General features: G+C 63.7%; 45 protein-coding genes and 1 pseudogene (1 of these 46 running past the window's edge). 17 read left to right on the forward strand and 29 right to left on the reverse strand.

Translation table 11 applies throughout. From position 1 onward, the window contains the following. Positions 1–56 precede the first annotated feature (56 nt). Complete coding sequence (locus tag ACVNHC_RS11615; RefSeq protein WP_457167378.1) at positions 57–2,864, reverse strand: SIR2 family NAD-dependent protein deacylase; 2,808 nt, start codon at positions 2,862–2,864, stop codon at positions 57–59. A gap of 237 nt (positions 2,865–3,101) precedes the next feature. Continuing rightward, positions 3,102–5,924: a DNA gyrase subunit A gene (gene gyrA, locus ACVNHC_RS11620; protein ID WP_457167379.1), complete on the reverse strand. Its 2,823-nt coding sequence runs from the start codon at positions 5,922–5,924 to the stop codon at positions 3,102–3,104. Positions 5,925–6,143: 219 nt separating this feature from the next. Between gyrA and ACVNHC_RS11625 the strand changes: the two genes are divergently transcribed. Then, on the forward strand, positions 6,144–6,791 hold the full coding sequence (locus ACVNHC_RS11625) for a MarC family protein (protein ID WP_123194330.1): 648 nt from the start codon (positions 6,144–6,146) through the stop codon (positions 6,789–6,791). Positions 6,792–6,833: 42 nt separating this feature from the next. On the opposite strand, the gene ACVNHC_RS11630 is transcribed toward ACVNHC_RS11625, so the two are convergent. From ACVNHC_RS11630 to ACVNHC_RS11660, 7 genes are all read right to left on the reverse strand, one after another. After that, a complete protein-coding gene (locus ACVNHC_RS11630; RefSeq protein WP_457167380.1) occupies positions 6,834–10,070 on the reverse strand; it encodes an efflux RND transporter permease subunit in 3,237 nt (1,078 codons plus the stop codon). Next, entirely contained in the window at positions 10,067–11,032 is a 966-nt protein-coding gene (locus ACVNHC_RS11635; protein WP_457167381.1) for an efflux RND transporter periplasmic adaptor subunit, read from the reverse strand. The genes ACVNHC_RS11630 and ACVNHC_RS11635 overlap by 4 nt, the downstream gene beginning before the upstream one ends. A gap of 193 nt (positions 11,033–11,225) precedes the next feature. Then, on the reverse strand, positions 11,226–14,324 hold the full coding sequence (locus tag ACVNHC_RS11640) for a CHAT domain-containing protein (protein WP_457167382.1): 3,099 nt from the start codon (positions 14,322–14,324) through the stop codon (positions 11,226–11,228). A gap of 221 nt (positions 14,325–14,545) precedes the next feature. Further along, the gene (locus ACVNHC_RS11645) at positions 14,546–15,478 is read right to left on the reverse strand and encodes a dihydrodipicolinate synthase family protein (protein ID WP_457167383.1); all 933 of its coding nucleotides are present in this window, start codon (positions 15,476–15,478) and stop codon (positions 14,546–14,548) included. A 34-nt stretch (positions 15,479–15,512) separates the two neighbouring features. Next, complete coding sequence (locus ACVNHC_RS11650) at positions 15,513–16,808, reverse strand: TRAP transporter large permease (RefSeq protein ID WP_050471444.1); 1,296 nt, start codon at positions 16,806–16,808, stop codon at positions 15,513–15,515. Beyond that, a complete protein-coding gene (locus tag ACVNHC_RS11655; protein WP_050471443.1) occupies positions 16,805–17,347 on the reverse strand; it encodes a TRAP transporter small permease in 543 nt (180 codons plus the stop codon). Before ACVNHC_RS11655 ends, ACVNHC_RS11650 begins: the two co-directional genes overlap by 4 nt. A gap of 18 nt (positions 17,348–17,365) precedes the next feature. Further along, entirely contained in the window at positions 17,366–18,367 is a 1,002-nt protein-coding gene (locus ACVNHC_RS11660) for a sialic acid TRAP transporter substrate-binding protein SiaP (protein WP_094462028.1), read from the reverse strand. 174 nt (positions 18,368–18,541) lie between these two features. Here ACVNHC_RS11660 and ACVNHC_RS11665 point away from each other — a divergent pair, with 174 nt between their 5' ends. Next, positions 18,542–19,261, forward strand: coding sequence for a GntR family transcriptional regulator (locus ACVNHC_RS11665; protein ID WP_082205816.1), 720 nt, complete (start codon positions 18,542–18,544; stop codon positions 19,259–19,261). A gap of 20 nt (positions 19,262–19,281) precedes the next feature. Here ACVNHC_RS11665 and ACVNHC_RS11670 read toward each other — a convergent pair whose 3' ends face one another. Further along, a complete protein-coding gene (locus ACVNHC_RS11670; RefSeq protein WP_094461777.1) occupies positions 19,282–19,962 on the reverse strand; it encodes a GntR family transcriptional regulator in 681 nt (226 codons plus the stop codon). Positions 19,963–20,132: 170 nt separating this feature from the next. Between ACVNHC_RS11670 and ACVNHC_RS11675 the strand changes: the two genes are divergently transcribed. The 6 genes from ACVNHC_RS11675 to ACVNHC_RS11700 all read left to right on the forward strand — a co-directional run bounded on the left by ACVNHC_RS11675 (position 20,133) and on the right by ACVNHC_RS11700 (position 28,327). After that, positions 20,133–21,647 carry an ABC transporter substrate-binding protein gene (locus ACVNHC_RS11675; RefSeq protein ID WP_094461778.1) on the forward strand — a complete coding sequence of 505 codons (1,515 nt, stop codon included), beginning with the start codon at positions 20,133–20,135 and terminating at the stop codon, positions 21,645–21,647. A 129-nt stretch (positions 21,648–21,776) separates the two neighbouring features. Further along, entirely contained in the window at positions 21,777–22,694 is a 918-nt protein-coding gene (locus ACVNHC_RS11680) for an ABC transporter permease (RefSeq protein ID WP_457167384.1), read from the forward strand. A 1-nt stretch (position 22,695) separates the two neighbouring features. Further along, a complete protein-coding gene (locus ACVNHC_RS11685) occupies positions 22,696–23,598 on the forward strand; it encodes an ABC transporter permease (protein ID WP_457167385.1) in 903 nt (300 codons plus the stop codon). Then, positions 23,598–25,268, forward strand: coding sequence for a dipeptide ABC transporter ATP-binding protein (locus ACVNHC_RS11690; protein WP_457167386.1), 1,671 nt, complete (start codon positions 23,598–23,600; stop codon positions 25,266–25,268). Before ACVNHC_RS11685 ends, ACVNHC_RS11690 begins: the two co-directional genes overlap by 1 nt. Positions 25,269–25,279: 11 nt before the next feature. Next, positions 25,280–26,665 (forward strand): M20 family metallopeptidase, encoded by a 1,386-nt coding sequence (locus ACVNHC_RS11695; RefSeq protein ID WP_457167387.1) that lies wholly within the window; start codon positions 25,280–25,282, stop codon positions 26,663–26,665. A gap of 537 nt (positions 26,666–27,202) precedes the next feature. Then, complete coding sequence (locus ACVNHC_RS11700) at positions 27,203–28,327, forward strand: PQQ-dependent sugar dehydrogenase (RefSeq protein WP_457167388.1); 1,125 nt, start codon at positions 27,203–27,205, stop codon at positions 28,325–28,327. Positions 28,328–28,329: 2 nt separating this feature from the next. On the opposite strand, the gene ACVNHC_RS11705 is transcribed toward ACVNHC_RS11700, so the two are convergent. The 5 genes from ACVNHC_RS11705 to ACVNHC_RS11725 all read right to left on the reverse strand — a co-directional run bounded on the left by ACVNHC_RS11705 (position 28,330) and on the right by ACVNHC_RS11725 (position 32,580). After that, the gene (locus tag ACVNHC_RS11705) at positions 28,330–28,560 is read right to left on the reverse strand and encodes a hypothetical protein (protein ID WP_457167389.1); all 231 of its coding nucleotides are present in this window, start codon (positions 28,558–28,560) and stop codon (positions 28,330–28,332) included. Positions 28,561–28,635: 75 nt separating this feature from the next. Further along, positions 28,636–29,433: a heme ABC transporter ATP-binding protein gene (locus tag ACVNHC_RS11710; RefSeq protein WP_457167390.1), complete on the reverse strand. Its 798-nt coding sequence runs from the start codon at positions 29,431–29,433 to the stop codon at positions 28,636–28,638. A 5-nt stretch (positions 29,434–29,438) separates the two neighbouring features. Beyond that, the gene (locus ACVNHC_RS11715) at positions 29,439–30,530 is read right to left on the reverse strand and encodes a FecCD family ABC transporter permease (protein WP_457167391.1); all 1,092 of its coding nucleotides are present in this window, start codon (positions 30,528–30,530) and stop codon (positions 29,439–29,441) included. A 17-nt stretch (positions 30,531–30,547) separates the two neighbouring features. After that, the gene (locus tag ACVNHC_RS11720; RefSeq protein ID WP_457167392.1) at positions 30,548–31,471 is read right to left on the reverse strand and encodes a heme/hemin ABC transporter substrate-binding protein; all 924 of its coding nucleotides are present in this window, start codon (positions 31,469–31,471) and stop codon (positions 30,548–30,550) included. Positions 31,472–31,494: 23 nt separating this feature from the next. Further along, complete coding sequence (locus tag ACVNHC_RS11725) at positions 31,495–32,580, reverse strand: hemin-degrading factor (protein WP_457167393.1); 1,086 nt, start codon at positions 32,578–32,580, stop codon at positions 31,495–31,497. Between the two features lie 362 nt (positions 32,581–32,942). Here ACVNHC_RS11725 and ACVNHC_RS11730 point away from each other — a divergent pair. The 7 genes and pseudogenes from ACVNHC_RS11730 (at position 32,943) to ACVNHC_RS11760 (ending at position 38,324) form a co-directional block, all read left to right on the forward strand. Continuing rightward, a pseudogene (locus ACVNHC_RS11730) lies at positions 32,943–35,063 on the forward strand (TonB-dependent hemoglobin/transferrin/lactoferrin family receptor). A gap of 1 nt (position 35,064) precedes the next feature. Then, entirely contained in the window at positions 35,065–35,508 is a 444-nt protein-coding gene (locus ACVNHC_RS11735) for a hypothetical protein (protein ID WP_457167394.1), read from the forward strand. A gap of 10 nt (positions 35,509–35,518) precedes the next feature. Then, positions 35,519–36,226 carry a MotA/TolQ/ExbB proton channel family protein gene (locus tag ACVNHC_RS11740; protein WP_050471431.1) on the forward strand — a complete coding sequence of 236 codons (708 nt, stop codon included), beginning with the start codon at positions 35,519–35,521 and terminating at the stop codon, positions 36,224–36,226. After that, the gene (locus tag ACVNHC_RS11745) at positions 36,216–36,602 is read left to right on the forward strand and encodes a biopolymer transporter ExbD (protein WP_050471430.1); all 387 of its coding nucleotides are present in this window, start codon (positions 36,216–36,218) and stop codon (positions 36,600–36,602) included. The genes ACVNHC_RS11740 and ACVNHC_RS11745 overlap by 11 nt, the downstream gene beginning before the upstream one ends. A gap of 29 nt (positions 36,603–36,631) precedes the next feature. Next, the gene (locus ACVNHC_RS11750) at positions 36,632–37,039 is read left to right on the forward strand and encodes an ExbD/TolR family protein (RefSeq protein WP_050471429.1); all 408 of its coding nucleotides are present in this window, start codon (positions 36,632–36,634) and stop codon (positions 37,037–37,039) included. Continuing rightward, positions 37,036–38,019, forward strand: a complete 984-nt coding sequence (locus tag ACVNHC_RS11755) for a TonB family protein (RefSeq protein WP_457167395.1) — start codon at positions 37,036–37,038, stop codon at positions 38,017–38,019. Before ACVNHC_RS11750 ends, ACVNHC_RS11755 begins: the two co-directional genes overlap by 4 nt. A 68-nt stretch (positions 38,020–38,087) precedes the next feature. Next, positions 38,088–38,324, forward strand: a complete 237-nt coding sequence (locus tag ACVNHC_RS11760) for a hypothetical protein (protein ID WP_457167396.1) — start codon at positions 38,088–38,090, stop codon at positions 38,322–38,324. A 3-nt stretch (positions 38,325–38,327) separates the two neighbouring features. On the opposite strand, the gene uraD is transcribed toward ACVNHC_RS11760, so the two are convergent. The 14 genes from uraD to ACVNHC_RS11830 form a co-directional block, all read right to left on the reverse strand. Continuing rightward, positions 38,328–38,864, reverse strand: coding sequence for a 2-oxo-4-hydroxy-4-carboxy-5-ureidoimidazoline decarboxylase (gene uraD, locus ACVNHC_RS11765; RefSeq protein WP_457167397.1), 537 nt, complete (start codon positions 38,862–38,864; stop codon positions 38,328–38,330). Between the two features lie 36 nt (positions 38,865–38,900). Then, a complete protein-coding gene (locus tag ACVNHC_RS11770) occupies positions 38,901–40,082 on the reverse strand; it encodes a urate hydroxylase PuuD (RefSeq protein ID WP_123194344.1) in 1,182 nt (393 codons plus the stop codon). Positions 40,083–40,214: 132 nt separating this feature from the next. Further along, positions 40,215–41,279, reverse strand: a complete 1,065-nt coding sequence (locus ACVNHC_RS11775; protein ID WP_050471425.1) for a BMP family ABC transporter substrate-binding protein — start codon at positions 41,277–41,279, stop codon at positions 40,215–40,217. A gap of 102 nt (positions 41,280–41,381) precedes the next feature. Next, on the reverse strand, positions 41,382–42,296 hold the full coding sequence (locus ACVNHC_RS11780) for an ABC transporter permease (RefSeq protein ID WP_050471424.1): 915 nt from the start codon (positions 42,294–42,296) through the stop codon (positions 41,382–41,384). Further along, positions 42,289–43,383 carry an ABC transporter permease gene (locus ACVNHC_RS11785; RefSeq protein WP_457167398.1) on the reverse strand — a complete coding sequence of 365 codons (1,095 nt, stop codon included), beginning with the start codon at positions 43,381–43,383 and terminating at the stop codon, positions 42,289–42,291. Before ACVNHC_RS11785 ends, ACVNHC_RS11780 begins: the two co-directional genes overlap by 8 nt. Further along, the gene (locus ACVNHC_RS11790) at positions 43,383–44,942 is read right to left on the reverse strand and encodes an ABC transporter ATP-binding protein (protein ID WP_457167696.1); all 1,560 of its coding nucleotides are present in this window, start codon (positions 44,940–44,942) and stop codon (positions 43,383–43,385) included. Before ACVNHC_RS11790 ends, ACVNHC_RS11785 begins: the two co-directional genes overlap by 1 nt. A 75-nt stretch (positions 44,943–45,017) precedes the next feature. Next, positions 45,018–46,028, reverse strand: a complete 1,011-nt coding sequence (gene xdhC / locus ACVNHC_RS11795; protein WP_457167399.1) for a xanthine dehydrogenase accessory protein XdhC — start codon at positions 46,026–46,028, stop codon at positions 45,018–45,020. Further along, the gene (xdhB, locus tag ACVNHC_RS11800) at positions 46,025–48,370 is read right to left on the reverse strand and encodes a xanthine dehydrogenase molybdopterin binding subunit (RefSeq protein WP_457167400.1); all 2,346 of its coding nucleotides are present in this window, start codon (positions 48,368–48,370) and stop codon (positions 46,025–46,027) included. Before xdhB ends, xdhC begins: the two co-directional genes overlap by 4 nt. Further along, on the reverse strand, positions 48,354–49,838 hold the full coding sequence (gene xdhA, locus ACVNHC_RS11805; protein WP_457167401.1) for a xanthine dehydrogenase small subunit: 1,485 nt from the start codon (positions 49,836–49,838) through the stop codon (positions 48,354–48,356). The genes xdhB and xdhA overlap by 17 nt, the downstream gene beginning before the upstream one ends. Positions 49,839–49,841: 3 nt before the next feature. After that, complete coding sequence (gene uraH, locus ACVNHC_RS11810; protein ID WP_019965688.1) at positions 49,842–50,192, reverse strand: hydroxyisourate hydrolase; 351 nt, start codon at positions 50,190–50,192, stop codon at positions 49,842–49,844. A 148-nt stretch (positions 50,193–50,340) separates the two neighbouring features. Then, positions 50,341–51,303, reverse strand: a complete 963-nt coding sequence (locus ACVNHC_RS11815; protein ID WP_457167402.1) for a LysR family transcriptional regulator — start codon at positions 51,301–51,303, stop codon at positions 50,341–50,343. Between the two features lie 37 nt (positions 51,304–51,340). Further along, a complete protein-coding gene (locus tag ACVNHC_RS11820) occupies positions 51,341–52,321 on the reverse strand; it encodes a quinone oxidoreductase family protein (protein ID WP_457167403.1) in 981 nt (326 codons plus the stop codon). Positions 52,322–52,486: 165 nt separating this feature from the next. After that, positions 52,487–53,203, reverse strand: coding sequence for a CDP-alcohol phosphatidyltransferase family protein (locus ACVNHC_RS11825; RefSeq protein ID WP_050471835.1), 717 nt, complete (start codon positions 53,201–53,203; stop codon positions 52,487–52,489). Positions 53,204–53,522: 319 nt separating this feature from the next. Further along, positions 53,523–54,449 (reverse strand): DUF2182 domain-containing protein, encoded by a 927-nt coding sequence (locus ACVNHC_RS11830; RefSeq protein ID WP_457167404.1) that lies wholly within the window; start codon positions 54,447–54,449, stop codon positions 53,523–53,525. 212 nt (positions 54,450–54,661) lie between these two features. On the opposite strand from ACVNHC_RS11830, the gene ACVNHC_RS11835 reads away from it, so the two are divergent. Further along, on the forward strand, positions 54,662–55,900 hold the full coding sequence (locus ACVNHC_RS11835; RefSeq protein ID WP_457167405.1) for a UbiH/UbiF family hydroxylase: 1,239 nt from the start codon (positions 54,662–54,664) through the stop codon (positions 55,898–55,900). A 781-nt stretch (positions 55,901–56,681) separates the two neighbouring features. Then, positions 56,682–57,671, forward strand: partial view of a putative bifunctional diguanylate cyclase/phosphodiesterase gene (locus ACVNHC_RS11840; RefSeq protein ID WP_457167406.1) — the 5' end (the start) only. The gene runs 1,179 nt beyond the window's last position; the window shows 990 of its 2,169 coding nt (coding positions 1–990); it begins with the start codon at positions 56,682–56,684; its stop codon lies off the right edge, out of view.

Genomic DNA, 57,671 nt, shown 5'->3' on the forward strand with positions numbered 1-57,671 from the left:
CCAATCTCGTCAGCGTCCTGCAAAACTGGTGGTTCAAGTAAAACTGAAAACGCTATCTATGTCAGCCCCAAAATTTTTTCCTTAGAAAGAATGACATTATCATCTTCCAAGCCCGCGCTTGCATTTATCAAAGTTTCATGATTGATTTTTCCGTCTGTAAAATTCTCAATAATACTTCCAACAAACAGGCCCTTCGCTCGCTCCCTACCGGGTAGCTCCAAATATACCCAAGGATACAGATCAGTATCAGATGGCCACCCGTTTTCGCCACACCGCATCCAAATCGCAGTATCCAGAGACTGCTCCTGCTGAACCGTTAGCTTCCCTGCTCGATAGAGCATATGAAGCCGCTGTAGCGCCCTGCCGCGATCAAGTTTCTCACCATCCTGGACTAAGGTGATCAGCGTATCTATTCGCGCAGCGTCATGCCCGGCGATGTCAAAAATCTGTACGTCTGCATTGAAAAAATCACCGAATAGCTCGGGCCATGTTCGTTTGTTGCCACTCGCCTCCGCCTCACCTGGCGTTTTCATATGCAAGGCTAGCTGCATAGCTTTTCGGCGTTCTTGTGCATCCATCGCTTCCACGGCGCCTTCCGCAACAGCACCACAGGCCGAATAGCTTATCCATAACAAATTGGGTTGATTGAGTAGGGAGACCGCCCATTCAAAGATTTCGAATGCCCGTAGCGACGATGCACGAACAACGATCCGTGCGAGAAACTCTAAGAGAAAGGCTAAGTGATCTTCCGCCCTAAAACGATCCTGCAGCTTGCTTATTCTGTCAATGCGCTGTGGGATCACCGAAAGAAAATGCTGGATGGCCGCATCACTCAGCCGAGCGACTTGCATACGGGGAATAATCCAATCGAGTATCTTTTTTTCTGATCCTCGATACATCGCGAAAAAGGTAAGAAAATCCTCTTCGTCAGGATTCGCAATCGCTCGGTAAGCTGTCACGAGACGAGAGGAGAAGACACCAAACCTAGCTATGTATTGGGGCGCTCCTGTCCGTTCTAGTAGTTCGAGCAAGCCATAGAAGGGACATTCGTCATCCCCACCAAGTCGAGTGGTGCCGCCCGGGCTATATCGGCCGGATTTGAAAGATAATTTCCATTGCTCGGTATCATTGCGATTTCTTTCAATTCTCTCCGATGCAAGCCTCTCCATTCGTGAAATGATATCCCAAGGATCGGCTTTCGCAGCAACGAAGCGCATGCTGGTTTCGTCACTCTCATCCTCCGGAAACGAAAAGCCATCGTCGCTCAAGGCAGAGTGAGAGACTCGATGGAACATAGAAGCCCATGCTTCCAAGGAGATCAACCAAGCGGACTGCGGAGCCGACAATAGCTTATGACGGATGCGGAGCAGCGCTGCCTGATACAACTCAGCCGCCTCACGGTGGCAAAACAGTGTTGCCAACAGTCCAGCGCGTCGCATCATCCAGATCGGTTCGTCACTCTTGAGTGCGGTCGCGGCTTTAAGAACCGCATCGTCATCCCAATCCAAAAGGGCACGCAGCCCTTTCTCGTACGCGTGATGCAAAGTAGAATCAATGCTTCCGATTGCTTCCAATCTCAGCATCCAACACGTCCACTCATCCCATTTTTGATAACGCCGACATTCAGCGGCAACCGCAGCGCAAAGTTCTACTTTCTCTTGCTTCTTTAGATTTTGCCTGGCAGCTTCAAAGTGAAGGTCAGCCTCTTCCATGTCTTGCGGGTTAAGCCAAATCCCCGCAGTTCGGTGGCGCCAAATCCGCTCCAGAGCAAAGCGCAGATGAGCCTCGCTAGGCTCAGTGCAACTTTTTACTATTGGAAACCGGGGGCCAAGGTGGCGCGTCTCTTGATGAGGTCCCACTATCCATCCCGGATAGGTTTTTCTATCCTTAGCCCATATATTTGCGACTTCCGCCCGTGTCGGCCTGTCTTCTTTTGCTGAAGGAGATCGGGAAAATTTGCTTTCGTCTCTACGCCATTTGTACGGTGACAACGGCTTTAGAGACCAAATTGCATTAAACAAAAGGTCAAGCGCCCTCTCGTGCTGCTCATCAGGATGTAGGTCTTCGACCAATGGCGCCAAATCTATAGGTGTTACGTTGCGCCGTTCGAGGAGAGCTCTTGAAACAGGCGATAGTTTCAAAACTCCAACGAGCCGAATACGACGCGCTGCAACATCTAGAGTGTCTCGAACCCATCCGCTCCAGGCAAGGAAATTCGGGTCAGATCCGGAGAAGCCGATAAGGCAAAGGTCATGTTCAAGCATGACCTGTTGAGCCAAGTTAACAAATGGCGCAAATTTAACTGGATAGGTTCGATAGTCATCCTCTGTGAATATGAAGCAATTATGGGATCGCACAGATCCGTGAAGTTTGACAATACGAGGTCGGGTAAGATGGGCAATGTCTTGCACCGTCTGCACACAACTATAGATACGATCAGGCGTATCCGGTCTCGTGCGCTCTAGCAACGTATCCCAGTTCGTCGTAAGAACGTCGCGCCACGGAAATTCCAATAGCCGCTTGTGCAGCAGTCCTGGCTCCCACTGATTGTCAGCTACCAGACGACGGATAAATTGATCCATCCCGGTTTCGCCATGAAGTGTATGGTATTCCTGAGCAAGACGCAGGGCATCAGGCCCGGTGCCCTGAGCGTATCCCAATTCGGCTTCCATCTCTGTTATAAAGGTGCTCCATAGCGGCGGAACTGGACTATCGGGTTCACGGGTGCAAACCCGGCTGAAACCGGCTCCGACCATCACAGCAGCTTCATTGCGCCAGAGGGCACGAGCGAGCGCTTCAAACGCTGAAAAGTCTGGAAGTTTACGAAAACTATTAAGAATCGCCGAGTTGGCATCGTTTGTCATGATACGGCCCAAGCACTTTCACCGAATTTGCAACTTTAAATAGCATTTTCAATGAAGAGGACCTAGAGAAAATTAAACCAAAATAAAAAGGAAGCTCTTGCCTCCATTTGATGTCTATCTGGAACACCGAATGTAACCTTCAATGAACACCTGCTTTCGCGTGCCAACTTGAGAAAGCAAAAGGGCCGCCCACACGGGACGGCCCTTGTTCGTTTCTGCGTCAGAAAACCGTGCGGCTTACTCTTCGCCGCCAGCCTCCGGGGCAGTGTCCTCACCACCCGTGTCTTCGCCAGCTTCCGGGCCAGCGCCATCACCAGCAGCGCCTTCACCGGCAATGCCGTCCACGGCTTCTTCGCTGTCGTCTTCCTCGCTGACGCGTTCCACGGCGACGACTTTTTCATCCTCGGCCGTGTTGAAGACGATGACGCCCTGGGTGGCGCGGCCGGCGACGCGGATGCCGTCAACCGGGCAGCGGATCAGCTGGCCGCCGTCGGTCACCAGCATGATCTGGTCGCGGTCCTCCACGGGGAAGGAGGCAATCAGCGGGCCGTTGCGCTTGTTCACCGCCATGGCCGTGATGCCCTTGCCGCCGCGTCCGGTCACCCGGTACTCGAAGGACGAGGTGCGCTTGCCGTAGCCGTTTTCGGAGACGGTGAGGATCACCTGCTCTGCCGCGCTCATTTCGGCATAGCGCTCCTGCGGCAGCTCACCGGCTGCGGCTTCCTCGCCGTCCTCGGCCACGGCTTCGCTGCCCGCATCATCGGCCTCGCCGCGCATCAGGCGGCGGAGCTTCAGATAGGCGGCACGCTCTTCCGAGGTGGCGTTGAAGTGGCGCAGGATCGTCATGGAGATCAGACGGTCATCGTCCGCCAGATTGATGCCGCGCACGCCGACCGAGTTGCGGCCCGCAAAGACGCGCACATCGGACACGGGGAAGCGGATGCACTGGCCGGCCGCCGTCGTCAGCATCACATCGTCATGCTCGGTGCAGGTGAAGACGCCGACAATGCCGTCGCCCTCTTCCAGCTTCATGGCGATCTTGCCGGAGCGGTTGATCTGGGTGAAGTCGGACAGCTTGTTCCGGCGCACGGTGCCGCGCGTCGTGGCGAACATCACGTCCAGATCGCCCCAGGTGTCCTCGTTCTCCGGCAGCGGCATGATCGAGGAGATCTGCTCGCCGGGTTCCAGCGGCAGCATGTTGATCAGTGCCTTGCCGCGCGAGGTCGGCCCGCCCAGCGGCAGGCGCCAGACCTTCATCTTGTAGACGATGCCGCGCGAGGAGAAGAACAGCACCGGCGTGTGGGTGTTGGCCACGAACAGGCGGGTGACGAAATCCTCGTCCTTGGTCGCCATGCCCGAGCGGCCCTTGCCGCCACGGCGCTGGGCGCGGTAGGTCGCCAGCGGCACGCGCTTGATGTAGCCGCCATGGCTGACGGTGACCACCATGTCCTCGCGCTGGATGAGGTCTTCGTCCTCCAGATCCGCGCCGCCTTCCACCAGCTCCGTCTTGCGGGGGGTGGCGAAGTCGTTGCGGATGGCCAGCAGTTCATCACGGATGATCTGCTGCACCCGGGCGCGGGAGCGCAGGATTTCCAGATAGTCGGAAATCTCGTCGCCGAGCTTATTCAGCTCATCGCCGATTTCATCGCGGCCAAGGGCAGTCAGGCGCTGCAGGCGCAGGTCGAGGATGGCGCGGGCCTGTTCCTCGGAAAGCCGGTAGCTGCCATCGGCATTGACGGTGTGGCGCGGGTCGTCGATGAGGCGGACCAGCGGCTCCATATCCTTGGCCGGCCAGTCGCGGCCCATCAGCAGGGCGCGGGCGGTGGCCGGGTCCGGCGCGGTGCGGATGAGGTGGATCACCTCGTCGATGTTGGCAACGGCGATGGCAAGGCCCACCAGCACATGGGCGCGGTCACGCGCCTTGGCCAGCAGGAAGCGGGTGCGCCGGCCGATGACTTCCTCGCGGAAGACGACGAAGGCCTTCAGCATGTCCATCAGCGTCATCAACTCGGGGCGGCCGCCGTTCAGCGCCACCATGTTGCAGCCGAAGCTCTGCTGCAGCGAGGAGAAGCGGTAGAGCTGGTTCAGGATCACGTCGGCGACGGCATCCTTCTTCAGCTCGATCACCACGCGCATGCCGAGGCGGTCGCTTTCGTCGCGGATGTCGGAGATGCCCTCGATGCGCTTTTCGCGCACCAGTTCGGCGATCTTCTCGATCATCGTGGACTTGTTGACCTGATAGGGGATCTCGGTGACGATCAGCGCCTCGCGCCCGGCGCGCAGCTGCTCCACCTCGACCTTGCCGCGCATGACCAGCGAGCCGCGGCCCGTCTCATAGGCCGAGCGGATGCCGGAGCGGCCTAGGATCGTGCCGCCGGTCGGGAAGTCCGGGCCGGGGATGATCTCCATCAGCTCGCCGAGGCTGATTGCCGGATTTTCCATCACGGCAATGGCGCCATCGATCACTTCGCCGAGGTTGTGCGGCGGAATGTTGGTGGCCATGCCGACGGCGATGCCGCCCGCGCCATTGACGAGCAGATTCGGGAACTTCGCCGGGAGGACGACAGGCTCGGTCTCGGAGCTGTCGTAGTTCTCCTGGAAATTGACCGTATCCTTGTCGATGTCATCCAGAAGCGTGTGGGCAACCTTCTGCAGACGGCACTCGGTGTAGCGCATGGCCGCAGCCGGGTCGCCGTCCACCGAACCGAAGTTGCCCTGCCCGTCGATGAGCGGCAGGCGCAGCGAGAAGTTCTGCGCCATACGCACGAGGGCGTCATAGATCGCGATGTCACCATGCGGGTGATATTTACCCATCACGTCACCGACCACGCGGGCCGACTTGCGGTAGGGCTTGTTCCATTCGTAGCCGTTCTCGTGCATCGAATAGAGGATGCGCCGGTGAACAGGCTTGAGCCCGTCCCTCACGTCGGGAAGCGCGCGGCTGACAATCACGCTCATGGCGTAATCGAGATAGCTGCGCTTCATCTCATCCGTGATGGAGACGGGGCGAATGTCGGACGGCAGGGATGCGCCCGGCGTACTTGAATCCTGATCGGCCAAGGAGTTGCTCGCCTTCTCTCTTTAAGCTGCGCCGTTTATAGCCGATTCCGCCCTGCTCTCCAAATCGCCCTGCCTCGGACCTGTCAGATATTCGCCATGCCCTTCAATGACTTACAGCGACAATTCACAGCCCCCGGAAAAGAATGCGGCAGCATGCGGGCAAAATGGCCCGATGCGCTGCTATAAAGAAGCACATGGTCACCGGAATCCTTGGGGGGAATGGTCTTGATCGAGTTCATCCTGAACGCATTTGCGACGCTCTTCGTCACCATCGATCCGGTGGGGCTCGCTCCCATGTTCCTGGCGCTGACCGCGGGCGTATCTGCGGCAGACCGGCGCCGCGTGGCGGTGCGGGCGACGCTGACGGCAGGGGCCATTCTCTTCGTCTTCTTCTTCAGCGGCCAGACGGTGCTGAACCTTCTGGGCATTTCCGTCCCGGCCTTCCGCGTTGCGGGCGGCCTGCTGCTGTTTGCCATCGCCTTTGAAATGGTGTTCGACCATCGCAACAAGCGCAAGTCGGAGACGGCCGAGAAGGCCGTGGAGCACAGCCGGCAGGATCTTCATGCCCTCGCCGTGTTCCCGCTCTCCATCCCGCTGATTGCCGGTCCTGCGGCCATTTCCGCCGTCATCCTGCTGTCGAGCCAAGCGCCGGATACGGCGACCTACGCCGGTGTGGGCGGCGTCATCCTCAGCATTCTTGCCTGCTGCATGGGCGCGTTCCTGCTGGCCGACAAGATCGAGCGGCTGATGGGCGACACGGTGCAGATGGTCGTCACCCGGCTTCTGGGCGTGCTTCTCGCAGCCCTTTCCATCCAGTTCATCGCCGACGGCGTCATCGCCTTTGCCAATGGCGCCATGGCGCAGTGAGGAAAAGGACGGCCTGAGACAAGAACATCTCAGGCCGTTGCCTCACGCCCGGCCATCCTCCCGCAGCACCACATAGATCGCCGGAATCACCAGCACGGTGAGCAGCGTCGAGGATGCAAGGCCGAAGAGCAGCGAAATCGCCAGCCCCTGGAAGATCGGATCGGTGAGGATCACCGCCGCGCCGATCATCGCCGCCACAGCCGTCAGCAGGATCGGCTTGAAGCGGATGGAGCCAGCCTCCAGCAGCACATCGCGCAGGGAGCGTTCCGGCCTGCGGGCATGGCGGATGAAATCCACCAGCAGGATCGAGTTGCGCACGATGATGCCCGCCAGCGCGATGAAACCGATCATCGAGGTGGCGGAGAAAGGCGCGCCGAAGATCCAGTGCCCGAGCAGAATGCCGATGAGTGTCAGCGGCACCGGCGTCAGGATCACCAGCGGCACGGTGAAGGAGCGGAACTGCCCCACCACCAGCACATAGATGCCGAGCAGCGCCACGGCAAAGGCCGCGCCCATGTCGCGGAAGGTGATGAAGGTCACCTCCCACTCCCCGTCCCACAACAGAACGGTTTCGTCATCGCTGACGGGCTGGCCGTGATAGCTGATCTGCGGCTTCGGCAGATCAGCCCAGTCTGCCGCATCAATGCCGTCCGCCACCGCCAGCATGCCGTAGATGGGCGCCTCGAACTCCCCGGCGAGCTCCGCCGTCACCAGTTCGGCCGGGCCGCCATTGTGACGGTAGATGAGGTGGGACGCCGGTTCGCGGGTGAGGCGCACCACGTCCCCCAGTTCGACGACACCCCGGCTGCCCGGCATGGCATTGGCGGCCACGGGCGTCGAGAGAAGCCTCTGTCCGAGGCTCCGGTCCGCCTTCGGCAGCGCCAGAACAATGGCGAGCGGCGCCCGCCCCTCGCCCCGGTGCGAATAGCCCGCAGGCGTGACACCGAGAAGCGTGCTGATGGTCTGGTAGACGTCAGCCTCCGAGACGCCATGGAACTCCAGATTCTCGCTGTCGATCTCGATGCGGATGCGCTCGGTAGGAAGCCCCTGGCTGAGATCAATGTCCACGATATAGGGCACGGCCTTGAAGACGTCCGCGACCCTTTGGGCCACGGCCCGGCGTGTGTCGGGGTCAGGCCCATAGATTTCCGCCTGCAGCGTCGCCATCACCGGCGGTCCGGGCGGCACTTCCACCACCTTCACCGAAGAGCCGCGCGGCAGATCAAGCCCCGCCAGCCGCTGACGGATTTCAAGCGCAATGGCGTGGCTCTCGCGGGACCTCTCGCCCTTCGGCAGGAGGTTGACCTGCAGGTCGCCCAGTTCCGGCCCGCTGCGCAGGAAGTAATGCCGCACAAGGCCGTTGAAGTTGAAAGGCGCAGCCGTCCCCGCATGGGCCTGGACGGACAGGATCTCCGGCACGCCTTCCAGCAGGCGCACAGCCTCGCCCAGCTGGCGGGCGGTCATTTCCAGCGCCGTGCCCTCCGGCATGTCCAGCACCACCTGCACCTCCGACTTGTTGTCGAAAGGCAGCAGCTTCACCGTCACATGCCGGGTGTAGATCAGCACCATGCTGGCAAGCGTGGCCACGCCGACCAGCAGCAGGAAGGCAAGCGCCCGGCCCCGCGTCTTCAGCACTGGCCGTGCAGCGGCGCGGAAGATCCGCCCCAGCTTGCCCCCGTCTGCCGCCTCGTGGTGGCCTTCGCCCGCCTTGCGCCCGGCGATCTTCAGCATGGCCCAGGGCGTCAGCACCACGGCGACAAAGAAGGAGAACAGCATCGCCGCCGAGGCCACGGCCGGGATCGGGCTCATGTAGGGGCCCATCATGCCGGAGACGAACATCATCGGCAGCAGAGCGGCCACCACCGTCAGCGTGGCGATGATCGTCGGATTGCCGACCTCCGCTACGGCGGCAATCGCCGCAGCGGCCCGGCTGCGGCCATCATTCATGGCCCAGTGGCGGGCGATATTCTCGATCACCACGATGGCATCATCCACCAGAATGCCGATGGCAAAGATCAGCGCAAACAAGCTCACACGGTTGATGGTGTAGCCCATCATCTGGGCGGCAAAGAGCGTCAGCAGGATCGTTACGGGAATGACGATGGCCACCACCAGCCCCGCCTGCCAGCCGATGGCGACCACCACCAGAATGACGATGGATACCGTGGCGAGCGCCAGATGGAACAGCAGTTCATTGGCCTTTTCATTGGCCGTTTCGCCATAATCGCGGGTGATGTGGACGGAAACACCCTCCGGAATCAGCGAGCCTTCAAGGCTCTCCAGATGCTCGCGGACCTCTTCGGCGATCAGCACCGCATTGGCCCCTGCCCGCTTGGCCACGGCAATGGAGACGGCCGGCACCGACATCAGGCTGCCGGAGGACGCGTCACGGCCGTAATGCCAGACCTGACGGTCTTCCGTTCCTGCGCCGACCGTGATGGTGGCCACGTCCTTGACATAGACCGGGCGGCCATCGCGGCTGGTGATCAAGAGATTGCCGATGGCCGGAATGGTGCCGAGCGTCTGCCCCGCCACAGCCTGCAGCGCCTCACCATCCTGCCGCACGGTGCCGGCGAGGAACGAACGGTTGGCGCTGGTGATCTTGCCCAGAAGTTGGTCCAGCGTCACATTCAGCCGCGACAGCCGTTCCGGGTCCGGCTCCACCCGGATCTCGTCCGGGCCCGTGCCCACCAGATAGGTCAGCCCCACGTCATCCAGCCGCGCCAGCGACGTGCGCACTTCCTGCGCCAGGCCGTAGAGCGCTGACGGGCTCCAGTTTTCTGCCGAGGCCGCATCCGGGGCAAGCGTTGCCACCACGATGGCCACATCATCCACCCCGCGCCCGACGACGAGCGGCTCGGGAATGCCGGAAGGAATGCGGTCCATGTTGGCGCGGATTTTCTCATGCACCCGCAGGATGGCGCTGTCGGAGGGCGTGCCGACCAGAAACCGGGCCGTCACCATGACCCGGTCATCCTGCGTCTGGCTATAGACATGCTCCACGCCATTGATGGCCTTGACGATGGTCTCCAGCGGCTCGGTGACGAGCTTGACCGCATCCGGCGCCTTGAGGCCATCGGCGCTGACCAGAATGTCCACCATGGGCACGGAAATCTGCGGCTCTTCCTCGCGCGGCAGCGTTGCCAGCGAGATAAGCCCGACAATCAGCGAGGCAAAGAGCAGCAGCGGCGTCAGCGGCGAGGCGATGAAAGCGGCGGTCAGGTGGCCCGACAGGCCGAGGCCTGCCTGAGGCGGCATGCCGTTGGGTGTCTGGCTCATGGCAGAACCACCACGTCACCGGCGGCAAGACCGCTCAGGACTTCCACCTGCGGGCCATCCTGCGTTTCGAACGCCTGCCCGCGCTGCACGGTGATGGCCGCAGCGCTGCCGTCCTTGCGGCGCAGCTGCACATAATCAAGCCCGTAACGGGTGGTCAGCGCCGCCTCCGGCACGGCCAGAACGCTTCGGGTGCCCGTGGCGATCTCGACCGGAATCCGTTCACCGACGAAAAAGTCGCCCATGTCCGGCGCAGAGGCATCGGCAATCACCCGCCCGCCGCGCAGCTCCGGATAGACCAGCGTGATCTCGCCGCTGCGCCGGGCAGCGCCCGCCTCTTGCGGCAGGTGCAGGGTGTCCCCGGCCTTCATCAGACCCGCATGGCGTTCGGGCAGCTCCAGCCGCAGGATGAAGCCTTCCCGCGCGATCTCGGCAATGGTTTCGCCCGGCATCACCAGCGCCCCAAGTGCAACGGGCACGGACAGGACACGGCCGCTGGCGGCCGCCAGGATTTCGCCTTCCCGCTCCTGCTGGTCCAGCACATCGCGCTCGGCCTCGGCGGCTCTCAGGCTGTTGCGCGCCACCTCCAGCTGGGTTTCAAGCTGATCGACACGGGCCTGCGAGATGGTGCCGCGCGCCAGCAGCTGCCGCGCCCGGCCCGCCTCCGTCTCCAGATTGGCCGCTTCGGACTGCGCTGCCGCAATCTGGGCGCTGAGCGCCTGCCGCCGCAGCGCCAGCTTCTCATCGACGATGCGGCCAATCCTCTGCCCCGCCTGCAGGGCATCGCCCTCTTTCACGGCCAGTTCCGTCACCGTGCCTTGCGTGCGGGCCCGCACCGGCACCCGGACGGCCGGTTCGACGGTCGCATAGACCGCCTTCCAGTCGGTCACCTCCAGCGGCTGGACCGCCAGATCAGCCGCACCAGCCCCCGCGGGCAGCAGCAAGGCGGCAATGACAGCGGCCATGCAGATCAGGCGTTGAGGATCACAAAGGCCGCGCCGCGGCGCGGAAGGAACGGGGCAAGTCGATGCGGGCATTGGGATTCCCATATTTTCATTATTTTGAAAATATAAAGGTAAGCCTCAGCCCTGCCAATGTGTAATTCCCGGTATGCCCGCGCCCGCCTGACCGCCTCTTGGCGGCACATCTGACCCGGCCTCAGTGCTCGAACAGCACGAAGGCATAGGTCAGCTCCGGGTCGACACCCTCGATCCGCCCGGCCCAGGCATCGCGCTTGGTGGCGATGAAGGCCTTGGAATAACTCATGCCATCGCGCAGCAGGTGTTCATGAAAGCGGATCATGAAACGGGAGGTCGCCCGGTCCGGCACGTTATCAATGGTCAGCAGCGAGCGGCGGGCACCGGCGATGGAGAGCGCCATCGGCAGGCCGCGCACCGTGGCCGTGACCCCGGGGTCTCCCAGTGCGGTTTCACAGGCGGCGATGATGACCAGCCCGGCACCGCTCAGGTTCCAGTCCAGCACCTCGCGGGCATGGACAACATTGTCGGACGGATCATCGCCCTCGCCGCTGTCCTGGAGATCCGCCAGTACGAAACCCGTATTGGTCAGCCGCGCGGCGCCGCCATCGTCTTCCCGGTAGAAGCCATGGGTGGCGAGATGGATGATGGAAGAGCTTTCCACCCCGGCCCGCACTCCGCTCTCAGTCGCCGTCTTGCCGGTGAGAAGGCTGGGCTTGAAGCCGGCCGCACCGGCAAGCTCCGCAATCGCCTGAACCTCGCTGGCCGTTCCGGGCAAGGGCAGCACACTGGCATCCGGCCCATAGTCCAGCCCGCCAGCCAGCAGAATCCCCGCGCCCGGTTCCGGCCTGCTGTGGCTGTCCCGGTAGGCATAGGCCTGACGGCTGGTGATAAGATGCACGTCCACCAGCTCGCCCAGACGCTTGCCATCCCCGGTCCTCAGTTCGGCAAGCGCCCACTGATAGAGCGAGTCGTCCGGGATGATGTACAGTGAGCCCGCGCCCTCGGCGGCCGAAGCCAGAACCTTGGCAAGGCGCGTCTCGATCGCCTTCATCACGAAACCTGCCGGCGCTTCGCCGTCCTTCATGCGGATGGTGCCGATCTGGTCCACCTGCGGCGGCTGGCCGGGGCGTGAGATTACGGCACGGATTTCATAAGCATCCGGATAACCCCGGCGCTCCACCGGCCATCTGCGGGTGACCGCAAGATCCACGATCACATCCCCCGCCTCCGGTTCGGCAACCGCTTCGGGAAGCGTCACCGGCCCACGGAACCAGGGCGTCACCTCAGGCAGGCCACGCGCCGTACGGGCCTCGTTGAGTGCCTTGCGGGCCTCCTCCATTTCGCTCCGCTGAGGATCGAGCTCATCCGTATAGAGCGTGCCCGTCACCAGCTCGCGGAAGCGGCCGGACTTGCGGAAATAGGTGAGGATCAGCTCCCGGTAGGCCTGGTCCTCCGTTGTCTCGGCTTCCCGGCGCAGGTCAAGCTCGGTCTGGCGCGTCAGGGTCTTCCAGCTGTCCAGCGCGGCGGCGAAGTGGCGGGCCGCATCCGCGTTGTCCCGCGCAAAATCCGCGAAGGCCGCCAGCATGTCATCGGCCAGAATGCGCGCCGAGCGGGCGGCGCTGAGACTGCCTGCTGCGGTCACATTAGCCCTTGTCCAGCCGGACATCGCCGCATCCAGCTGCCGGAAGCCCTCTGCGGCCTCCTCCGGCTTCAACCGGCTCAGCAGCCGCAGGCGCGCAAGCTCTGCGTCGAAACTCAAGGGATGAGCCTCGGTGAACCGCTCATAGGCCACATCCCGGGCGCTCTCGCGGTAGGTCAGTGCCAGATCGTCATACCCCCGCCGCTCCGCCTCCGAGGCATAGAGATCAAGATAGGCCAGCCGCTGCTCGGTTCCGGCAGTACGCCCTTCAAGCCCGGCAGTATCGCGCAGCGCCGCATCCTCAATCGCCTTCACACCGCTGCGGTAAGCCACATAATCGCGCCAGGCAGCGATCATCTGGATGTAGCGCGGCGCGTAGTCCATATCGGTTGCGATGGCCTCAAGCGACTTCAGTGTCCGCTCCGCATCCTCCCAGCGTTCCAGATCCAGCTGGTCATGGGCCATGTTCAGGGCCGACGCCAGCGTCAGGGGCGCCGCATTGCCGTATGTGTCATGGCGCTTCAGATAGACGTCAAAGTCGATGATCAGCGCATCGGACGGCAGTTTCAGCGAGCGCAGCACAGCTGCATGATTGTTCCTGACACGCCAGTAGTCCGGATCGTCGCCCCCGAACAGGCGCCACATCTGCGGCACCATATAGCTGTAGGCCGCCTCCGCCCCCGCCAGCTGCCCGGCGGCATGCATGGTCTGGGCAAGGCCGTCATAGGCATCATAGCCCTCCTTGCTCTCCGGCCCGAAGATGCTGAAGAGCTCGTTCATCGCGGGCAGGTGCAGCCGCAGCGCCTCATCATACGCCCCCGTATCACGCAGGAAGACGGCATAGTTGAACATGAGGAAGGCCCGGCCGGGGCTCGTGGTGCTGGCGAACAGCGGCGAGGTCATGCCGCGCTCGTAGATTTCGGCTGCCATCTCCGCAGAGGCGTGCGTCATGAAGGCATCGCCGCCCTCGGACACGGTGTTGAAGAAATGGCCGTCCTCGCCGGAGGCCTCCAGCGTGTCCAGCGCGGCCAGGAGGGCGTCGAAGGCCGCATCGTCCCGGTCCGTGGACAGAAGCGCATAGGCCTTGTTCACCAGTGAGCGGAAGTACCGGCGGGCATCCTCCGCCTTGTTCTCCTGCGCCCCTTCAACCATCTGCCGCAGCAGGGCATCCTGCTCGGCGGGCTTTCCGGCATTGCCGGCAGCGACAGAGAAATCGAACAGGAAGGCGTCAAGCTCACCCCCCTCCAGCCGCTCCATCAGCGGAGCCGCCTGTGCGGCAATGACGGCATAGGTTTCGGGCCAGCCGCCGGCGGTTGCCGTCCTGTTGACCAGCGTAGTGATAAGCTTGCCCGCCCGTGACGGTTCCTTTTCGGCGAGATCATGGGTCAGCGCCTGCCGCAGATCATCCCGCTCCGCCACCACAGGCCCGATGTAGCGGGTCATGTCCTGCGGGATGGTGAGGTCTTCTTGCCTCTGTGCAAAGGCAGATGGCGGCAGGGCAGTCCCGCCCAGCAACAGACCGAGCAGCAGAGCGCCCGTGCTGATTTTCAGCCTGACTGCCCGGCCTCTCAAGACGGCCTGGAGGGGCTTGCGGGACAGGTGGACAGGCGTCTGGCGGGCAGGCGTCTGGCTGAACATGCAGGGCGGCTCCATGGACTTGCGCGCAGCGGATCACCGCCGCTTTGGACAAGGACTAACGCCCTCGTCAAATTCTGCAAGTCCAGGGAAGGTTCCATCCGGCCTTGCCGGCAGCTCCTCATACCAAGGCGTTCGATGCTGCCGCATCACGCCTTGAAATTGCTCATGCGCCGCGCGGGCTTGACCAGCACTCAAGCGGTCAAGCCCGTTGCGTGCGGGTCTCAGCCGAGCGCTGCAATCTTCTCACGGAACTGCGCCGTGCCCTGCTCGATCCGGTCGAGGATCACATCCAGCGCCCAGAACTTGTCGAAGATGTCATAAGTGATGGTGCGGCAGTGGTCATGCCGGAAGGTGCCGAGGCGCTGATGGTAGACCTTGGCAAGCTTCGGATAGCCCATCGGCTCGCACATGGCGGCAAGGGCGAGGAACACGGCCAGTTCCTCGGCCAGTTCCGGATGGGACGCCCCGTGATCCTCCAGCCAGCGGTAGAGATCCGGATGCACGTTGTTCATGACACCGCAGAAGCCCTTGGAGCCTGCCTGCATCGCCGGATAGGCAATGGCCGCATTGGCATTGCTGATGGCAAGCGGCGAGCCTTTGGTCAGGGCGACGCGCCGCTTGACCACGTCCAGATTGCACGAGACATCCTTCAGCATCAGGAAGCGGCCTGTGTCTGCACAGAACCTGATCTCGTCATCCGTCAGCAGGCGGCGGTACGGCGCCGGGCATTCGTAGAGGCCCAGCGGCACATCCTTCGGCAGAGCTGCCAGAAGATCATCGAGGCGGGCGCGGAACACATCCGTCCCCTCCTCCTTCTGCGCCAGGCGGTTGGTCACCAGCACCAGCCCGTCAACGCCCGTGGCGGCAATGGCGGTCATTTCCGCCTTCTGGTCTTCGGCGCTGTCCGAGATGTGGCCCGAGGCCACCACCGGCACGCGGCCCTTCACCTTCTCCATGGTGAAGCGGGCAAGGTCCACCCGCTCCTCAAGGCTCAGGAACTGCATTTCGGAAGACTGGCAGACGGCAAAGAGCGCCTCGCTGCCATGGGCCAGATACCATTCGATCAGGGCCTCGTAGCCCTCCCAGTCGATCCGGTTGTCCGGAGTAAACGGGGTCAGGACGACAGGCACAATTCCGCCAATAGGAGCGAACACGTCAGGTTCCTTTCAGCATTAAGGACAGGTGAGGTCAGCCGGCGTAGCCGAACATGCGGGGCAGCCAGAGGACCAGATCAGGGAAGAGGATGAGTGCCAGCAGCGCCGCCAGAAGCGCCCCGAGGAAGGGCCAGATCTCGCGGATCATCTCGCGCAGGGAAATGCCGGTGACGGCGTTGATGACGAAAAGCACGATACCATAAGGCGGCGTGATCAGGCCGATCATGCAGTTGACGATGGCCACGACACCGAAATGCACCAGATCGATGCCAAGCTCGCGGCAGGCCGGCAGGAACAGCGGAATGATGACGAGGATCAGCGTCGAGGCATCCAGCAGACAGCCGAGCAGCAGCAGCAGGACGTTGATCATCAGCAGGAACATCAGCGGCGAAATGTCGAGCGCTCCGGCGAAGGCCCGCATATGCGCCGGAATGTTCTCCGAGGCGACGATGTAGTTGAAGATCAGCGCCCCGCCGATGACGACGCCCACCGAGGCCGACTGCCTCGCGCTGACGCGCATGATGTCCCAGAAGGCGCGGAACGACAGCGCCCGGTAGAACACCACCGACAGGAACAGGGCATAAAGCGCGGCCAGAGCGGCGGCTTCCGTCGGCGTGGTCATGCCGCCGTAAATGCCGACCAGCAGGATCACCGGCATCATCAGCGCCGGGAAGGCATTGACCGTCAGGCGCGGGATCTGCCGGACCGGAACCGGCTCCTCCAGCTTGAAGCCGCGCCGCGCCGAAATGCGGGCGTTCATCAGCATCAGCACGGCCCCCATGATCAGGCCCGGCACAATGCCGCCGAGGAACAGGTAGCCGATCGACTGGTCCGACACGAGTGCATAAAGCACCATCGGGATCGACGGGGGAATGATGGGGCCGATGGTCGAAGAAGCCGCCGTGATCGCTGCCGCATAACCGGCCGTATAGCGCCCGCCCTCGCGCATCATGTTGATGATCAGCTTGCCGATCCCGGCCGCATCGGCAACCGCCGAGCCGGACATGCCGGCAAAGATGAGGCTTGCCACCACATTGACGTGGCCCAACCCGCCCCGGAAGCGCCCGACAATGGCCACGACGAAGCCGAGCAGCCGTTCGGACACGGTTCCCGCATTCATGATGTTGGCGGCCACGATGAACAGCGGCACGGCGAGAATGACATAGCTGTCATAGATGCCTTGGATCAGCTGTTCTGCGGGCAGCGCCATGTCCTGACCGCGCATGGCCACATAGACGATCGAGGACACGATCATGGACAGGGCAATGGGCGCCCCGAGGGCGGCCAGCGCAAGCAGCACGCCCAGGCAGACGATGAATGCAAGGGTCACAGCCGCCCTCCCCCATTGGCCAGGATTTCAGCCGAATTGTCCGTATCGTCTTCGCCGGGCGCTTCCCCTCGCACGATCCTGGCGGCCCGCCAGATGTAGCGGCCGATGATGGCCGCAGCGAACAGCGCATAGATGCCGAAGACGTAGTCCAGGCGCCATTTCAGGATGGCGCTCTTCTTGATCTTGTAGAAGGTGATGTAGTCCCAGGTGGCGGGAAGTGCGGCGGCAAAGGCAGCAACGATCACCAGCGCGGCCACAAGGGCCATGACGCGGCGCGTGCGCCGGCCTGCAGCCTGATAGAACAGGTCGAAGCGGACATGGGAGGTTTCCGGGAGGCAGAACGCCGCCCCCCAGAGCACCACCCACAGCCACAGGGTCATGCTGAATTCCACCGTCCAGCCGATCTCGATCCCCGGATAAAACCGCAGAAAGACATAGCGGGACAGGACCTGAAAGATGAAGGTGGCGAACAGGGCGGCGAGCAAGCCCGCCGCCACATGATCCGCCCCGGCCTGCAAGCGGCGGGCGATTTCACGCATGACCTCTATCTCCGGAACTCAGAGGGCGTTGATCTGATCGACCATGCCTTCCGGCCAGGACTTGGAGAAGTCCGATTCCAGATACTGCTTCTGCACATGGGTGCGGAAAGCCTCGATATCCGGCGTGTAGACCTTGAGCCCCTGATCCTTGAAGAACTGCTCCAGCTCCGCCTCAAGCGCCAGCTGCTTCTGGCGGCCGCTTTCGGCAGCCTCATCAGCGGCCTTCTGCACGGCGGCCTGCTGTTCTGCGGTCAGGCTGTCCCAGACCTTCTTGGAGAAGGCAATGTAGTTGAGGTCCACCAGATGCGAGGTCAGAACGATCTGCTTGGTGACTTCATAGAACTTCACGTCGCGGTTCGTCGGCAGCGGGTTGTCCTGAGCATCAATCGCGCCGGTCTGCAGGCCGGTGTAGACTTCCGTGAAAGCCATCGGCACCGGGCTCGCGCCAAGCGCCTTGCCGAGGAACTGCCAGGCTTCGGAACCGGGCATGCGCAGCTTGACGCCTGCAAGGTCTGCCGGGGTCTTGATTTCCTTGTCCGTGCGCAGGTTCAGCTGGCGCCGGCCGAGATACATGACGGAGAGCAGCTTGACGCCAAGCTCGTCCTCAACCTTCTGCTTCAGCGGCTGCATGAATTCGGCGGCAAACACCTTTTTCTGGTGCTCGGCGTCCTTGTGCAGGTAACCGGCGGTGAAGATGGAGAATTCCGGGAAAATGGCCGCCAGTTCCTGCGCCGAGGTGATGGCCATTTCCAGGTTGCCGCGGGCGATGGCTTCCAGTTCGGTGCCCTGCTTGAACAGCGAGGCATTATAATGCGGCTGATACTCGGCAAACTCTGCAATCGCCGGAGCGAAGATGGTGGACAGCGCCACCGTGCGGCTGTCCGTCTCGGTTGCGGGCGTCGACATGCGCAGGGTGATCTTGTCAGCGGCGAGTGCCGGAATCGTGCACAGAACGGCTGCGCCCGCGGAAACGGCTGCAACGGTGCTCAGAAACTTGCGGCGGGTCAGGCTCAGATCCATCATATCCTCCCAGATCGGTCTTGTTATGGCCCCGGTCTTGCTCCTCCAAGCCGGCTGGCCGCCCCGTTCCCAGACCAGCGTGAAATTCACCCCACTGGCAAACGGCGTAACAATGTCGTAACATGTCAGCATGCGGTTAGCAATCTGGGTTAAGCAGGAATGAACACGCGAACGATGTCCCGGAAGAAGGACCGGACGCCAGAGGCAGAAGGTTCGGCAGCAAAGCCGGTCTCCCTGCGTCAGGCTGCCTATGAGGGGATCGAGGAGCTGCTGAATTCCGGCCGCCTGCGGCCCGGCCAGCTCATCAGCCAGCGCGAACTCATGGACATGACCGGCGCAACTCTGGGCGCCGTGCGTGAAGCCATCCCCCGCTTTGAGGCGGAAGGCCTGTTGGTGACCGTGCCCAAGCGCGGCCTGATGGTGCCGGGGCTCGACATTCACTTCGTCCGCGACGCCTATCAGATGCGCCGCCTGCTCGAAGTTGCGGCTTTACCGGAAATTGCCGCCAAGCTCGACCCTGCCTTGCTGAAAAGCTGGATTGCCCGGCACCAGGAAGGCCAGGCGCAGCTGTTGCAGGCAGATCCCGCAGGCCATGACGCCGCTGCCCACATGATCCAGCATCTCGACTGGGAAATGCATGAGGGCCTGATTGCGGCGCTAGGCAATGCGGTGATGAGCAATGTCTACCGGGTCAATGCCATCAAGGTGCGCATGGCGGTGCAATCGCAGATCAAGGTGACGCCGGCCAATGCGGTGCGCGTCATCCGCGAGCATCTGGCTTTTCTGGAGCCCATGGCGGAAGGCCGCTACGCAGAAGCGCAGCAGGCGCTGGCCCACCACATCACCAATTCCATGCGCATCGCGCTGGGCGAGCCGATCACCGGCGGCCCTTAACCCTATCGTCAGACCAGATGTCAGGCGCTCGCCTGCTCCAGCGTGCGCATGGCAAATTCACCGCGCAATTCGCCGTAAACGGCCGCCTGCACCTGAATGTGGGAGCGCATCAGCCGCTCGGCCGCAGCCGTGTCCCCGGCCTCCAGAGCATTGAGGATGTCCCGGTGCTCCTGCATGGAGGCGCGCAGCCGGTCTGCGGCAGAAAGCTGTGCCTGCCGGAAAGGCCTGAGGCGCCGCTGCATGGCGCGCGTTTCTTCCGCCAGAAAACTGTTGCCGGACGCATCATAGATCAGGCCGTGAAAGATGGCGTTCTCGTCATAGTACTTGCGGAAGTCGCCGGCGGCGAAGGCCCGCTCGCATCCATCCGCCGCCCGGCGCAGCAGCATCAGCTGGGCGGCCGTGATCCGGGCCGCGGCAAGACGGGCGCACCAGGCCTCAAGCTCGGCCATCACCTCGAACATCTCCACCAGCCGCACGAAGTCGGGCTGGCGGACGAAGGCGCCGCGGTTGTGGATAAGTTCGACCAAACCGGAGGCGGCCAGCAGCCGCAAGGCCTCTCGCAGCGGCGTGCGCGACACGCCAAACTCACGGGCCAGCGACACCTCGTCCAGCCGTTCCCCCTGGCTGAAGCGTCCCTCGGCAATAAGACCCTCAAGCTGTTCAAAGATATGTTCTGCGGTTGGCAGTCTGACAGTGCTCACAGCCGTTCTCCTTCTCCCGCAAACCTCTATGGCGGGAAGCCGGACTTCCCGCAAGGTCAAGACAGCGTAACACCCGATTGCATGTAGAGTGTCATTTTTTGTGTACAAAAATGAAAAATCGCGTACGCTGACAATGTAACAAGCTCGAAACGGGCAAGAGGGGAAGATTGATGAAGCTTTTGACGACTGCCGCGGCAGCGATCCTGCCTGCATGCCTGCTCACCACCTCCGCACTCGCCGGCAAGGCGGACGATACGCTCAACATTGCCTTCACGAAGGAAGTTGAGCATATCGATCCCTACTTCAACACGGCCCGTGAAGGCCTGCTTCTGGCCACCGCCATCTGGGATGAACTGGTTTACCGCGATCAGGAAACCGGCGAATACAAGGGCGTTCTGGCCACCAGCTGGAGCTGGGTGGACGACAAGACCCTGGAACTCAAGCTGCGCGAAGGCGTCAAGTTCCACAATGGCGAGGACTTCGACGCCGATGACGTCGTCTACACCCTGAACTACACGGTCGATCCGAAGAACGGCATCAAGGCAACCGCCAAGACCAGCTGGATCGACCATGCCGAGAAAGTGGACCAGTACACGGTCCGCATCCACACCAAGGGCCCCTTCCCGGCTGCGCTTGAATATCTCGCCAACGGCGTGATCATTCACCCCAACGAATATTATGCCGCCGTCGGCCCGGACGGCGTTGCGACCAAGCCGGTCGGTACCGGCCCCTACAAGGTCGAGAGCCTTGATCCCGGCAAGCACTATGTGCTGAAGCGGTTTGACGACTACGTCGAAACGGCAAAGCCGAAAGCCTCCATCGGCACCGTGGACATCCGCACCGTTCCGGACACCAACACGCAGATGGCCGAACTGTTCAGCGGCTCCGTTGATCTCGTCTGGGGCGTACCGGCCGATCAGGCGGAAAAGATGGCGACGCTGGAGCAGTTCCAGATCGTCAACGCCCCGACCATGCGCATCGGCTATCTGTCGATGGATGCCGCCGGCCGCTCCTCTCCCGACACGCCGATGAAGGACGTGCGGGTGCGTCAGGCGCTCTATCACGCCATCAACCGGCAGGGCATCGTCGATGCGCTGCTGAAGGGCTCGTCGCAGGTGGTGGACAGCGCCTGTTCGCCCGTCCAGTTCGGCTGTGATCAGGACCTGCCGACCTATGCCTATGATCAGGAAAAGGCCCGCGCCCTTCTGGCAGAGGCCGGGTACCCGAACGGCTTCGAGATGGATCTTTACGCCTACCGCGACCGTCCGCTCGCCGAAGCCATGATCGGCATGCTGGCTGGCGTGGGTATCAGGGCCAACCTCAACTACCTGCAATATTCGGCCTTGCGCGAAAAGCGCCTCAAGGGCGAGGTTGCGATCTCCTTCCAGACCTGGGGCTCGAACTCCATCGCCGATGTGTCGGCCATCGCCAGCCAGTTCTTCAAGATGCAGGGCGAGGATGATGCCCGTGACGCGGACCTGCAGGCCATCCTCGACAAGGGTGACTTCTCGGTGAACGACGACGAGCGCAAGGCCGCCTACAAGGAAGCCCTGACCTACATCATCGACAAGGCCTACTGGGTGCCGCTGTGGACCTATTCGTCCAACTACGTGATGGGCCAGGACGTGTCCTTCACCCCCACCCCGGACGAGCTGGTGCGGTTCAACGAGATCAGCTGGAAATAAACTCCTGATCCGCCGGAGCCGGGTCCGCCCAGCTCCGGGCCGACCGTGCCTTCGCCCCCGGCGAAGCTGCGCCAAGACAAGACCGGAGGCGGCCAGCCCGTCTCCCTTCCTTTTCATGCAGGCGGCAAGATGCTCAAATTCATTCTCTCAAAACTCGGACTGGCGGCCCTCTTGGCGCTGACGGTCTCCTTTTTCAGTTTCATGCTGCTGTTCATGGCAGGCGACCCGGCCATCGCCATCGCCGGCCATGAAGCTCCGCCGGAAGCCATTGCCGCCATCCGGGCCCAGTACGGCTTCGACAAGCCTTTGCTGACCCAATACGCCGAGTGGCTGATGCGGGCGCTCTCCGGCGATTTCGGCATGAGCTACTATTTCAAGGTGCCGGTGGCTGATCTCATTGCCGACCGGCTGCCCGTCACCTTCATCGTCGGCAGCCTGGGCATGAGCTTTGCCCTCGTCGTTGCCATTCCGATGGGCGTCATTGCTGCTGCCTTCCCGAACACGATCATCGACCGCATCGCCCTGACCATCGCCGTCGTCGGCCAGGCGATCCCGAGCTTCTGGTTCGCACTGATCCTGATGCTCATCTTTGCCGTCAATCTCGGCGTCGTTCCGGCGTCCGGCACGCGCGTATGGACCGGTTACATCCTGCCCATGGTCGTGCTCGGCTATTACGCCACACCCGCCATCATGCGCCTGACCCGTGCGGGCATGCTGGAAGTGCTGAACGCCGACTATATCCGCACCGCCCGGGCCAAAGGCCTCAACTGGCGCATCATCATGTTCAAGCATGCGCTGCGCAATGCCATCATCCCTGTCGTCAGCCTCGCCGCCGTGCAGCTTGGCTTCATGTTCGGCGGCTCGGTGATCGTGGAAACCATCTTCGCACTGCATGGCGCCGGGTATCTCGCCTGGGAATCCATTTCCCGCAACGACCTGCCGACCCTGCAGGCGCTCATCCTGATCTTTGCGATGCTCTACATCGTCTTCACCTTCCTGGCCGATGTGCTGAATGCCTGGCTGGACCCGCGGCTGAGGAGCGCCTGACATGAGCACACCGTCTTCAACCCCGGCCGCAGTTGCGCCGCGCGTTGCGGTTTCGCCCTCGCGCCAGATCCTGCGCAGGGCCTTCCGCCACAAGGGCTTTCTCATCGGCTTCGTCATCGTCGCCTTTACGGCCGCCGTGGCGCTGCTGGCCCCGGTCCTTGCCCCGCATGATCCCTATCACCAGGATCTGCTGATGCGCATGAAGCCGCCCGTCTTCATGGGCGGCACCTGGGAGCATATTCTGGGCACCGACCAGCTCGGCCGCGACTATCTCTCCCGCCTCATCTACGGCGCCCGCATCTCGCTGCTGATCGGCTGTGTTGCGGCCCTCATTTCCGCGGTCATCGGCACCACGCTGGGCGTGCTTGCCGGTTATTTCGGCGGCCGCGTCGATGCGGTGGTGATGTTCATCCTGTCCGTGCGCCTCGCCCTTCCGGCCACGCTGGTGGCGCTGGCGGTGGTCGCCATCTTCGGCGGCTCGCTGCAGGTGGTGGTCACCGTACTCGGCCTGCTGCTGTGGGACCGCTTTGCCGTGGTCATGCGCGCCGCCACCATGCAGGTGCGGCAGATGGACTACATCTCCGCCGCCGAAGTGCTGGGCGCCAGCCTGCCGCGCATCCTGTGGAAGGATGTGCTGCCCAACGTGATGAATGCGCTGATCGTCGTCATCACGCTGGAAATGGCCCATGCCATCATTCTGGAAGCCGCCCTCTCCTTCCTCGGCCTCGGCGTGCAGCCGCCGCTGCCGTCCTGGGGGCTGATGATCTCCGAAGGCCGTCCCATGATCCTGTTCGAGAGCTGGCTGATCACCATCCCCGGCATCGCCCTCTTCGCCCTTGTTCTCGGCATCAACGTGCTGGGCGATGGCATCCGCGACATCACCGCGCCCGAAGGGAGAAACTGATGACCATGACCGGCAACACCGTTCTGTCCATCAAGGGCCTGACCATCGACCTGCCGGAAGGCGGCGACCGGCCCCATGCGGTGGAAAATCTCTCCGTCGAAATCCGCGAGAACGAAATCCTCTGCATCGTCGGAGAGTCTGGCTCGGGCAAGTCGATCACGTCCTTTGCCGCCATGGGCCTGCTGCCCAAGGCGCTGAAGCCATCGGCCGGAGAAATCTGGTTCGAGGGCAAGGACCTGCTCAAGCTGTCCCCGCGCGAGCACATGCAGCTGCGCGGCAACCGCATGGGCATGATCTTCCAGGAGCCGATGAGCGCGCTCAACCCGTGCTACACGGTGGGTGAGCAGATCGAGGAAGTCTTCCGCGCCCACACCACCATGCCCCGTGCCGAGCAGAAGGCCCGCACGATTGCTTTGCTGACGGAAGTGCGCCTGCCGGATCCGGAGCGGATCTATCATGCCTATCCGCACCAGCTCTCCGGCGGCCAGCGCCAGCGCATCGTCATTGCCATGGCTCTGGCCATGGAGCCGCGCCTGCTGATTGCCGACGAGCCGACGACGGCGCTGGACGTGACGACGCAGGCGCAGATCCTGAGCATGTTCAAGCAGCTGAAGGAAACCCACAAGGCCGGCATCCTCTTCGTCACCCACGACTTCGACGTGGTGGCGGAACTCGCCGACCGTGTGGTGGTGATGCAGAAGGGCATTGTCGTCGAGCAGGGCCCGGCTGACGAGGTGCTGAACCGGCCGAAGCATCCCTACACCCGCATGCTCATCGACGCCGTGCCGCGCAAGCACAGCGGCAAGGGCGGGCCGGAAACCGGCAAACCCGTGGCCCTCAAGGTCGCCGGCATCGAAAAGACCTTCCGTTCCCCGCGCAGCCTGTTCAAGCCCGCAAGAACGGTTCATGCGGTGCGCCCCATCGACTTCGAGGTTCTGCAGGGCCAGACCCTTGGCATTGTCGGCGAGTCCGGATCGGGCAAGACGACGCTGGTGCGCTGCCTGATGGGTCTGGAAGAGCCGGATGAAGGCTCGGTCTACATCGGCAACGAGCGGCTGGACATCACGACGGCTGCGGGCCGCCGCGCCTTCCGCCGCCACATCCAGATCGTCTTCCAGGACCCTTACGGCTCGCTGAACCCGCGCCGCAAGATCGGCGACCTGCTGCTCGAAGGCCCCACCAACTTCGGCGTGCCGCGTGCGCAGGCGATGGAAAAGGCGAAGGAGCTGCTACGTATCGTCCGGCTGGAGCAGGACGCGCTCGACCGCTATCCCTCGCAGTTCTCCGGCGGCCAGCGTCAGCGCATTTCCATTGCCCGTGCGCTGATGGTCGATCCGAAGATCCTGATTGCCGACGAGGCCGTTTCGGCGCTTGATGTATCGGTTCAGAAGGACGTGCTCAAACTATTGGCGGATATCAAGAAAAATGTCGGCCTGACGATCCTCTTCATCACCCACGACCTGCGGGTGGCGGCCGAGATTTCCGACCATATCCTCGTGATGCAGAAAGGCGTCGCGGTGGAATATGGCACGGTGGACGAGGTCTTCGGCAATCCGCAGAACGAGTATACCCGCCAGCTTCTCTCCGCCATGCCCGGCCGCGGCTGGGAAGTGCCCGACATCGCCGCCCTTGGCCCTGCCATCCCGGCGGCGCAACCCATCCCAGCATGAGCATTTCAGACATGACCACACGACAGGACCTCATTGCCGCCGCCTCCCGCTATGTCACGGAAGGCGGGCTGGAAACCGATCTCGCCCGGCTTGTGGCGCACAAGTCGGTCAGCCAGTCCGAAGGCACGCCGGAAGACCTGATGGCCTATCTCACCGGCGAAATGCAGCCGATGCTGACCGCCATGGGCTTTGACGTGGCCATCCATGCCAACCCGCGTCCGGGCGGCGCGCCGCTGCTGACGGGTGTGCGCATCGAGGATCCGGCCCTGCCCACCGTGCTGGTCTATGGCCACGGCGATGTGTGCAATGGCGAGGCGCACCGCTGGCGCGAGGGCCTCTCCCCCTTCGTGCTGACCCGCGAGGATGACAAGCTCTACGGGCGCGGCACCGCCGACAACAAGGTGCAGCATCTGATCAACCTGAAGGCCATGGAGCTGATCCTCAAGGAAAACGGCCGCCTCGGCTTCAATGCCAAGGTCATCATCGAGATGGCCGAAGAGACCGGCTCCTATGGGTTGAGGGATTTCTTCGAGGAGAAGAAGGATCTGCTCGCCTCGGACGTGCTCATCGCCTCGGACGGCCCGCGCCTTGCCGCTGACACGCCGACCATGTTCATGGGCTCGCGCGGTGGCATGGGCATCGATCTCACCGTGGATCTGCGCCCCTCGGACCATCACTCCGGCAATTTTGGTGGCCTGCTGGCCGATCCGGCGATCATCCTCGCCCATGCCATTGCCTCGATCACCGACAAGCGCGGCCAGATCCGCATCAAGGAATGGCTGCCCGACAGCCTGACGCCGGATATCCGCGAAGCGCTGAAGGACCTGCCGCCCCGCCGCCATGATGCGGACTGGGGACAGGAAGACCTCACGCCTTCGGAGCGCGTCTTCGGCTGGAACTCCGTGGCCGTGCTGGCCATGGCCAACGGCAACATCGATGCCCCGCAGAATGCCATCTCCGGCAAGGCAAGGGCGACGATCCAGCTGCGTTTTGTGGTCGGCACGGATGTGGAGGGCGTCATCCCTGCCCTGCGCCGTCATCTGGACCGGGAAGGCTTCCCGCAGGTCGCCGTGAAGCCCTCACGCGGCGAAGCCTTCCGCGCCACCCGCTTCCCGCCGGATCATCCGTGGGTCAAGTTCGTGGAACAGTCGCTGGCGGAAACCGCCGGCAGGAAGCCGCATGTGCTGCCGAACCTTGCAGGTTCCCTGCCGAACGACGCCTTCACCGAAATCCTCGGCCTGCCGACCATCTGGGTGCCCCATTCCCACGCCGAATGCGGCCAGCACGGCCCCAACGAGCACGTGCTGCTGCCGGTGATGGAAGAAGGCATGCGCCTGATGACCGGCCTGTTCCTCGACATCGCGGAAAAAGGCCAATCCCTGCCGCGCCGGGGGTGATGTGAAGCAATCGCCTTAAGCTGCCGGTGAGGCGGAGCTGATGTTATCGAGGCACAGCCTCTAGCCCACCGCAGTGGTCGCCCCGGGCGGAACGAAGTGAAGACCCGGGGACTACTCGCTCCCAGAGCAGTCATTGGAACTGCAGAAGGTGCGAGGTCTGAAGCTGATGTTTTCGCCGCACCCACTACCCACCGCGCCGTCCCGGCCTCCGTGCCGGGACCTGTGATGGATGCACAGGCCAGAGAACCCAACCACCCACTTCCCCGAAGCCACTCACCTTGTCATCCCCGCGCAGGCGGGGATCCAGTAACCCCGGTATCAGCCATCTCCCTCTCCGGGCGTACTGGATTCCGGTCTTGCCGCTGCGCGTCAAACCGGGATGACACTCCGGACTCGCGCAGTCACGCTTGCGTGAGCCTCCGCCCCATTCCCGGCATCCCTTGTTGGTTCTCACGATCCCCTGCCCCATATGCGGGATACGCTGCGGGCGGTCTTGCCGCCTGCTGACACGTCTTGTTCAAGCTGCGGAGATCCTTGATGCCCCTGTCACGCCTCTTCCCCCTTGGTCTTGCCGCCCTCATGGCGGGCGCCGCACCTGCTGCCATTGCGCAGGAAACCGTCCGCTCCAAAGCCGCAGATTTCAGGATCGTGGAAGTCGCCACGGATCTGGAGCATCCCTGGGGCCTTGCCTTCCTGCCCGATGGGCGGATGCTCGTCACCGAGCGGCCGGGACGGCTGCGGATCGTGGGTGCCGATGGCAGCCTGAGCGCGCCGCTGACCGGCCTGCCGGAGATCTACGACAGCGGCCAGGGCGGGTTGCTGGATGTGATCCTCGATCCGGATTTTGCTTCGAACAGCACCATCTACTTCTCCTATTCCACGCCGGTGGAGCGGCGCGGCACCACGCGCATTGCCAAGGCAAAACTGACGGATACAGGGCTGGAGGACGTGACCGTCCTCTTCACCGCGACGACGCCGGGCTCGAACGGACGCCATTTCGGCTCCCGGCTCGTCATCGGGACAGACGGCTATCTTTACGCCAGCATCGGCGACCATGGTGCAGACGATACGGCGCAGGATCTGTCGCTGCACTCGGGCAAGATCATCCGCATCACGAAGGATGGCGCGCCTGCACCGGATAACCCGTTCCTCGGCACCGCTGGCGCGCTGCCGGAAATCTACACCTATGGCAACCGCAATCCGCAGGGCATGACGCTGACACCGGAGGGAGAACTCTGGGCCAACGAGCACGGGCCACGCGGCGGCGATGAAGTGAATGTGATCACGGCCGGAGCAAACTATGGCTGGCCCGTCGTCACCCATGGCCGCGCCTATTCCGGCCTGCCCATGGGTGAGGGCAAGGAGAAGGAAGGCATGACGCCGCCGATCCAGGTCTATGTGCCCTCCATCGCCCCGTCCGGCATGGCCTTCTATCAGGGCGATGCCTTCAAGGGCTGGCAGGGCGACCTGTTCATCGGCGCGCTCGCGCTGACCCACCTCAACCGGCTCGACATGGAAGACGGCAAGATCGTGGGTGAGGAGCGGCTGCTGGAAGACAAGGGCTGGCGCATCCGCGACGTGCGCTCAGGCCCGGACGGCTTCCTCTATCTGCTGACGGATGCGCCCGATGGCAAGCTGGTGCGGCTGGAACCGGCAGGCTGAACTCAATAGCTGCCAGCCGAACGGCCATTGATGGTCATCCGGCTGGCAGTGACCCCATCGGGCCCTGTTGAAAGCCCCACGGCGCCGCCGCGCACCTGCGTGCCGCTGTCCGGGCTTGATGTGATCACGGCACCACCGGCGCCAACTGACGCGCAGCCAGCCGGAACAAGGGCGGCAGCCAGCACGGCCGCAAGGGCAAAGGCGCGGGAGGGATCTGGAACAAGGCGCATCATCGGGTTTCCTGCATCTGGACTGGCTCGATCTGCACGCTCACGGGCCGGATGCGGCCGGAGACGCACAGATCCTCTTCATTCCGCAGCATGCAGACGCGCATGGCAAAGATGCGGCAGGATGAAAGGCGTTCCGGGCGGCGGCACGGCGCCAACGCGCAAGGGACAGGAATAGACCTCGGACAGAACCTCTGTCGTCAGCGTTTCGGCCGTGGTGCCGCAGGCAATCACCTTCCCCGCTTTCAGAGCGAGTACGCGCGCCGCATACATGGCCGTCAGGTTGAGGTCATGCATCACGGCAACGACGCCGCCTCCGGCCTTTGCATAATCTGCGGCCAGATCCATGATCATCAGCTGGTGGTGAATGTCGAGGCTGGCGACGGGCTCGTCCAGAAACAGCCAGCGCGGTCCTTCCGGGCCGACAGGCTCCCAGATCTGGCACAGCACGCGGGCAAGCTGCGCCCGCTGCTGCTCGCCGCCGGACAGCGACTGATACTGCCGCCCGCCGAAACCGTTCAGGCCCACCCGCGCCAGCGCCTCGCGCACGCGGGAATCCGGCGGCGGCATTCCCGCGCCGCCGAGCCGCACCAGTTCGGTCACGGTCAGCGGAAAGGCGATGGCCGAGCTTTGCGGCAGAACGGCACGGAAGCGGGCCAGCACATGGGCCGGGACGCGGCGCAGATCATGGCCGTTCAGATGCACGTCCCCGCCGTGCCGGTGCTCGCCGCAGATGGCCTTGAGCAGCGTGCTCTTGCCGGAACCGTTCGGCCCGGCAATCGCCGTCACCTCGCCAGCCCGCGCCTCGAAGGAAATCTGCCGCACGATGTCGCGCCCGGAAAGCGAAACGGTGAGGGTATTCACATCCAGCGTTGCCATGTCCGTCACCTCAGCGCAAAGCCCCGCCGTGTCAGCAGGATCCAGAGGAAGAAGGGCGCGCCGGCCAGCGCGGTCAGAATGCCGATGGGCAGTTCGGCTGGCGTCACGATGGTGCGTGCCACCGTGTCGGCAAGAAGCAGCAGGCTTGCCCCCAGCAGCGCCGAGGCGGGCAGAAGGTAGCGGTGATCCGGGCCAATGGTCAGCCGCAGCAGATGCGGCACGACGATGCCGACAAAGCCGATGCTGCCGCTGACCGCCACCCCTGCCCCGGTCGCCGCCGCCACGGCGACGATGCTCAGCCGCTTCAGCCGCTGCACGGGAATGCCCAGATGCCCCGCCGCCGCCTCGCCCAGCACCAGCGCATTCAGCCCGCGCGCCATGAAAGGCATGGACGCAAGCACGGCGGCGATCACTGGTACGCACATCAGGATCTTGTCTGTTGTCGCGCCCGCAAGCGATCCGAGAAGCCAGAAATTGATGTCCCGCAGCTGCCGGTCATCGGCGGTGAAGATCAGCAGGCCGATGGCAGCCTGCGCCAGCGCCGCCACGGCAATGCCTGCCAGCAGCATGGTTGCCACATCGGTGTAGCCGCCGCGCGTGCCGATCCGGTAAAGCAGCGCCGTGGCGGCAAGACCGCCGAGAAAAGCAGCGAAAGGCAGCGCCAGAATGCCGAACGTGGCCATCAGACCGGCCGGCAGCCAGGATCCGGCGACGATCATCAGCGCCGCCCCAAGCCCCGCCCCTGACGAAACGCCGACGATGCCGGGGTCGGCCAGCGGATTGCGGAACAGCCCCTGCATCAGCACGCCGGAGACAGCCAGCCCCGCGCCGATGAAGACGCCCACCACCATGCGCGGAAAGCGGATGTCGGCGAGGATGATCCGGTCGCGCATGGCCATGGGGCCCTCGCTCTCCCGGCCCGTCAGAATGCCGAGAAGTGCATCGAAGCTCGCAAGTCCGGTCGGGCCGGTCATCAGCGCCAGCAGGATGGCAAGGATCAGGAGGACGGAAAGCCCGGCAATCACCAGCCGCGCCCGCCCGCTGCGGTCCCCTTCGAGAGGCCCGTGATCTGCGGTCACGGTTTCAGCTGCTGTCATGGCCATCTGCCGGTCCCTCACTGGCTGGCCGCAGCGGCCTTGTCAAAGGCGGCGGAAAGCTCGCGCACGGCATCGGCGGTGCGCGGCCCGAATCCGATCATGAACAGCCCGTCCATCCGCACGATGTGCCCGGCCTGAACAGCAGGCGTCAGCGACAGCGCCGCATGGCCACGCATTTCGTCCAGCGTTGCATCATGCTGGCCGCCGCGCTCCATCATCAGAATGATGTCGGGCTTTGCCTCCGTGATGGCCTCATCGCTCAAGGGCTTGTAGCCGTTGAAACCGGACACCGCGTTGACGCCGCCGGCAAGCTGAATGACTGCATCGGCAGCAGAGCCTTCACCGGAAGCCATGATGCGCCCGCCCTGCAGGGACAGAATAAAGAGCACGCGCGGCTTGACCTCCCGCTTGGCCGCAGCTTCCGCCACGGCCTGGAGATCGGCTTCCAGCTTCACCGCCAGATCCTCGGCCTTGTCTTCCAGCCCCAGCGCCTTGCCCACCACGCGAACCTTCTCGGCAACACCTTCCGCGGTGTAGCGGTCCGGCACCATGACGAGCGGCACCCCGGCCTTCTTCAGCACATCCAGCGCTTCCGCCGGGCCGCTGCCTTCAATGACAAGCAGGCCATCGGGTGCGACCGCCAGCACGCCTTCCGGCGACAGGGCGCGCATGTAACCCGTGTCGGGCAGCGCCAGAGCCTCGGGAGGATAGGAGCTGGTGCTGTCCCGCGCCACCAGACGGTCTTCTGCGCCAAGGGCATAGACCACTTCCGTGACGGCCCCGCCAACGGAGACGATCCGCTGTGCCCCGGCCAGAGAGGCAGGCTCCTGCGCACGGGCTTCAGGTGCCGTGAAGCCCAGTCCAAGGCTCAACAGCGCGGCCGCCATGGGCGTGAGCGCCAGGCCGCACGGACGGGAGAGAGAGGAAAGCAGACGCATCATCATATCCTTACAAGACGCAGGGCTTATTCGGCCGCAAACGGCAGCACCGCTGTCTGCGGAGCAAGACGCGGCAGGTGTTCCACCAGTTCGCGCCAGTCGCTGCGCTCATGGTTGCCCTCACCGCGCACGCCGAAGAACTGGATGATCAGATTGCCTTCGGCCCCATAGGCTTCCAGCGACGTCACATGCCCTACATCCGCGCCCTTGCGCACGGCCCAGATCTCGCTGATGTGGTCGAGCCGCAGGTGCAGATGGAAGGTTGGGTCCATGACATTGATCCAAGGCCCCATCTCCTTGATGTTCATCACCGGTCCGGAATGGATCTGCACGCATCCCCGGTTGGCCACGAAACACATCAGCGGGATCGCATTGCCGGACACCAGCCGCAGCATGACGCGGATGCTGTCGCCATCCACCTGCCAAGCCTTGTCTTCGCCCGCCAGCGCCAGTGCATTGATGCGCTCGATGTCGAGTTCGCGCAGGATGTTGAAGAACTGATGCGGATCGTTCATGGCCGACCAGCGGCTGCGCAGGTCGCCGGCCTGGCTGCCATCGAGCGGGCGGCGAGGCTCAGGCTGCGGGCGCTGCGGCACTGTACCGAGGCCCGGCGTCTGGTCAGAGAGCACAAGGCGCTCCACCAGCGCCTCATAGGCCTCCACATTGGAAGCGGCGCGCAGATGCACCTTGAACACGGCCTCGCCATGGGCGTCGAACACCTGCAGACTGCGGCGCGGGCCCTGATCTGAAGGCTTTTCCACCGCAAAGGCATGCACCCAATGGGAAGGGAACATGCGGGTGTCGATCTGGCTGCCCAGCATCAGGCCGGTGCGGGTGCCGTTCACGAACTTTTCAAATGGCCCGATCTTTTCATGGACGGCGCTTTCGTTGCGGGTCAGCGCCATCACCTCCCCCACAGCCTGCATGCCCTCGCAGATACCGGCCATCGAAGCCTCGACACGGCGCACGCCATGGCCGCAGAACGCGGCCACAAGCTGCGCCTCGCTGATCCCCAGTTCCTGCGCCAGATCGCGCTCGCGGCGGTCCGGATTGGCGCTGACAGCGGCGCGGATCTCCTCCGGCGCCAGATCGCGATAGGCAGTCGTGGTCATGTGTCTTCCCCGCTTTGTTGCGTGGCCGGCTCCTGAGGACCGGCAAGGGCCCGCGCCTGCCAAAGGCAGAGCTTTGCAGGCGCATCTTTGAATGGCGCGTAATGGGTTCCGGCTGCCGGAAGCTGGGGTTTTGCCTGGCAGGCATGCCGTTTTGTTCAAACCCATCCGGCAGGTCCAACCGCGCAAGGGCCTGCAGAAAATGCTGACCCGCGACAGGATCGTCACCGCCGATAGTTGACTTCAATATTCATCTTTTGTATCGACCGCAATACCTGAATACGTTAATCAGGTTTTAGAGTTTCACAGTTCAGCGAGCGAGCCCTTTGCCAGCCAGCGGGATAGACCAGAAAGAGGCGTATGAAATGACTCGCGGACGGGGCACGGCAGGGTTTTGGCTGAACGGCGTGGCGCTGATTGCGCTCGCATATGCAGGCAGCGCAAATGCGCAGCAGGCACCAGTGGCAGAGACGGCGGCCGACAAGCCGCAGGCCACGACGTCATTGCAGAAGATCGTTCTCGGCGCCGGGCAGGAAAAGGTCGCCATCGACACGCCCCAGGCTGTGACGGTGATCGATCAGGAGCAGATCGACAACGCCCAGGCGACGACCATCGGCGATATTTTCAAGCAGACACCGGGTATCACGGTGGTGGGCAGCGACCGCATCGGCGGGCAGGCCTTCAACATCCGCGGCATCGGCGATCTGGGCTCGGCGGACGAGTCCAAGATCATCATCACGGTGGATGGCGCCAACAAGTTCTTCGAAATGTAACGTATGGGCTCCTTCTTCTCGGACCCTGAACTCTACAAGCGCGTCGAGGTGCTGCGCGGCCCCGCCTCCTCCACGCTCTATGGTGCCGGCGCACTTGGGGGTGTCATCGCCTTCGAGACGAAGGATGCTTCCGATTTCCTTGAAGACGGAGAAACGGTGGCCCTCCGCCTGAAGACCGGATTTGACAGCAACAAGAACGGTCTGATGACCTCGGCCATTGCCGCCATGCGGCTTGGGCCCAATACCGAAGCCCTGATCAACGGCAACTTCCGCCGCTCGTCCGACTACGAAACGGGCAATGGCACCCGCGTGGTGGGATCGGCATTCGACAGCTTCTCCGGCCTTGCCAAGGTCACCCATCACTTCGGCGAGAACAACGAGCAGTCGGTGCGCCTGTCCTATGAGCGCTGGCAGAGCGATGCGGACAACACCGCCTATTCCCAGACCGGCACGCTGGATGCCTTCGGCAACATCGACCGCGAGATCACCGACCAGACGGTTGTGCTGCGCTATGAAAATCCGGCAAGCGGCAATCCGTTCCTGGATCTGAAGGTCAACCTCTCCTTCTCCGACACGCAGGTTGCGCAGACCAACGCCCGTGCGCCAGCGGCCTCAAGGATGCGTTCGCCCGAGCTGTTCTACGATGCCGACTACGGCTACCGCACCTGGCAGGCGAAGGTGGAAAACACCTTCGAGTTCAAGGGCGATACCTGGGAAAACTATCTGACCGCCGGCACGCAGGTCAGCTACCAGGAGCGCACCGCGAGCACCAAGGGCGGCGTGGGCTGGATCGACTTCCATCCCGAGGGCACGGACACCAAGGTCGGCGTCTTTGCGCAGAACGAGTTCATCTGGAACGACCGGCTGACCATCACACCGGGCATGCGCCTCGACTATGTGACCGTGCGTCCGGACAGCGTCATCCCGAATGCCTCCACCCAGACGGATTACGCCTTCTCGCCGAAGCTCGCCGCGCTCTACAAGTTCACGGACAGTTTCTCGGTCTTCGGCTCGGTTGCCCGCACCGAACGCCTGCCGACACTGGACGAACTGTTCTCGACAGGCGCCCGCACCTCGACCTATCCCGGCGGGCGCACCGTCAGTCTTGATCTGAAGAAGGAGGAATCCTTCAACTACGAGGCTGGCTTTGCCGTCAACCGGCAGGACCTGTTCCAGGACAATGACAGCATCGCGCTGAAGACCACCGGCTTCTACAACGATCTGACGAACCTGATCACCACGGGCCCGCAGCGGCAAGCCTCGGCTGTCCCCTATTATGTGAACGTCCACAGCGCGCACATCTATGGTGTGGAACTCGAAGCCGCTTATGACTCGCGCTACGTGTTTGCCAGCGCCGCCTACAGCTGGACGCGCGGCAAGAACGAGACCACCAATGCGGCCCTGACGACCATTCCGGCAGAAACGGTGGCCGTCACCCTCGGCGGCCGCATCCCGGACTACAACGTCAATTTCGGCTGGCGCGCCGAGTTCACCGGCTCTGCCGATGCCGGCGCCACCACAGGCCCCTTCCCCGGCTATGCGCTGCACGATGCCTTCGTGAACTGGAAGCTCGATGAGGGCCAGTTCAAGGGGCTGGAGCTGCGCGCCGCCGTCGAAAACATCTTTGACAAGCGCTACCGCAACAATCTCTCCGGCGATGACGGCAAGGGGCGCACGTTCAAATTGTCCGTCAACAAGAAATTCGGATGGTGACATGACACTGGCACGCAAATTCGAAGTGATCGCAGCCGCCGCGCTGTCGATCTCCACCCTTTCCGGCGCAGCTCTGGCCCAGACAAGCCCGGCTGCAGCGGACGGGGTCAAGCTGGAGCTGAACCGTGCGGCGGATGCCGGCAACGGCTGCCTTCTGACCTTCGTTGCCACCAATGGCACCGGGGCAGCGCTGGAAACGGCAGGCTTCGAATTCGTGCTTTTCAACAAAGAAGGACTGGTGGACCGCATGACCGTCTTCGACTTCGGCGCCCTGCCGGAAGGCAAGACCGTGGTCCGCCAGTTCCAGATCCCGAGCCAGCCCTGCGCGGGCATCGGTTCCATTCTCGTCAACGGCGCATCCGGCTGCAAGGCAGCCGCTGCCAGCCCGCTGTGCAGCGCGCCGCTGACCACAACAAGCCGCACAGACATCGGCTTCACCCGGTAAGGACACGGACATGCTGGACTCTCCCTATCTCGCCCCGGTCTTCAGCCTGATCGAACTTGGCGGTACGGTCGTGGCCCTCATCGCCGTCATGTCGGTTGTGGCTGGCGCCATCGTCATCGCCAAATTCGTCCAGTTCGCCCGCTTCCGCACGGCCCGGCCGGGCCGGGCCCGGGAAGCAGCAGGCCTGTGGCGGGCCGGCCGGCGCAAGGAAGCGCTGGTGCGCCTCGCCCGTCCCGTCAGCGCCGCAGAACATGCGGTGGTCACCGCCATGCGCCTGACGGCAGCCGGCCAGATGGACCGCAGCGCCATTGAAGACGAAATCGCCCGGGTGGCGGCCCAGCAGCTGCATTCGCTCCAGTCCGGCACCCGTGCGCTTGACAACATCGCCCAGCTGGCCCCGCTGCTGGGTCTGTTCGGCACGGTTCTGGGCATGATCGACGCCTTCCAGGCCCTGCAGAACGCGGGAGATGCGGTGGATCCGTCGATCCTTGCCGGCGGCATCTGGGTGGCTCTGCTGACCACCGCTGCTGGCCTTGCCGTCGCCATGCCGGTGGCCGCCCTGCTCGCCATGTTCGAATCCTGGATCGAAGCCGAGCGCGTCGCCGTGGAGACCCTGAGCGCCCAGGTTCTGGTGGATGTGGTCCATCACGACCACGAGCGCCACGCCCCGGCCGCACAGGATGGCGCTGCCCTCGGGAAGGTTTCCCATGCGCATTAACATGCCGCAGCGGCGCAGGCGGCCGCTGTCGATGACCTCCCTCATCGACGTGATCTTCCTGCTGCTGCTGTTCTTCATGCTGTCCACCACCTTCACCCGCTTTGCGGGGGTGGATCTGGGCAAGCCTGGTCAGGCTGGCGGCGGCGCCTCCGGCACGCCGGGCATCCTCGTTTTTGTCGAGGCCGACGGCCTGCGGATCAACGGCGTGACCGTAATGCCTGAGGACATGGGGGACCGGCTGGCCGGGCTGCAGGAGAAGGGCGCGACCTCTGCGCTCGTCGTTGCCCGCGAAGGGGCGAACGCCCAGGGCCTGATCGACGCCGTTCAGACCGTGCGCCGCCTTGCGCCGGCGCTCACCCTGCACGTCGCCCGGTAACGGGCCGCGGAAGGCAAGGAGCTAGAGACATGGCTGTGCGGATCCCGCGCGAAAAAACCAAGCGGAAGATGGAAAGCACCATCTCGCTGATCAACATCGTCTTCCTGATGCTGATCTTCTTTCTGGTGGCCGGGCAGCTCGCCCCTCCGGCGGACAAGGAAGTGGATCTGGTGGAGACCACCGATGCGGAAAGCCTGCCGCCGCCGGACGCGCTCTATGCCCGCGCCGACGGCACACTGGTATTCCGCGGCCAGCCCACCGATGCGGCATCCTATCTTGCTGCCAATCCGCTGCCGGAGGAAGGTCCCGAAAGCATCCTGAAACTGGCCGTCGACCGGAACCTTGATGCTGCCCGTCTCGTGGAGATCGTCGACGAGCTCTATGGCGCAGGCGCTCCCGGCATCCGTGTCGTCACGCAAAAGGCAGGCACGCAATGAAACTGAGACCCTGGCACCTGGGTGCAGCCCTTCTGGCATCGGTGACACTGCATTTCGGCGCAGTTGCCCTGACCGTTGACACCTCCGAGGAGCCGGCCCTGCTTCAAGGCGGCGGTGGCGGAGCCGTCTCCATGCTGGGCGAGGCCTATACGGACATGCTGACCTCCGGCGATCCGGACACCGCCAACGCGGTTGCCGCCGAGTCCCCCGACACGCTGGCGCCGGTTGATCCGGACGCCGCCGAGCCCGAGACACAGGAGCAGATCACCGCGCAGGACATCCCGGTACAGGAAGCCACCGAGACGCCTGTTCAGGAACCGCTGCAGCAGATGGCGGAAGTCCAGCCGCAGGATATCAAGCCGCAGGAAATCGCGCCGGTGGAAGAGTTGGCCATCCAGCCGCTGACCAGCGCGGAGGCCATCGCGCCGGTCAATGAGACGCCCGAAAAGCCCGTGACCGCTGTCGAGCCTGTTCCCGTGCCGGAAATGCGGCCGAAGGATCTGCCCGTCAAGGTGGCCGAGGCAAAGCCCGTCCAGCCGGTGAAAAAGACCCAGACGAAGAAACCGGAAGCACAGCGCCAGCCAAGCACGCAGAAGGGCAATAGCAGGGCCAATGCGGTTCAGGGCGCAGGCGGCGCCGCCGATCAGGTGGCCTCGCAGGGCAGTTCCGAAAATCAGGGCCGGTCAACGATCCTCGGCAATTCGGACCGCACCAACTACAAGGGTCAGGTTCAGCGCGCTCTGCAGCGTGCGATGCGCCGCGTCCGCTCCCGGGATTCGGGCCTTGCCACCGTCTCCTTCGTCGTCAGCAAGGATGGCAGCGTTTCGGCCATTCGCATCTCCGGCAGCTCCGGCAATCCGGAGGTGGATGAAGTCGCGCTGGAACTGGTCCGCCGCGCAGCGCCCTTCCCGCCCATTCCGGCAGAAGAAGGCCGCTCGACGTGGAGTTTCAATGTTCCCGTCGAGATCACGCGCCGCTAAGCTGGGGTGACTGGCCTGCCGGACGCATGACGGCAGGCCATCATACAGACAGAAAGCGGAGAATACCGATGCCTGCACCGGAAGATGCCACGATGATGACCGCCCGCGACGGACTTGATCCGGCCCTGCGCGGCACACGGTGGCAGCACCGCAAGACAGGCGGGATCTACCGGATCGTTGGCAAGTGCCGGATCGAGGCCAGCGGCGAAGAGGCCTTCCTCTATCAGGGGGCCGATAGCACCATCTGGGCCCGCCCCTGCGGCGAATTCATGGACGGGCGGTTCGAGCCGCTAGACGCAGACTGAGCCTCAGACCGTAAGTACCCTGTCTTCGAGCCGGAAACGGAAAATACGCGAGATCTGGGTCAGTGCAGTTTCGAATTCGGCCTGCGGACTGTTGCCAAGCCGTGCCTCAAAAGCATCAAGGATCATGTGTTTCGTTGCGCCCTTCACCGCAAAAATGAACGGGAAGCCGAAGCGGGCGCGGTAGGCATCATTGAGCCTGGTGAACCGGGCAAATTCCTCTGCCGTCAGCCTGTCGAGACCAGCGCCCGCCTGTTCCTTCCGCGAATCCTCGGCAATGTCCCCGGCAATTGCGGCCCTGCCCGCCAGATCCGGATGGGCCCGGATCAGCGCCAGCTGCTGCTCGTGCGAAGCGGCGCGCATGGCTGCTTCAAACGCGCCAATCAGATCCTCCCGCCGGACAAAAGGCCCCGCCGCAAAAGCATCCTCCGCCACCCAGGGGGAATGCTCGGCCACATCCGCGAAGGCGGCCATGAAGGCCTCGTGATCGAGCCCGGCAAGCGAGGCTTCGGCGATGGGAAAGGCAATCGGCGTGGCGGACATGAGAGTGTGCTCCAGCTGTCTTGTATCCCGGTCCATTCACTTGTTCCGGGCAATCCAGCGGCCCAGTTCCTCACGCTGTTCCGGCGTCATGCCCGTCTCGTTGCCGAGCGGCATGGCATCGGAGAGCACGGACTGTGCCATCACCTGATCGGCGTAGCGGCGCAGCTCTGCCAGCGTTTCCAGATGAATGCCCTTGGGCGCATCCGTGAAGCCTTCATGGGTCGGGGTTGCCGCATGGCAGGCCGCGCAATGGCTGCGGATCAGCGTCAGCGCCGTGGCATCGGAAACAGCCTCACCGCCGGAGAAGTCACGCGGGGCGGTCATTACCAGCGCTGCGGCAAAGCCAAGCGCGGCGATGGGCAGGCTCCACCAGTAACGGTTCAGCGGGTCGCCCGCCTCATGCCGGTTGAGGAAATGCCGCACCATGCCGCCCATCAGCAGCACGAGGCCGACGAGAAGCCACGCCTGCGGATGGCCGGTGAGCATGGGATAGTGGTTCGACACCATCATCAGCAGTACGGGCAGCGTCAGATAGTTGTTGTGCACGGAGCGCTGCTTGCCCATCTGGCCCAGCTTCGGGTCCGGCGCCTCGCCGCGCAGCAGGCTGGCGACGATCTTCTTCTGGTTCGGGATGATCAGGCCGAACACATTGACGGCCATGATCGTGCCGATGAATGCGCCCACGTGGATCAGCGCCCCGCGCCCGGAGAACACCTGCGTGAACATGTAGGACGCCGCCATGATCAGCGCGAAGACACACAGCGCCAGCAGCGGCGTGCTGCGGCCGATGGGCGAGCGGCACAGCCCGTCATAGATGAACCAGCCGGCGACAAGGCTCAGAACGGAAATCAGCACCGCCTCTGACGGCAGCATCTGAAGCTTATTCACATCAATGAGATAAGACGATGCGTTGAAGTAATACTGCACCACCAGAAGGGCAAATCCGGTCACCCAGGTGAGATAGGCCTCCCACTTGTACCAGATGAGATCCTGCGGCAGGTAGGCTGGGGCAACCGTGAACTTCTCCACGTGATAGAACCCGCCGCCGTGCACCTCCCAGGCCGTGCCGTAGACGCCCTCGCGCATGCCCTCCCGCTTGCGCAGCGAAAGATCGAGGGCGATGAAATAGAAGGACGTGCCGATCCAGCCGATGCCCACCACCAGATGGGCCCAGCGGAAAAGCAGATTCAGCCATTCAGCGGCAAAGGTCATGGTCATGGGCAGGCTCTGGATCGGGATTGTTATTATCTGAAAGACATGCTCGGCCACGCCGGAGGGCCCGGCTGCGCACGGTCATGGTGCAAGAGCAAACCGGCCCGCAGGTTCGGCACCTGCGGGCCGAAGCTCTCCTTACTGCGGCAGCTTGTCGTCGATGCCCTTGACGTACCAGTTCATGCCGAGGATGGCGCCATCGTCGAGACGCACGCCGTCAGCGGCCGCTTCCGAACCGTCCTGCTTGGTGATCGGGCCGGTGAAAGGCTCCCAGCCGCCCTTGATCTTCTCTTCGGTTTCCTTCGCCATGGCGACGACATCGTCCGGCAGGTTGGTGTAGGGCGCCATCACCACATGGCCTTCCTTGAGGCCGTGCCAGGTCTGCTCGCTCTTCCAGGTGCCGTCGAGGACAGCCTGAACGCGCTCGATGTAATAGGGTGCCCAGTCATCGATGATGGCGGTCAGCTGCGACTTCGGTGCGAAGTTGATCATGTCGGAGGCCTGACCGAAACCAAGCACGCCGCGCTCCTCAGCCACCTGCAGCGGTGCGGTGGAATCGGTGTGCTGCGAGATGATGTCGGCGCCCTGATCGATCAGCGCCTTGGCCGCATCGGCTTCCTTGGCCGGATCGAACCAGGAATTGGCCCAGACGATCTTGACCTTGAAGTCCGGGTTGACGGACTGGGCGCCGAGCAGGAAGGCGTTGATGCCGGAGACCACTTCCGGGATCGGGAAGGAGCCGATGTAGCCGGCGGTGCCGGTCTTGGACATCTTGGCTGCGATCTGGCCGATGATGTAGCGGCCTTCGTGGAACTTGGAGTTATAGGTCGCAACGTTTTCGGCGGTCTTGTAGCCGGTCGCGTGCTCGAACTTCACGTTCGGATACTTCTGCGCCACCTTGATGGTCGGGTTCATGTAGCCGAAGGAGGTGGTGAAGATGATGCCGCAGCCTTCACGGGCGAAGCGCTCGATGGCGCGCTCGCTGTCCGGGCCTTCCGGCACGTTTTCCAGATAGGCGGTTTCGACCTTGCCGCCGAAATGGGCTTCGACAGCCTGGCGGCCCTGATCGTGCTGGTAGGTCCAGCCGAAGTCACCCACCGGGCCGATGTAGACGAAGCAGGCCTTGAGGTCGGCAGCCTGAGCAGTTGCGAGCGAGCCGGCCAGTGCGGCGGCGGCGACAGTGGCTTTCAGCAGAGTCTTCATGTTCACACTTCCCCTTCGGTTCTCGTTGGGACCGGGTATGCAGCGGGTCCAAAGATGGCGGCCGGGACCGGACCCCATTGAGGTCCCGGCTCGGACCGGATGTCAGCGATCCGGCACGAACGGCTTGCCGAGGCAGGCCGGCGTATTCACGAGCGTCAGGCGCCGGTTGGCGGAAATCAGCACCAGAACGATGATGGTGGCGAGATAGGGCAGGCTCGACAGAAGCTGCGAGGGAATGCCCATGCCCTTCGCCTGCGCATGGAAGGTCAGCACCGTGACCATGCCGAAGAGATAGGCACCGGCCACGACGCGCCAGGGCAGCCAGGAGGCAAAGACCACCAGCGCCAGCGCGATCCAGCCGCGCCCGGCCGTCATGTTTTCCACCCACTGCGGCGTATAGGCGAGCGACATGTAGGCGCCCGCAAGACCGGCGCAGCCGCCGCCGAACAGCACCGCCAGAAAGCGCACCTTCAGCACCGAATAGCCAAGCGCATGGGCCGAGGCATGGTTGTCGCCCACGGCGCGCAGGATCAGCCCCATGCGTGTGCGGGTCAGCATGTAGGAGACACCGGCCACAAGGGCGAAGGCGAGATAGACGATGGCATCCTGCCGGAACAGCACGGGCCCCAGGAACGGCAGGTCGCTCAGAACCGGAATGTCGAGCTTCGGCAGCTTGAGGCCCGGAACGCCGATGAAGCGCTCGCCGACAAGGCCGGACAGTCCGAGGCCAAAGAGCGTGAGCGCCAGTCCGGTGGCCACCTGATTGGTGACAAGGCCCAGCACCAGTGCGCCGAACAGGGCCGACATGGCCATTCCGGCCGCAATGGCCGCGAAAATGCCGAGCGTGCCGGAGCCGGTGAGATTGGCGGCGGCAAAGCCGGTCACCGCTCCCATCACCATCATGCCTTCCACGCCCAGATTGAGAACGCCGGAACGCTCGACGACCAGTTCGCCGATGGCCGCCAGCAGCAGTGGCGTTGCCGCGGTGATGACGGTGAGAAGAATGGCTTCAAACATGGGCGCCCTCCCCGGCATTTTCAGAAAGCACCTTCCGGTGCAGGCGGACGCGGTAGAAGATCAGGGTGTCGCAAGCGAGCACGAAGAACAGCAGCATGCCCTGCACCACGCTGGCGATCTTGTCGGAGATGCCAAGCGACGCCTGCACGCTTTCCCCGCCGATGTAGCTGGAGGCCAGAACAACACCGGCCACGACAATCGCCAGCGGATTGAGACGGCCAAGGAAGGCGACGATGATGGCGGTGAAACCGTAGCCCGGCGAGATGGTAGGCAGCAGCTGGTTCAGCGAACCGGACACCTCCATGATGCCCGCAAGGCCCGCCAGCGCCCCTGAAATCGCAAAGGCGAAGACCGTCATCCGCTTGGCCGAGAACCCTGCGAATGCGCCTGCCCGGGGGCTCTCGCCCAGCACACGGATCTGATAGCCGCGCAGCGAGCGCGACAGCACCACCCACAGGAGAAGCGCAACGCCGAGGGCCACGAACACGGATACCGACAGTCGCCCCATACCAAGAGACGGCAGCGTGGCGGAAGCCGAGAACAGGGCCGTCTCGGGGAAATTGAACCCCTGCGGATCGCGCCAGGGGCCGCGCACCAGATAGTCCAGCAGCAGATTGGCCACATAGACCAGCATCAGGCTGGTGAGGATTTCGTTGGTGCTGAAGCGGGTCTTCAGGATGGCCGGGATCATGGCATAGGCCGCCCCGCCAAGCGCCCCGCAGAGAAGCATCAAGGGCAGAGTGTAAAAGCCCTCTAGATGCGGGAACATGACAGGCAGGATGGAGCCAGCCATCGCCCCCGCCACAAACTGGCCTTCCGCGCCGATGTTCCAGTTGTTGGAGAGGTAGCAGACGCTGAGGCCGCAGGCGATCAGCACCAGCGGCGTCGCCTTCACCAGCACTTCCTGCAGGGACCAGGCTTCCGTCAGCGGCTCGATGAAGAAGCGGAACAGCGCCTCCAGCGGGTCCGCACCGGACATGGCAAACAGGACGGCAGCGCAGATCATGGTCAGCATGACCGCAATCAGCGGGGAAACGGCGGTCATCAACCCGCTGTGTTCGGCGCGCTTGACGAGTTCGATACGCATCACGCGCCCTCCCCGGACAGACTTGCAGACGAAGGCTTTTCCGCACCGCCCGCCATCAACAGGCCGATCCGCTCCAGCGTCATGGACGAAGCCGGTTCTGCCTGCGACAGGTGCCCGCGCGAAATGACGGCGATGCGGTCGGCGATCTCGTAGATTTCATCAAGATCCTGGCTGATGACCAGAACCGCTGATCCCTTGCGGGCCAGATCCAACAGGCACTGGCGGATGAGCGCTGCAGCTCCTGCATCCACGCCCCAGGTCGGCTGATTGACCACCAGAATGCCGGGATTGCGGCTCAGCTCGCGGCCAACGACGAATTTCTGCAGATTGCCGCCCGACAGCGACCGCGCCTCCGGATCGTCATGGGACATGCGGATGTCATAGGCCCGCGTGATGTGCTTTTCCATCTCCCCGGCGCGGCCATAGGCGGCAAAGCCGGAGCGGACCAGATCATCGCCGGTGGAATGGCGCGTGAGGATGATGTTGTGCGACAGGCGCATGCCGGGCACTGCGCCATGCCCCAGCCGCTCCTCCGGCACGAAGGCCGCTCCGCGCTGGCGGCGGCGGGTGACGCTTTCATTGCCGCAAGGCATGCCATCGATTTCCACCATGCCCGGCGCGCAGCGCCGCTCACCGCTGATGGCATCGAACAACTCGCCCTGGCCGTTTCCGGCAACGCCGGCGATTGCCACGACCTCACCGGCACGCACGTCCAGATTGACGCCCGCCAGCGGCACGGAAAAAGGCGTCAGCGGGCTTGTGGCAAGATTGCGCACGGCAAGGCGCACCGGTCCGCTGCCCGTCAGCGCGCCGGAGCTGGTCACATGCGAGACATCGGCACCGACCATCATGCGGGCGATCGAGGCGGGGGTTTCCAGCGCCGGATCGCATTCGCGCACGAAGCGGCCGTGGCGCAGGATGGTGGCGTGGTGGCAGATGCGGCGCACCTCGTCCAGCCGGTGGCTGATATAGAGCACCGCGCAGCCTTCGTCCGCCAGGCGCTTCAGCGTCACGAACAGCTCATCCGCCTCCTGCGGGGTCAGGACGGAGGTCGGCTCATCCATGATAATCAGGCGCGGGGCCTGCAGCAGGCAGCGGACAATCTCGATGCGCTGGCGGATGCCGACGGGCAGATCGGCCACAAGCGCATGCGGGTCCAGCGGCAGGCCATATTCGCGGGAGACCTTTTCGATCCGCGCCGCCAGCTCGCGCATGGAACCGGGCTTCGGCAGCGCCAGCGCGATGTTCTCGACAACGCTCAGGGCCTCGAACAGGGAAAAATGCTGGAACACCATGCCGATGCCCAGATGGCGGGCGGCGGCAGGGCTGTTGATGCGCACCTTGCGCCCGTCCCATTCGATGGTGCCGGCGTCGGGCTGCAGAGCGCCATAAAGGATCTTCACCAGCGTGGACTTGCCCGCGCCGTTTTCACCCAGGAGTGCGTGGATTTCACCCTTGTTGATGGTGAGATTGACCGCATTGTTGGCCGCGATGGTGCCGAAATGCTTGCTGATGCCGCGCGCATTCAGCAGCGGCGCACCTTGCGCCCGCCGCACCATGCCCCCAGCGGCCTGCTGCCCATCTGCGGTCTGATCGAGACTGCCCACTCCACACTGCCCCTTCTGCCGTCGGGTTCACCCCGCGTTATTGACCGGCTTCTGCCCCTGCGCAAGAGGCTGATTGTATAGACCTTCCAGCTTTACTGCCTCATTTTTAATCAGGAGTTCAACCGCAACAGAGGCCGCGATGGCCGCCGGCAATTTCGACTTCACCCCACCCGCCCCGATGGGGCACACCAGCCCGCCAACCTGCCGTTCCGCGAGCCCCCGGCGGCGCAGGCGGCTCGTGAACCGCGCGCGCTTGGTCTCGCTGCCGATCACGCCGACATAGGCAAACCGGTCCTGCGCCAGTGCCGCCGCCACAATATCCTCATCCAGCGCATGGGAATGAGTCATGACGAGAATGAAGGCACTGTCCGGCGCATCCTTGAGCAAGTCCGCCGGCCGGCTGACGCTGACGTGGCGCAGATTTCCCGGCATCGCCGGTGGAAAAAAGTCCGGACGGCTGTCGATCCAGGTGATGTCGAACGGCAGCGGTGCCAGCGCCAGCACCACAGCACGGCCCACATGCCCGGCCCCGAACAGCCACACGGGCTGAAGCTCCAAGCCGAAGCGTTCGGTGATAACGCCATCCGCCAGCTGGAAATCCGGCCCGGCGGGCAGATCCCCCAGCACCTGCCGCTGCAGGGGCACGCCTTCCTGCGTGATAGCTGCCCGGACCGCCAGCTGTCCGCCGCGCTCCTCCTGCGCATGCACCAGCGCCCGCACGGGTTCGATATCCTCTGCCGTGAAATGCTCCAGCGCCAGATCGACGCGTCCGCCGCAGCACTGTCCGAGATCCGGTCCCAGCGACACACGGCGGAAAGCAAGCCCCCTTTGGCCTTCGCGTATGCCGGCAAGCGCCCAGCGGATCGCCTCGAACTCCAGCGTTCCGCCGCCGATCGTGCCGGAAATGCTGCCATCCGCACGCACGATCATGCGCGCACCCGTCTCACGCGGGGCGGATCCGGCCGATGCTGCGACGGTGACAAGGCAGCAGGCCCCACCTTCACGCAGCTCATCCAGAATCCGCCGCCAGAGGATCATCGCGCTCCTCCCGCCTGCCGCATGGCCTGTACCGCCTTGAGGATCGCTTCGGGCGTGGCAGGCGCGTCCAGCTGCGGCACGGTTCCGGGCCGCAGCGAGGCGACCGCATCGGTGATGGCGCAGAAGACGGAATTGGCCAGCATCACCGGCGGCTCGCCCACCGCCTTGGAGCGGTAGATCGTCTCCTCCGGATTGCCGGCGGAAGCATAGAGCGCCACGTTGAACTCGGCCGGCGTGTCGGAAATGGCCGGGATCTTGTAGGTGGAGGGAGCATGGGTGCGCAGTCGCCCCTGCTCGTCCCACACCAGTTCCTCGGTCGTCAGCCAGCCCATGCCCTGAATGAACCCGCCCTCGATCTGGCCGATGTCGATGGCCGGGTTGAGCGAGCGGCCCACATCGTGAAGGATATCCACCCGGTCCACGGTCATCTCGCCGGTCATGGTGTCGATGGTGACTTCCGCCGCCGCCGCTCCGTAGGCGAAATAGAGGAACGGCCGTCCGCTGGCGCTTTCCCGGTCCCAGGTGATCTTGGGGCTGGCGTAGAAACCAGCATCGGACATGTGAACTCGGCCCATGTGGGCAAGTTTCGCCAGTTCCGCCAGGCTCACCACATCGCTTCCGGCGCGCACCTGATTGTCCGCAAAGACAACGGATTCCGGCGAACAATGGAAGTACCCCGCCGCAAAGGCAATCAACCGGTCCTTGATGGCACGGGCCGCATTGCGGGCGGCCATGGCGTTGAGATCCGTGCCGGAAGAGGCTGCCGTCGGGCCAGTGTTCGGCACCTTGCCGGTGGAGGTGGCGGTGATGATCACCTTGTCGAGGGTGACGCCGAATTCCTCCGCCACCACCTGCGCCACCTTCTGATAGAGCCCCTGCCCCATCTCGGTGCCGCCATGGTTCAGCTGGATCGAGCCGTCGGTATAAAGATGCACCAGCGCCCCGGCCTGATTGAGGTGTTTGAGCGTGAAGGAGATGCCGAATTTCACCGGCGTCAGAGCCAGCCCCTTGCGCAGCACGTGATTGCGGGCGTTGAAGGCACGCACCTCTTCCCGGCGCTGCCAATAGGCCGAGGTGACCTCCAGCTGCTCCACGATGGTGTGCAGCGTCTGCCATTCCTCCACCACCATGCCATAGGGCGTCTGGTTGCGGGCCCAGTCATAGAAATTGCGCTTGCGCACTTCCAGCGGATCGAGCCCCAGCGTGATGGCGATGGCGTCGTTCATCCGCTCCGCCGCCAGCATGCCCTGCGGCCCGCCAAAGCCCCGGAAGGCGGTGTTGGAGCAGGTATCTGTGCGCAGGCGGCGGCTGCGGATCTGGGCGTCGGGATAGAAATAGCTGCTGTCCGCATGGAACATGGTGCGGTCCACCACCCCCAGCGACAGATCCGCCGAATAGCCGCAGCGGGCGAAGAACGTCATGTCCACGGCCCGGATGCGGCCCGTGTTGTCATGGCCAACCGTCCAGTCGACACGGAAGTCATGCCGCTTGCCGGTCATGATCATGTCGTCGTCCCGGTCGAGCCGCAGCTTGCAGGGCCGGCCCGTGACGCGGGCGGCGAGCGCTGCAAGGCAGGCCCACTGGTTCGCCTGCGATTCCTTGCCGCCAAAGCCGCCGCCCATACGGCGCACGTCGACCGTCACCAGCGCATCGGGCACGCCCAGAACCTTGGCCACCACATGCTGCACCTCGGTCGGGTGCTGGGTGGAGGAATGGACCTGCACGGCCCGCTCCTCGCCGGGGATCGCCAGCGCAATCTGGCCTTCGAGGTAGAAATGCTCCTGTCCGCCAATCTGGAAGGAGCCCGATTGCCGGTGCTCGGCGCTCGCCAGCCCCGCTTCCGGGGCACCGCGCCGGAACTGGTAGTCCGGCAGCACGGTCACATCAGCGGCGATGGCATCTTCAACGGAGATGATCGGCGTCTGCGGCCCGACATCAATCTGCGCAAGCCGCGCTGCGCGGCGCGCAGCATCCCGGCTGGTGGCAACAACGGCAAAGGCCACCTGACCGTAAAAGAGGATTTCCTTGTCAGCCAGAACGGGATCGCCGCCAAAGGAGGCCGAGCAGTCATTCAGGCCCGGCACATCGGCAGCGGTCAGCACCGCCACCACACCCGGCGCATTGCGCACGGCCTCAAGATCCATCGCCAGCAGCGGCCCGCGCACTGCATGGCGCGCCCAGCCCGGCACAACATGCAAGGTGCCCTGCGGCTCCGGCATGTCGTCGATATAGACCGCCGTGCCGGTGACATGCCGTTCGGCGCTGTCATGGGGCAGCGAGCGGTGCACATGGGTCAGCGCCTCTGCGCCTTCCGTCAGAGCGGTATCATGCGGCGCGTTCATGGTCGCCTCCTTCCGGCTGAAGCACGGGCAGGCGCACGGGCTCGGCAGGCCCGGCAATCTCCATCAAGGCCTTGGCCAGCAGCGAGCGGGCGACTTCCATGCGGTAGGCCGCACTCGCGCGCATGTCGGTGATCGGCTTGAAGTCCTCCTGCAGCGCGCGGATGGCCGCGCCCCAGGTAACGGGATCGTCGATGCGCGCTCCGGTCAGGGCTGCCTCTGCCCCCAATGCCCGGCGCGGGGTTGCCGCCATGCCGCCGAAGGCGATACGCGCAGCGGTGATTTCGCCCTCCACGACCGTCAGATTGAACGCCGCCATGACGGCGGAGATGTCCTGATCAAACCGCTTGGACACCTTGTAGCAGCGGAAATGCTGGTTGGCGCCCGGACGCGGCACGAAGATGCCTGCCACGAATTCGCCCGGCAGCCGGTCCTGCTTGCCATAATCGATGAAGAAGCTTTCCAGCGGCAGATCGCGCAGATTGTCGCCCTGCTGCAGCTCGATGCTGGCGCCAAGCGCAATGAGGGCTGGCGGCATGTCGCCGATGGGCGAGCCATTGGCGATATTGCCGCCAATGGTGCCGGACGCACGGACCTGCTTGGAGCCGATGCGCCCCAGCAGCACGCCCAGATCCGGCGCCAGAGCGCGCAACGCCGGTTCCGCCGCCGCATAGGTGGCCGCAGCACCGAGGATGATGCCCTCCTCGGTGGCTTCCACCCGGTCCATGCCGGCCACATGGCCCAGCCAGATGATGCGTGGCAGGGACTTCAGGCTCTTGGTGATCCACAGGCCCACATCCGTCGCACCTGCCACAAGGGTTGCATCTGGGAACTGGCTGTAGAGCGCGGCGAGGCCTTCCACCGTCGCAGGAGCCGCGAAGAAGTTATCGGTGGAACCGATGAACACATCCCGGGAATCGGCCAGCCGCCGCAGGGCCTCACGGGTTTCGGCCGCACGCCAGGAGAAGGCGTCATCCGCCGCCTCGAAGCAGCTGGCCAGCGCCGCGTCGATGATCGGCCGGTAACCGGTGCAGCGGCACAGGTTCCCCGCCAGCCATTCCGTCACCGCCTTGCGGCTCTTTTCCATGCCTTCGGCGTGATAGAGCGTGAAAAGGCTCATGATGAAGCCCGGCGTGCAGAAGCCGCATTGGGAGCCGTGCAGGTCGCGCATCGCCACCTGAACCGGATGCAGGCGGCCATCGGCGGCGAGATCCTCCACCGTCACCAGTTCCGCCCCGTCGATCATGCCCAGAAGCTGGATGCAGGCATTGACCGGCTGATAGGTCAGCCTGCCACCAATCACCCGGCCAAGCGCCACCGTGCAGGCGCCGCAGTCGCCCTCGCCGCAGCCTTCCTTGGTGCCGGTCGCCCTTTCGGTGAGGCGCAGATAGTCGAGCACCGTATCCATCGGCCCGATATCCGTGAGCTCCACCACTTTTCCTGCCCGCAGGAAGCGGATCGTGTCCCGCATGGCTCAGCTCCCCCTGTAGGTCGAATAGCCGTAGGGCGAGAGCAGCAGCGGCACGTGATAATGCTCGCGCGCATTGGAAATGCCGAAACGGATCGGGATCATGTCGAGGAAGGCAGGCTCTGTGACCGGCGCGCCGCTGGCCTTGAGGTAATCTCCGGCAAAGAACCGCAGCTCATAGATGCCGGGGCCGAATTCCGATCCTTCCAGGATCGCCCCATCGACCCGGCCATCAGCGTTGGTTTCCACCCGGCGCAGGCGCGAGGGCTTCGGCTCCACCGCCCAAAGCTCGATCACAAGTCCTGCCGCAGGCTTGCCCAAGGCGGTATCAAGGACATGCGTGGTCAGACGGCCCATTCTGCTCTCCCTCTCGTCCGGTCCCGGGGCTGCCGCGCGTCCGCAGGCCCGGGCTGGCTGGCGTCCCGCGCCAGCCGCAATTTCTCAACCCTGAGGTTGCCTTACTTTCCGGGGAAACAATAGAACCGATTAGGGGGCGGAGCGATGCCTAAATGGCATCAATCAACGGCAAGTGCTCTTTGATGGCGAGCATGGCATGATCGTAGAACATGCCCGGCGCCAGCCCCAATGCTCTGAGCGAGGATGTGACCACCGCCAGTCTGTCTGCCTGCAAAGGCGCATCGCTCAAGGGCCGGAACACCAGAAGCCCGCCGGTCAGATCTGCTTCAAGCCCGATCTTGGTCTGGAAGCTGACCACCGCCCCGCGCCTTGTCAGCGCCCGCATGAAACTGAGGGAATTGGCTTCCACATAGGTGCGGATGGTGCCCGGCAGGCGGGCGAGCGCCGCATCGATGCGGGTGCGCAGCGACAGGCCTTTGGCAGGCAGCGCCAGCGGATAACGCAGGCAGTCGGCCAGTGTCAGATCTCCGGCATGGCTGGCCAGCGGATGATCCGGCGTCATGACGGCACCGATCACCAGTTCATGGGCAAAGGCGGTTGTCAGCGCCGAGGTGCGCGGCGGATCGAAGGTGAAGCCGATATCCGCCTCCGCGCGCTCCACCATGCCGGTCGCCTGCAGGGCGCTGGTCACGGTCACCGAAACGTGGATGCCCGGATAGGATTTGCGGAAGGAGCCGATGATCTGCGGCAGGATCGAATCGGCAACGCTTTCCACCGTTGCCACCGACACGGTGCCGCGCCGCAGGCCCTTCAGCGCGTCCAGTTCCGCCACCGTGCCTTCAAAGTCGGAATAGGTGCGCCGCACATGGGCAAGCAGCACCTCGCCTGCCGGAGACAGGCGCAGGCCCCGGCCCAGCCGCTCGAACAGGGCGAGGTCCAGCGCTTCTTCCAGCCACAGGATCTGCCGGTTCACCGCCGACGAAGCGACATTGAGCTGGCGGGCCGCAGCGCGGATCGACCCGGCTTCGGCCACAGCCGCAAAATAGCGCATGGCGGGCGCATAGAGACTGCGCGACCGGTCAGGTTCGGCTGTCTTGCGCCCGGTTTCCATGCCCCCTCACCTTTTTCAGCCCGAAATGCCGCCAGCCTTATTCGGGCAGCATCACCGATGTGCCGGTGGTCCTGCGCTCCTCCAGATCCCGGTGCGCGGTGGCAGCATCGGACAGCTTGTAGCGCTGGTTGATCTGGATCGAGACGACGCCCTGCTCCACCACGTCGAACAATTCACCAGCCGTTTCCTCAAGGTCGGAACGGGCGGCGATGTGATTGAACAGGGTCTGGCGGGTGGCAAACAGCGAGCCCTTCTGCGCCAGCATGCCGATGTTGAAATCGGTGATCGGGCCGGAGGACTGACCGAAGGAGGCAAACAGCCCCATGAACTTCAGGCAGTCGAGTGAGCCGGGGAATGTGTCGCGGCCCACGGAATCATAGACCACATCGCAGCCCTTGCCGCCGGTGATCTCCTTCACCCGCTCGACGAAATTCTCCGTGCGGTAATTGATGACATGGGTGTAGCCATTGGCCTTGGCGAGTTCCGCCTTTTCGTCCGAGCCAACCGTGCCGATGACCGTGGCACCCAGATGCGCGGCCCACTGTCCGGCAATGAGGCCGACGCCGCCAGCGGCCGCATGGAACAGGATGGTGGAACCGGGACCAACCTTGAAGGTGCGGCGCAGCAGGTAGCGCGCCGTCATGCCCTTCAGCATCATGGAAGCGGCAACGTCACTGGCAATCGTCTCCGGCAGCTTCACCAGACGGTCTGCCGGAACAAGCCGCTCCTGCGCATAGGAGCCGAGCGGGCCGACATAGGCGACCCGGTCGCCCGGCGCCACGTGGGAAACGCCATCGCCCACCTCGGTCACCACGCCCGCGCCCTCGTTGCCGGGAATGAAAGGCAGGCCGTTCGGCGCCGGATAAAGCCCGGTGCGGTAATAGACATCGATGAAGTTCAGCCCCACGGCCTCATGGCGCACCCGCGCCTCACCCGACCCCGGCTTGCCCGGCTCGAAGGCTTCCCAGGTCAGAACCTCGGGACCACCGGTCTGATGAATGCGGATGGCATGAACCATGATGTCTCCTCCAGATCATTTGCGCCGTTACGGCAAAATCAGGCCCTGCCTGCGGGCCGCAGAAAGCCACGCCCTCGCAGGGCATTTCCGCGCGCAGGATAAAGGCAATACCGTTCAATGGGAAAGCCGCTTTCTGATGCGAAAGCGGCCCATGTGACCTTCCGGTCAGGCGTAGCGTTCCAGCGCCTGATGCACGGCAGAAACCGTCAGCAGGTACAGGCTGGAGATGCCGAAGACCCAGGCCATCGGCTCGCTGAGGGTCATTTCGTTCCACAGGCCGATGCCGGCGGCCGCAAGCCAGGCGGCGGTCATGACCAGCGTCAGCGGACGCCAGCGCTTGACGCGCACCGGATGGACGAAGCGCACCGGCATGAAGGTGAAGAGGCAGCAGGCCAGGACAACGGCGATGGTGAAGCCCTGCGAGGGCGACAGCAGCATCAGGCCGAAGACGACCATGTTCCAGCAGGCCGGGAAGCCCTTGAACGCCTTGTCGTGGGTCTTCATGCCGTTGTCGGCGAAATAGAGCGCACCGGTGAAGACGACGAGGCCGCCGCAGATCCAGTTCCACGGCCGGTCCAGCATGGGCCCGGCGGCCAGGGCGAAGGCGGGAAGGAACACGTAAGTGGCGTAGTCGATGACGAAATCCAGCGAGGCACCGGACCAGCGCGGCAGCCGTTCGGCGATGTTGTATTTGCGCGCCAGGGGGCCGTCGATGCCATCCACCACCAGCGCAAGGCCGAGCCAGACGAACATTTCCTGCCAGTTGCCGCGTGCGCCAGCCAGGAGCGCCGCAAGGGCAATCGGCGCGCCGGAGGCCGTCAGCACATGGATGAGGAACAGCGCCGGCACATGGGACCGCTTTTCAGGGGTAATGTCAGTCACGGCGTTCACTTTCCCTTTGCCCGGCCCGCCCTGCGGCAGTCCGGATGCCGGTGCCTTCAACGGCACATCTGTCCATGCTTTCACGCTTCTTGCGCGCGGCAGGCACAGATCCTGCCAGAACCGGTTCCTTGAACCGGATGCCGGCACGCCCCTGCCCGCATCCGTGACATAACACACGGCCGGCGCATTGGTTCCCACCACGCCCGGCTCACACCTGCGCAAGCAAGATCAATGCACCTGTTTGGGCAATATTTCAATATCATGACAGGCAGCAAAGCAGGATTTTCAGGAAATCCGGCGGATTTCTGCGAATTTCAGCTCAAATTTTCCCGCTGAGAAACAGCGTTGCCCCCATCAGCGAAGCCCCCCACAGCAGCAGGAAAACGCCCACGGCCTTGTAGAACCAGCGGCTCGGCAGGTTCTTCTCCAGCGCCATCACCGCCCCGAGCAGCCCCACCCAGATGATGTTCATGATGCCGACCGCGAACATGACGGTCATCAGCGCCCAGCAGCAGCCAAGGCAGGCCAGCCCCTGGATCAGGCCTTCCCGGTAGAATGCCGCCGCCGCACCGCCCGAAACAGGGCTGGACCAGCGCGGATACCAGCAGCGCAGGAGACAGGCCTGCTTGGCCGGGGTGAACTGGTACAGCCCGGCAGCAATCAGCGTGGTGGCCGAGAACACCAGCGACACCGGGGCCATCATGGACGACAGCAGGCCGTAATCCGTCAGCAGCCATTGAACCAGCGTCGCGGCGAGCGAATAGGCCGTCCAGATGGTGAGATAACCGAGCGCCAGCAGGCTGACCGTAACCGCGGCAGAGGGACCGGAGGCAGCATGGGCACGGCGCTTCGCATGCGACAGAAACACAGGCATCGCCGTGGGCAGCATCATGGCCAGCGTCATCATCATCCACATGAGGAAGACAAGCCCCGCTCCGCCCATACCCCAGTCCTCGGCCGGCATGCCGAAAGTGGTGGCGCCCGCTGGCAGGCACAGCACGGCCAGCGCAGCGCGCACGTCCTTCGGCAACCCGTCGAAAATATTGAAGGCGTTGAAGAGACCCATGCCCGGCCCGGCCTCGGTCATGTCCATGACCGGAACCATCGCCGCGACCACGGCGGCAAGGTAAAGCCATCCGGCCACCGCCAGCAGGCTGCACAGAAGGATGACGAGACGGCGTCCGCCGGATGCATCGCTGCCCCCGGTCTTTTCCCCCGCTTCCTCAGCCTTGACGTTCTCAGGCATTGGCGCACTGCTGCTCATGAGCATCTTTCCTGCCGTCCACCGGTCAAGTGTTCCGGCCCCTGCAGCGAAAGCACTTGCCTGTCAGTGCCATACCCCTTACCCCGGCGCGGGGCGCGACGCTTTGCGCAAGGTCAAGGCCTTGCATTTCGCTCATGGGGCACCATCCTGTCCTCAACAGGTCAAAAGATCAGGCCACAGATCGGGCAAGAGACATGAACACAGCTTCCGCCGCAGGCACGATGGACAAGGCACAGGATCAGAACCGCCACAGGGATTTTGACGCTGCCGTCATTGGTGCGGGGCCTTCCGGCATGGCCGCTGCCCTGCTGCTGGCCCGCAGGGGCTTGCGCACCGCTCTCGTCGCGCCGGAGGTCAACACGAAAGACGCCCGCACCACGGCGCTGCTGCAGGCCTCTGTCGCCTTGCTGGACGAAATCGGCGTCTGGGACAAGCTCGCCGCCCGGTCTGCGCCTCTGGCCCACATGCGCCTCATCGACGACACCCGCCGCCTGATCCGTGCACCCGAGACCACCTTCGATGCTTCGGAACTGGGACTGGAGGCCTTCGGCTACAATGTGCTGAACCGGGAGCTGAACGCAGAGCTGGAAGCCGCCGTCCTGAAGGCCGACGGCCTCACATGGCTCAAGACCCGCCTTGCAAAGCTCGAGCCTGCCGAGGCAGAGGTGCGTCTGACACTGGAAGACGGTGCCACGCTGACGGCGGCCCTCGCCGTGGGTGCTGATGGCCGCACCTCCATGGTTCGTCAAGCCGCCGGGATTGATGTCCGGGAATGGTCCTACCCGCAGATGGCGCTGGTGATGAACCTGGAGCATGACCGGCCGCATGGCTCGGTCTCCACCGAATTCCACACGCCCACCGGCCCCTTCACGCTGGTGCCGCTGCCGGGGCGCATGTCGTCGCTCGTCTGCGTCGTCACGCCGGAAACAGCCACGCATCTCAAGGCTTACGAAGATGGTGCACTGGCGCTGGAACTGGAACGGCGCGCCCATTCGGTGCTCGGCGCCTTCCGCATCGCCAGCCCCCGTCAGGTCTATCCGCTCAGCGGCATGATCGCGAAGAAAGCCGCCGCAAACCGCTGCGCCCTCATCGGCGAGGCCGCCCATGTGTTCCCGCCCATCGGTGCGCAAGGCCTCAATCTGGGCCTGCGCGATGTGGCCGATCTCGCCCGTATCGCAGGCGAGGCCAAGGCCCGTGGCGAGGATGTGGGCAGCGCTCTGACGCTCGCCCGCTATGACAGCGCCCGCAAGCCGGACATCACCAACCGCACCACGGCCGTGGATCTCCTCAACCGCTCGCTGCTGACGGACATGCTCCCCGTTCAGGCCCTGCGCTCCCTCGGCCTCTATGCCGCCGGCCGCTTCCCGCCCTTGCGCAAATTCCTCATGCGCGAGGGGATCACCCCCAAGGCAACGCGGCTTCTGCCGTTCTGAGGGGCGCTCGTTCCGCCACCATCCCCGTTTTCGTCATGCCGCGACTTGATCGTGGCATCCATTCCCTGAGCTCACCGCACGGGGACAAAACACGAATGATGCGCCGTGTTGAGAGGTAACGGCATGGGTGCCACGGTCAAGCCGTGGCATGACGGAGGATGGGGTGAGCGCACTGCTCACCTTAAGCCTTGCCCCTCGTACCAGGCTCCCCGCCCTCAACGGACAATCGCCCCGCCGCACAACCTCCCTCCGCACTGTCTCCCCGCACGGCACGCCCTCCCCGCTTTCGTCATGCCGTGGCATGACGGAGTGATGGGTTGAGCGCACTGCTCACCTCAAGCCTTGCCCCTCGTACCAAGCTCCCCGCCCTCAACGGACAATCGCCCCGCCGCGCTGCCTCCCCGCTGCACTGTCTCCCCGCTTCCGTCATGCCACGACTTGATCGTGGCATCCATTCCCTGAATTCACCGCACGGGGACAGGCGCGGAGGGACACCTGCATGCCACGGCCAGCCGTCACACCTCTGCGTCAAAGCTCAGGTTTCAGGCTCTGTCCTGCAGTAATTTCCGCTGCCGGGCGCGCTCAGGCAGCCCCGCACAAAATCAACCAAAGATATACCCCACAAACTGCACAACCAAATGCAGCAGACAGCCTGTCAAACACCTCAACGAAAACGCTGAACCAAAATGACATCAAACTGTCATGCCAATAATGTCGTTTATCATCAAGTTCGAGATGAGTTCTGCTCCGAATCCCGCCACCTGATTCTTTGAAAGAGATTATGACCCAAGCCGTTGCTTTTTCCCGTGATTTTACGGACGCCGTTATCGGCATGGAACAGGCAGCGGATGAAACCGGGATTTTCCAGGCGCTCCATACCGCCTGTGAACGGATGCTGGGGCCAACCCAGCTTGCCGGCTTCGTTGCGGCTCTGAACAGACGTTCCATCCGCCGGGCTTTCTGCGCCGGCATGACGGACCTGCCAGTGGAAACCGTCAGTGACTGGCTTGCGGATACGCAAAACCCGGAGCCGGAGCTGGCCGGGACCGCCAGCCTTGAGCGCCCGGTATTTTTCCGGCTTCACAGTGACGGGCAGATCATCGGCGGAGTTGTCCTGCGCTGTCCGCAGCTTGATTCCGGAAAGCAGGCCGTCCGGCAGAATCTCATCCGCCTGACAGACAGCAGCCTGCGCACGCTGCAGCGTCAGAAACTCACGCAGATGGTGCTGGAGGCACTGGAGCAAAGCGAGGAAGCCATTTCCTTTTATGATGAGGAAGATGGTGTGGTGTTCTCCAACCCGGCATACCACCGGGTCTTTCCGCATTATCCCGGGCGGCAAGGCCTGCTTGGGGCGCGGCACCTCGATCTCTACAAGCTCGACCTTGAGGCTGGCATCATCGATGATCCCCTCGCCCGCACCGATCCGGATGCCTATCTTGCCGGGCGTGCCGAGCTCGCCAGCACCCTCGTTGACCACCACAGGGAAATCCAGACCCTTGGCGGCAGGACCTATATCTATTTCCGTATGAAGTCCCGAACAGGCGCCACCATGTCGCGCCGTATCGACATCACGGAACAATGGCAGATCACGGCAAAGCTGCGCGAGCGGGAGCGTGAACTCAAGGAACTCGTCTACCGCGATGTGCTGACAGGTCTGCACAACCGTGCCTTCCTGCGCCAGCACATCACGGCCGTGTCGGCCAGGCTCGAGGCCGGTGCCATCAACGGTTTCGCCGTGCTGCTGATCGATCTCAATGATTTCAAGGCTGTG

The sequence above is a fragment of the Pannonibacter sp. Q-1 genome (assembly GCF_054073275.1).

What these genes read in the sequence shown, in the direction of transcription:
- ACVNHC_RS11685 (WP_457167385.1), top strand. Translation starts at nt 22,696, where the DNA reads ATGAGCACACCGTCTTCAACCCCGGCCGCAGTTGCGCCGCGCGTTGCG.
- ACVNHC_RS11785 (WP_457167398.1), bottom strand. Translation starts at nt 43,383, where the DNA reads ATGCGTATCGAACTCGTCAAGCGCGCCGAACACAGCGGGTTGATGACC.
- ACVNHC_RS11760 (WP_457167396.1), top strand. Translation starts at nt 38,088, where the DNA reads ATGCCTGCACCGGAAGATGCCACGATGATGACCGCCCGCGACGGACTT.
- ACVNHC_RS11705 (WP_457167389.1), bottom strand. Translation starts at nt 28,560, where the DNA reads ATGATGCGCCTTGTTCCAGATCCCTCCCGCGCCTTTGCCCTTGCGGCC.
- ACVNHC_RS11635 (WP_457167381.1), bottom strand. Translation starts at nt 11,032, where the DNA reads ATGGCCGCTGTCATTGCCGCCTTGCTGCTGCCCGCGGGGGCTGGTGCG.
- ACVNHC_RS11835 (WP_457167405.1), top strand. Translation starts at nt 54,662, where the DNA reads ATGAACACAGCTTCCGCCGCAGGCACGATGGACAAGGCACAGGATCAG.
- ACVNHC_RS11655 (WP_050471443.1), bottom strand. Translation starts at nt 17,347, where the DNA reads ATGCGTGAAATCGCCCGCCGCTTGCAGGCCGGGGCGGATCATGTGGCG.
- ACVNHC_RS11700 (WP_457167388.1), top strand. Translation starts at nt 27,203, where the DNA reads ATGCCCCTGTCACGCCTCTTCCCCCTTGGTCTTGCCGCCCTCATGGCG.
- ACVNHC_RS11675 (WP_094461778.1), top strand. Translation starts at nt 20,133, where the DNA reads ATGAAGCTTTTGACGACTGCCGCGGCAGCGATCCTGCCTGCATGCCTG.
- ACVNHC_RS11735 (WP_457167394.1), top strand. Translation starts at nt 35,065, where the DNA reads ATGACACTGGCACGCAAATTCGAAGTGATCGCAGCCGCCGCGCTGTCG.
- ACVNHC_RS11715 (WP_457167391.1), bottom strand. Translation starts at nt 30,530, where the DNA reads ATGACAGCAGCTGAAACCGTGACCGCAGATCACGGGCCTCTCGAAGGG.
- ACVNHC_RS11775 (WP_050471425.1), bottom strand. Translation starts at nt 41,279, where the DNA reads ATGAAGACTCTGCTGAAAGCCACTGTCGCCGCCGCCGCACTGGCCGGC.
- uraD (WP_457167397.1), bottom strand. Translation starts at nt 38,864, where the DNA reads ATGTCCGCCACGCCGATTGCCTTTCCCATCGCCGAAGCCTCGCTTGCC.
- xdhB (WP_457167400.1), bottom strand. Translation starts at nt 48,370, where the DNA reads ATGAACGCGCCGCATGATACCGCTCTGACGGAAGGCGCAGAGGCGCTG.
- ACVNHC_RS11830 (WP_457167404.1), bottom strand. Translation starts at nt 54,449, where the DNA reads ATGCCTGAGAACGTCAAGGCTGAGGAAGCGGGGGAAAAGACCGGGGGC.
- ACVNHC_RS11625 (WP_123194330.1), top strand. Translation starts at nt 6,144, where the DNA reads ATGGTCTTGATCGAGTTCATCCTGAACGCATTTGCGACGCTCTTCGTC.
- ACVNHC_RS11615 (WP_457167378.1), bottom strand. Translation starts at nt 2,864, where the DNA reads ATGACAAACGATGCCAACTCGGCGATTCTTAATAGTTTTCGTAAACTT.
- ACVNHC_RS11690 (WP_457167386.1), top strand. Translation starts at nt 23,598, where the DNA reads ATGACCATGACCGGCAACACCGTTCTGTCCATCAAGGGCCTGACCATC.
- ACVNHC_RS11660 (WP_094462028.1), bottom strand. Translation starts at nt 18,367, where the DNA reads ATGGATCTGAGCCTGACCCGCCGCAAGTTTCTGAGCACCGTTGCAGCC.
- ACVNHC_RS11770 (WP_123194344.1), bottom strand. Translation starts at nt 40,082, where the DNA reads ATGACCATGACCTTTGCCGCTGAATGGCTGAATCTGCTTTTCCGCTGG.
- ACVNHC_RS11740 (WP_050471431.1), top strand. Translation starts at nt 35,519, where the DNA reads ATGCTGGACTCTCCCTATCTCGCCCCGGTCTTCAGCCTGATCGAACTT.
- ACVNHC_RS11640 (WP_457167382.1), bottom strand. Translation starts at nt 14,324, where the DNA reads ATGTTCAGCCAGACGCCTGCCCGCCAGACGCCTGTCCACCTGTCCCGC.
- xdhC (WP_457167399.1), bottom strand. Translation starts at nt 46,028, where the DNA reads ATGATCCTCTGGCGGCGGATTCTGGATGAGCTGCGTGAAGGTGGGGCC.
- ACVNHC_RS11630 (WP_457167380.1), bottom strand. Translation starts at nt 10,070, where the DNA reads ATGAGCCAGACACCCAACGGCATGCCGCCTCAGGCAGGCCTCGGCCTG.
- ACVNHC_RS11725 (WP_457167393.1), bottom strand. Translation starts at nt 32,580, where the DNA reads ATGACCACGACTGCCTATCGCGATCTGGCGCCGGAGGAGATCCGCGCC.
- ACVNHC_RS11750 (WP_050471429.1), top strand. Translation starts at nt 36,632, where the DNA reads ATGGCTGTGCGGATCCCGCGCGAAAAAACCAAGCGGAAGATGGAAAGC.
- ACVNHC_RS11710 (WP_457167390.1), bottom strand. Translation starts at nt 29,433, where the DNA reads ATGGCAACGCTGGATGTGAATACCCTCACCGTTTCGCTTTCCGGGCGC.
- ACVNHC_RS11790 (WP_457167696.1), bottom strand. Translation starts at nt 44,942, where the DNA reads ATGGTGCGGCGGGCGCAAGGTGCGCCGCTGCTGAATGCGCGCGGCATC.
- ACVNHC_RS11695 (WP_457167387.1), top strand. Translation starts at nt 25,280, where the DNA reads ATGACCACACGACAGGACCTCATTGCCGCCGCCTCCCGCTATGTCACG.
- ACVNHC_RS11820 (WP_457167403.1), bottom strand. Translation starts at nt 52,321, where the DNA reads ATGGTTCATGCCATCCGCATTCATCAGACCGGTGGTCCCGAGGTTCTG.
- xdhA (WP_457167401.1), bottom strand. Translation starts at nt 49,838, where the DNA reads ATGCGGGACACGATCCGCTTCCTGCGGGCAGGAAAAGTGGTGGAGCTC.
- ACVNHC_RS11665 (WP_082205816.1), top strand. Translation starts at nt 18,542, where the DNA reads ATGTCCCGGAAGAAGGACCGGACGCCAGAGGCAGAAGGTTCGGCAGCA.
- ACVNHC_RS11720 (WP_457167392.1), bottom strand. Translation starts at nt 31,471, where the DNA reads ATGATGCGTCTGCTTTCCTCTCTCTCCCGTCCGTGCGGCCTGGCGCTC.
- ACVNHC_RS11680 (WP_457167384.1), top strand. Translation starts at nt 21,777, where the DNA reads ATGCTCAAATTCATTCTCTCAAAACTCGGACTGGCGGCCCTCTTGGCG.
- ACVNHC_RS11745 (WP_050471430.1), top strand. Translation starts at nt 36,216, where the DNA reads ATGCGCATTAACATGCCGCAGCGGCGCAGGCGGCCGCTGTCGATGACC.
- uraH (WP_019965688.1), bottom strand. Translation starts at nt 50,192, where the DNA reads ATGGGCCGTCTGACCACGCATGTCCTTGATACCGCCTTGGGCAAGCCT.
- ACVNHC_RS11755 (WP_457167395.1), top strand. Translation starts at nt 37,036, where the DNA reads ATGAAACTGAGACCCTGGCACCTGGGTGCAGCCCTTCTGGCATCGGTG.
- ACVNHC_RS11815 (WP_457167402.1), bottom strand. Translation starts at nt 51,303, where the DNA reads ATGGAAACCGGGCGCAAGACAGCCGAACCTGACCGGTCGCGCAGTCTC.
- ACVNHC_RS11780 (WP_050471424.1), bottom strand. Translation starts at nt 42,296, where the DNA reads ATGTTTGAAGCCATTCTTCTCACCGTCATCACCGCGGCAACGCCACTG.